The sequence below is a fragment of the Streptomyces sp. WAC04114 genome (assembly GCF_019733245.1).
Lineage (GTDB): Bacteria > Actinomycetota > Actinomycetes > Streptomycetales > Streptomycetaceae > Streptomyces > Streptomyces massasporeus_A.
The window spans coordinates 1-45,365 of the sequence record NZ_JAIGQA010000047.1 but is presented as its reverse complement, the minus strand read 5'-3'; the positions used below and the strand labels follow the sequence as shown (position 1 = coordinate 45,365).

35 protein-coding genes, 1 pseudogene and 1 riboswitch are annotated in these 45,365 nt (G+C 72.0%); of the genes and pseudogenes, 15 read left to right on the top strand and 21 right to left on the bottom strand.

What is annotated here, in order from left to right:
* Positions 1-779: pseudogene (locus K4G64_RS40175) on the bottom strand (tetratricopeptide repeat protein); the annotation flags it as partial.
* A gap of 159 nt (positions 780-938) precedes the next feature.
* Here K4G64_RS40175 and K4G64_RS15490 point away from each other — a divergent pair.
* The 3 genes from K4G64_RS15490 to K4G64_RS15480 all read left to right on the top strand — a co-directional run bounded on the left by K4G64_RS15490 (position 939) and on the right by K4G64_RS15480 (position 3,309).
* Positions 939-1,442 carry a DUF6668 family protein gene (locus tag K4G64_RS15490; RefSeq protein ID WP_221756618.1) on the top strand — a complete coding sequence of 168 codons (504 nt, stop codon included), beginning with the start codon at positions 939-941 and terminating at the stop codon, positions 1,440-1,442.
* Positions 1,443-1,492: 50 nt separating this feature from the next.
* Positions 1,493-2,617 carry an amidase gene (locus K4G64_RS15485; RefSeq protein ID WP_221756617.1) on the top strand — a complete coding sequence of 375 codons (1,125 nt, stop codon included), beginning with the start codon at positions 1,493-1,495 and terminating at the stop codon, positions 2,615-2,617.
* 110 nt (positions 2,618-2,727) lie between these two features.
* On the top strand, positions 2,728-3,309 hold the full coding sequence (locus K4G64_RS15480) for a flavodoxin family protein (RefSeq protein ID WP_221756625.1): 582 nt from the start codon (positions 2,728-2,730) through the stop codon (positions 3,307-3,309).
* A 3-nt stretch (positions 3,310-3,312) separates the two neighbouring features.
* On the opposite strand, the gene K4G64_RS15475 is transcribed toward K4G64_RS15480, so the two are convergent.
* The 4 genes from K4G64_RS15475 to K4G64_RS15460 form a co-directional block, all read right to left on the bottom strand.
* Positions 3,313-4,215 carry an ABC transporter permease gene (locus K4G64_RS15475; RefSeq protein WP_221756616.1) on the bottom strand — a complete coding sequence of 301 codons (903 nt, stop codon included), beginning with the start codon at positions 4,213-4,215 and terminating at the stop codon, positions 3,313-3,315.
* Positions 4,202-5,188: an ABC transporter ATP-binding protein gene (locus tag K4G64_RS15470; RefSeq protein ID WP_221756615.1), complete on the bottom strand. Its 987-nt coding sequence runs from the start codon at positions 5,186-5,188 to the stop codon at positions 4,202-4,204. Before K4G64_RS15470 ends, K4G64_RS15475 begins: the two co-directional genes overlap by 14 nt.
* Positions 5,189-5,228: 40 nt before the next feature.
* The gene (locus K4G64_RS15465) at positions 5,229-6,470 is read right to left on the bottom strand and encodes a DUF2092 domain-containing protein (RefSeq protein ID WP_221756614.1); all 1,242 of its coding nucleotides are present in this window, start codon (positions 6,468-6,470) and stop codon (positions 5,229-5,231) included.
* Between the two features lie 231 nt (positions 6,471-6,701).
* Positions 6,702-7,712, bottom strand: a complete 1,011-nt coding sequence (locus tag K4G64_RS15460) for a polyprenyl synthetase family protein (protein ID WP_221756613.1) — start codon at positions 7,710-7,712, stop codon at positions 6,702-6,704.
* Between the two features lie 502 nt (positions 7,713-8,214).
* Positions 8,215-8,390, top strand: a riboswitch (cyclic di-AMP (ydaO/yuaA leader).
* A gap of 5 nt (positions 8,391-8,395) precedes the next feature.
* Between K4G64_RS15460 and K4G64_RS15455 the strand changes: the two genes are divergently transcribed.
* Positions 8,396-9,175, top strand: a complete 780-nt coding sequence (locus tag K4G64_RS15455; protein WP_221756612.1) for a transglycosylase SLT domain-containing protein — start codon at positions 8,396-8,398, stop codon at positions 9,173-9,175.
* On the opposite strand, the gene K4G64_RS15450 is transcribed toward K4G64_RS15455, so the two are convergent.
* The gene (locus K4G64_RS15450) at positions 9,139-9,987 is read right to left on the bottom strand and encodes an HAD family hydrolase (RefSeq protein ID WP_221756611.1); all 849 of its coding nucleotides are present in this window, start codon (positions 9,985-9,987) and stop codon (positions 9,139-9,141) included. The two genes, K4G64_RS15455 and K4G64_RS15450, sit on opposite strands and share 37 nt — an antisense overlap.
* 186 nt (positions 9,988-10,173) lie before the next feature.
* Between K4G64_RS15450 and K4G64_RS15445 the strand changes: the two genes are divergently transcribed.
* The 3 genes from K4G64_RS15445 to K4G64_RS15435 all read left to right on the top strand — a co-directional run bounded on the left by K4G64_RS15445 (position 10,174) and on the right by K4G64_RS15435 (position 13,556).
* Positions 10,174-11,244 carry a GNAT family N-acetyltransferase gene (locus tag K4G64_RS15445; protein WP_374206411.1) on the top strand — a complete coding sequence of 357 codons (1,071 nt, stop codon included), beginning with the start codon at positions 10,174-10,176 and terminating at the stop codon, positions 11,242-11,244.
* 21 nt (positions 11,245-11,265) lie between these two features.
* Positions 11,266-12,717, top strand: coding sequence for a glycosyltransferase family 2 protein (locus K4G64_RS15440; protein ID WP_260460483.1), 1,452 nt, complete (start codon positions 11,266-11,268; stop codon positions 12,715-12,717).
* Positions 12,718-12,800: 83 nt separating this feature from the next.
* Positions 12,801-13,556 carry a polysaccharide deacetylase family protein gene (locus tag K4G64_RS15435; protein ID WP_221756624.1) on the top strand — a complete coding sequence of 252 codons (756 nt, stop codon included), beginning with the start codon at positions 12,801-12,803 and terminating at the stop codon, positions 13,554-13,556.
* A 13-nt stretch (positions 13,557-13,569) separates the two neighbouring features.
* Here K4G64_RS15435 and K4G64_RS15430 read toward each other — a convergent pair whose 3' ends face one another.
* The 5 genes from K4G64_RS15430 to K4G64_RS15410 all read right to left on the bottom strand — a co-directional run bounded on the left by K4G64_RS15430 (position 13,570) and on the right by K4G64_RS15410 (position 20,763).
* Positions 13,570-14,715 carry a glycosyl hydrolase gene (locus K4G64_RS15430; RefSeq protein WP_308122380.1) on the bottom strand — a complete coding sequence of 382 codons (1,146 nt, stop codon included), beginning with the start codon at positions 14,713-14,715 and terminating at the stop codon, positions 13,570-13,572.
* Entirely contained in the window at positions 14,712-15,140 is a 429-nt protein-coding gene (locus K4G64_RS15425; protein ID WP_031105972.1) for a hypothetical protein, read from the bottom strand. Before K4G64_RS15425 ends, K4G64_RS15430 begins: the two co-directional genes overlap by 4 nt.
* The gene (locus K4G64_RS15420; RefSeq protein WP_221756609.1) at positions 15,137-16,996 is read right to left on the bottom strand and encodes a glycosyltransferase; all 1,860 of its coding nucleotides are present in this window, start codon (positions 16,994-16,996) and stop codon (positions 15,137-15,139) included. The genes K4G64_RS15425 and K4G64_RS15420 overlap by 4 nt, the downstream gene beginning before the upstream one ends.
* Before the next feature lie 247 nt (positions 16,997-17,243).
* Positions 17,244-19,511 (bottom strand): lipopolysaccharide biosynthesis protein, encoded by a 2,268-nt coding sequence (locus K4G64_RS15415; RefSeq protein WP_308122379.1) that lies wholly within the window; start codon positions 19,509-19,511, stop codon positions 17,244-17,246.
* The gene (locus K4G64_RS15410) at positions 19,504-20,763 is read right to left on the bottom strand and encodes a DegT/DnrJ/EryC1/StrS family aminotransferase (RefSeq protein WP_221756608.1); all 1,260 of its coding nucleotides are present in this window, start codon (positions 20,761-20,763) and stop codon (positions 19,504-19,506) included. Before K4G64_RS15410 ends, K4G64_RS15415 begins: the two co-directional genes overlap by 8 nt.
* Before the next feature lie 310 nt (positions 20,764-21,073).
* On the opposite strand from K4G64_RS15410, the gene fahA reads away from it, so the two are divergent.
* From fahA to K4G64_RS15370, 8 genes are all read left to right on the top strand, one after another.
* Positions 21,074-22,285: a fumarylacetoacetase gene (gene fahA, locus K4G64_RS15405; RefSeq protein ID WP_221756607.1), complete on the top strand. Its 1,212-nt coding sequence runs from the start codon at positions 21,074-21,076 to the stop codon at positions 22,283-22,285.
* 380 nt (positions 22,286-22,665) lie between these two features.
* Complete coding sequence (locus tag K4G64_RS15400) at positions 22,666-23,604, top strand: M56 family metallopeptidase (RefSeq protein ID WP_221756622.1); 939 nt, start codon at positions 22,666-22,668, stop codon at positions 23,602-23,604.
* Between the two features lie 140 nt (positions 23,605-23,744).
* Positions 23,745-24,533 (top strand): GntR family transcriptional regulator, encoded by a 789-nt coding sequence (locus tag K4G64_RS15395; protein WP_190901948.1) that lies wholly within the window; start codon positions 23,745-23,747, stop codon positions 24,531-24,533.
* A gap of 33 nt (positions 24,534-24,566) precedes the next feature.
* Positions 24,567-24,794, top strand: a complete 228-nt coding sequence (locus tag K4G64_RS15390; RefSeq protein WP_003992261.1) for a ferredoxin family protein — start codon at positions 24,567-24,569, stop codon at positions 24,792-24,794.
* Positions 24,795-24,809: 15 nt separating this feature from the next.
* Positions 24,810-26,156, top strand: coding sequence for an ABC transporter substrate-binding protein (locus K4G64_RS15385; protein ID WP_221756606.1), 1,347 nt, complete (start codon positions 24,810-24,812; stop codon positions 26,154-26,156).
* Positions 26,153-27,031: an ABC transporter permease gene (locus K4G64_RS15380; protein ID WP_221756605.1), complete on the top strand. Its 879-nt coding sequence runs from the start codon at positions 26,153-26,155 to the stop codon at positions 27,029-27,031. Before K4G64_RS15385 ends, K4G64_RS15380 begins: the two co-directional genes overlap by 4 nt.
* Positions 27,015-27,845 carry an ABC transporter ATP-binding protein gene (locus K4G64_RS15375; RefSeq protein ID WP_260460482.1) on the top strand — a complete coding sequence of 277 codons (831 nt, stop codon included), beginning with the start codon at positions 27,015-27,017 and terminating at the stop codon, positions 27,843-27,845. Before K4G64_RS15380 ends, K4G64_RS15375 begins: the two co-directional genes overlap by 17 nt.
* A gap of 11 nt (positions 27,846-27,856) precedes the next feature.
* On the top strand, positions 27,857-30,679 hold the full coding sequence (locus K4G64_RS15370) for a fumarate reductase/succinate dehydrogenase flavoprotein subunit (protein ID WP_308122377.1): 2,823 nt from the start codon (positions 27,857-27,859) through the stop codon (positions 30,677-30,679).
* A gap of 43 nt (positions 30,680-30,722) precedes the next feature.
* On the opposite strand, the gene recQ is transcribed toward K4G64_RS15370, so the two are convergent.
* The 10 genes from recQ to nuoF form a co-directional block, all read right to left on the bottom strand.
* Positions 30,723-32,819 (bottom strand): DNA helicase RecQ, encoded by a 2,097-nt coding sequence (gene recQ / locus K4G64_RS15365; RefSeq protein WP_260460481.1) that lies wholly within the window; start codon positions 32,817-32,819, stop codon positions 30,723-30,725.
* A 236-nt stretch (positions 32,820-33,055) separates the two neighbouring features.
* Complete coding sequence (gene nuoN, locus K4G64_RS15360) at positions 33,056-34,705, bottom strand: NADH-quinone oxidoreductase subunit NuoN (protein WP_221756603.1); 1,650 nt, start codon at positions 34,703-34,705, stop codon at positions 33,056-33,058.
* Entirely contained in the window at positions 34,702-36,273 is a 1,572-nt protein-coding gene (locus K4G64_RS15355; protein WP_221756602.1) for an NADH-quinone oxidoreductase subunit M, read from the bottom strand. The genes nuoN and K4G64_RS15355 overlap by 4 nt, the downstream gene beginning before the upstream one ends.
* Before the next feature lie 5 nt (positions 36,274-36,278).
* Positions 36,279-38,243, bottom strand: a complete 1,965-nt coding sequence (gene nuoL, locus K4G64_RS15350; protein WP_221756601.1) for an NADH-quinone oxidoreductase subunit L — start codon at positions 38,241-38,243, stop codon at positions 36,279-36,281.
* A 15-nt stretch (positions 38,244-38,258) separates the two neighbouring features.
* On the bottom strand, positions 38,259-38,558 hold the full coding sequence (gene nuoK, locus K4G64_RS15345; protein ID WP_003992252.1) for an NADH-quinone oxidoreductase subunit NuoK: 300 nt from the start codon (positions 38,556-38,558) through the stop codon (positions 38,259-38,261).
* Entirely contained in the window at positions 38,555-39,397 is an 843-nt protein-coding gene (locus K4G64_RS15340; protein WP_221756600.1) for an NADH-quinone oxidoreductase subunit J, read from the bottom strand. Before K4G64_RS15340 ends, nuoK begins: the two co-directional genes overlap by 4 nt.
* Positions 39,394-40,059, bottom strand: coding sequence for an NADH-quinone oxidoreductase subunit NuoI (gene nuoI, locus K4G64_RS15335; RefSeq protein ID WP_221756599.1), 666 nt, complete (start codon positions 40,057-40,059; stop codon positions 39,394-39,396). The genes K4G64_RS15340 and nuoI overlap by 4 nt, the downstream gene beginning before the upstream one ends.
* Positions 40,052-41,425, bottom strand: a complete 1,374-nt coding sequence (gene nuoH, locus K4G64_RS15330) for an NADH-quinone oxidoreductase subunit NuoH (protein ID WP_221756619.1) — start codon at positions 41,423-41,425, stop codon at positions 40,052-40,054. Before nuoH ends, nuoI begins: the two co-directional genes overlap by 8 nt.
* A 20-nt stretch (positions 41,426-41,445) precedes the next feature.
* Complete coding sequence (locus K4G64_RS15325) at positions 41,446-43,950, bottom strand: NADH-quinone oxidoreductase subunit G (RefSeq protein ID WP_221756598.1); 2,505 nt, start codon at positions 43,948-43,950, stop codon at positions 41,446-41,448.
* Positions 43,947-45,293, bottom strand: coding sequence for an NADH-quinone oxidoreductase subunit NuoF (gene nuoF / locus K4G64_RS15320; protein WP_260460480.1), 1,347 nt, complete (start codon positions 45,291-45,293; stop codon positions 43,947-43,949). Before nuoF ends, K4G64_RS15325 begins: the two co-directional genes overlap by 4 nt.
* Positions 45,294-45,365 lie beyond the last annotated feature (72 nt).

The window sequence follows — 45,365 nt, the reverse complement described above, 5'->3', positions numbered from 1 at the left end:
GAGTCGGCGGAGCCCGCCCCGCAGGACGCGCCACCGGCCCCGGGCGGCATGGCCGTGCCCGGGGCCGGTGGCGCGTCCTGCGGGGCGGGCTCCGCCGACTCCGGTACGGCTCGCAGCTCGAACGTCGGCACGGGTTCGCCGGCCGGCTGCGGCTCGGGCACGGCCCGCAGCGGGAACGTCGGGGCCGAGCCGGACTCCTTCAGCGGGCGCAGCACGTGCGTGGCGCTGTCCTCGCGCGGGTGCCGGGGCTCGGGCGCCGGGGCGCCGCCGCTCGGGGTGTGCTCCGGCCCGGGCGGCGTCATGGCGTGCTCGGACGGCGTCATGGCGTCGGTGCCCCGGGCGTGCTGGGGCTCCGGAGACGTCATCGCGTCGGTGCCCCGGGCGTGCTGCGGCTCCGGCGGCAGGTCGTCACGGGCGTGCCGCGGTGGCTCCGCCGGAACCGTGGCGACCGGCTCCGCCGTGAAGTGGCTGGAGCCGTCCGGGTCGACCTGGAGCGGGACGACGTAGCCGATGCGCTCGTCGCGGATCGTGGCGAGGACGGGGTGGCCGGTGGCGAGGGCGATGTGGTGGAGGCGGTTCAGGACGGCCCGCTGGATCTCCTCACCGGGGGCCGCGAAGACCGGGACGCCACCGACGGAGGCACCGTCGGACACCCCGCCGGCTCCCCCTCCCACGTCCGTTCCGGCCCCGGGGACATGGACGTCGATCGGCGCCGCCGGGGTCGCCGCGTGTGCGGCCTGCTTCTGTTCCCGCTTCTTCTCGCGGCTGAGTCGCGACATCGTCCCCTCACTCGGCGTCGTACACCTACTGTCGAGTGTGTCCGCTCGCCCCCGTTTCTCACGTCACCACGGTGTCACAGGCTCGTCCCAAGGGCCGCCGGCCCCGGCTCGGTCGTGGTGACGGGCATGATGACCAGGCGCACGAGGGAGGAGAGGGGCATGCACACAGGCATGCGACAGGGACCGGAGATCTGGCTGCGCGGCCCGGTGACACCCCCGGAGCCGGTGCCGCCGGGGCCCGCGCACTCCCATGCCGCGGCACGGCGCTTCTCCTGGGTCGGCACGCACGGCGGAGCGGGTGTCTCCACGCTCGCCGCGGTCTACGGCGGCCAGGACTGCGGCCGTTCCTGGCCCGGGCCCGGCGATCCCCCCTCGGTGCTGCTGGTCGCGCGGACGCACGCGGCCGGGCTGGACACGGTCGCCGGGGCCGTGGAGATCTTCCGGCGCGGCCGCGCTCCACAGGGGCTCGACCTGGACGCCGTCGTCCTCGTGGCGGACGCCCCGGGCCGGCTGCCGCGGCCGCTCGCCCAGCGGGTCAGGGCGCTGGAGTCGGTCATCGACGTGTACCGCGTGCCGTGGGTGCCGTCCTGGCGGCTCGGCGAGCTGGGGCAGCCGCCGCGCGAGACGGAGACCCTCGCCCGGCTGACGGGAGCGGCACGCTGACGGCCGTCCCCGGGCCGGCCGTACCCCGGTCGGCCGCGCCCCGGTCAGCCGTGGAGATCGCGGCGGGTGTCCGGGCCCGGGAGCTGCGCGCGGCGGACGTGGTCGCGCAGGCCCTGGACCGGATCGAGCGGACCGATCCGCGGCTGTGCGCGTTCGTCGAGGTGTGGGGCGAGGAGGCTTTGCGGCGGGCGGCCGAGCTGGACCGGCGACTCGACCGGCGGGGCGCGGATCCCTCCCTTCCGCTGGCCGGCGTGCCGGTCGCCGTCAAGGGGCGGCACGGGCTGCGCGCGGCGGGTCCGCTGCTCGCGGCCGGGGCCGTGGCCGTGGGGGCGACGTCCGTGCCCGGGCCGGGCACGCCCTGGCAGACCTGGGGGCTCGGGACCCGGGGACGTACCGTCAATCCGTGGCGGGACGACCGTACGCCGGGCGGCTCGTCGGCCGGTGCTGCGGCGGCGGTGGCGGCCGGGCTGGTGCCGCTGGCGACGGGCAGCGACGGGGCCGGGTCGGTGCGGATCCCGGCGGCGTGGTGCGGGGTGGTCGGCCTGAAGGCCACGGCCGGGCGGCTGCCGACCGCCGACCGTACGGGGCTCGCGGTCCCCGGTGTGCTCGCCCGCTGCGCCGCGGACGCGGCGAGCTGGTGGCAGGTGGTGGCGGGCGAGCCGGAGCCCGCCCTCCCCTCCTTTCCCGTCACCGCCGCCTGGTCCCCCGACCTCGGTTTCGCCGGGCCCGATCCGGAGCCGGTCGCACTGGGCCGGGCCGCGGTGGAACGGCTCGTGGCCGCGGGTGTCGTACGGCTGGTACGGCCGCGGATGCCGGTGAGGCTCGTGGATCCAGGGCCCGCGTGGCTCGCGCTGCGCACGCCCGGTGCCGACCTGGCGGGGGCCCACCGCGTCCGGGCGGAGAACGACCGGCGGCTCGCCGCGCTGTTCGCCGACGCCGAGCTGCTGCTGACACCCACGGTCCCCACGGCCCCGCACGGCCACGAGGGGCCCGGGGACCGCTACTCCACCTCGCTCACCTGGGCGTTCAACCTCAGCGGGCACCCGGCGCTGAACCTCCCGGCCGGGTTCGGCGGGGACGGCTGCCCAGCCGGGCTCCAACTGGTGGCGCCGCACGGGCGGGAGGCGCTGCTGCTGGCCGTGGCGCGGGGGGCGGAGGTGCGGAGCGGGGGCTGACGGGCACCCCTGGCGGAACGGGGGCTGACGGGCACCCTGGCGGATTTGAATGCACACGCATATGATGCACACGCGTGAAATCGCCGTACGCCTTTCTTCTGGGGGACACCATGACCCGCCGTTTCCTTTTCGTCCTGGGCAGCGCGCGCGCCGAGGGCAACTCCGAACTGCTGGCCCGCCGGGCCGCCGAACAGCTGCCCCCCGAGGTCGAGCAGGAGTGGATCGACCTCACCGAGCTCCCCGTGCCGGACTTCGAGGACCTGCGGCACGACAGCGACCACGTCCGCCCGACCGAGGGCAACGTGGCCCGGCTGCTGGACGCCACGCTCGCCGCGACGGACATCGTGATCGTCTCGCCCCTGTACTGGTATTCGGTCTCCGCGCAGACCAAGCGCTACCTCGACTACTGGTCGGGCTGGCTGCGCACGCCGGGGCTCGACTTCAAGGCGACCCTGGCCGGCCGCACCCTGTGGGGCGTCACCGCCCTCGCGCACACCCAGGAGGTGGTCGCCGACCCGCTCGTCGGGACGCTCCACAACTCCGCGGCGTACATGGGGATGCGCTTCGGCGGGGTGCTGCTCGGCAACGGCAGCAAGCCCGGCGACGTGCTGAACGACGACGCGGCACTGACCCGCGCCAAGGCCTTCTTCGAGCAGGAGGCGCCCCCGGCCAGGTTCCTCTACGAGGACTGAGCGCTACGCGGTGATGTCCTTCGCCGTGAAGCGCGCCCACGCCGCCGAGCCGAACACCGCCGCGTACAGGGCCTGCAGGCCCAGGTTCTTCGTCAGGTCGTCCCAGTAGACCGGCTCGCGCATGAGGTCGGCGAAGGAGAGCCAGTAGTGGGAGAAGAAGTAGGGCTGGAGGGCGTGCAGTTGCGGGATCTGATCGAGGATCTGGACGGTGATCAGCAGGCCGACCGTGGTCGCCATCGCCGCGATGCCGCTACCCGTCATGGTGGAGACGAACAGACCGAGCGCGGCGACGCCGATCAGTGACGCGGCGACGGCCAGGGCGATCAGCAGTGCTCTGCCCAGGCCCTCGGCGAAGCTGATCCGCGTGCCGGAGATGGTCGTCAGGTCGCCGAGCGGGAAGAGCAGCGCACCGACCGTCAGCGCCGAGACGGCGACCACGAGCGTGGCGGCCAGGCAGAAGACGACGACCGTCGCGTACTTGGTGAGCAGCAGGCGGCCGCGGCCGGCCGGGGCGACCAGCAGATAGCGGAGTGTTCCCGCGTTGGCCTCGCCGGCGATCGCGTCGCCCGCGACGACACCGATCGCCATCGGCAGGAAGAACGGGAGCGTGGCGGCCAGGGCGGTGAAGACGAGGAACAGGCCGTTGTTGGTGATCTGCGAGATGAAGGCCGGTCCCCCGCCTCCGGGGCCGGCCGAGGAACCGTCGCCGGTCTCGATCTTCACCGCGATGCCCACGAGGATCGGCACCGCCGCGAGTACGGCCAGCAGGGCCAGGGTGCGCCAGCGGCGGAACGTGGTGCGAAGTTCGTTGCGGAAGAGAGTGGTTCGGAAGGTCGTACGGCGGCTGCGGGCCGTCTGCCGCTGGTCGCGCAGTTCCCCGCGCCCCTCGAGGTCAGCCTGCGACATCGAAGCCCTCCCCCGTCAGCGCGACGAAAGCGTCTTCCAAGGAGGTTTCTTCCAGCGCGAAGCCTCGCACCCTCACCCCCGCCGCCACCAACGCGGCGTTGATGTCGGCCAGTTCGCCGTCCGGCCGGTCGCAGACGACCCGGTCCTCGGCGATGACCACATCACCGACGCCCTGCTCCTTCAGCACCCTCGCCGCGTCCGTCGGGTCCGGAGTCGTCACCACCAACCTGCCCCTCGACCCCGCCGCCAGCTCCGCCACCGGGCCCTGGGTGATCAGCCGGCCCTGCGCCATCACGGCCGCATGGGTGCAGACCTGCTCGATCTCGTCGAGGAGGTGGGAGGAGAGGAAGACGGTCGTGCCGTCCGAGGCCAGTTCCCGGACCAGGGTGCGGATCTCGCGCATGCCCTGCGGGTCGAGGCCATTGGTCGGCTCGTCCAGGACGAGCAGCCGGCGCGGCTGGAGCAGCGCCGCCGCGAGACCCAACCGCTGTTTCATGCCCAGGGAGTACGCCTTGGCCTTCTTGCCCGCCGCGGCCGTCAGGCCCACCCGGTCCAGGGCCGAGGCGACCCGGGCGCGCCGGGTGCGCGGGTCGGCGGCCGGGTCGGCGCTGTCGTAGCGGATCAGGTTGTCGCGGCCGGAGAGGAAGCCGTAGAGGGCGGGGCCCTCGATGAGGGCGCCGACGTGGGGCAGCACGGCGCGGGTGGCCCGGGGCATGGGCTGCCCCAGCACCCGGGCCGTGCCGGAGGTGGGTTCGATGAGGCCCATCAGCATGCGGATGGTGGTGGTCTTGCCGGAGCCGTTGGGGCCGAGGAAGCCGAAGACGCTGCCCGCCGGGACGGTCAGGTCGAGACCGTCGACGGCGAGCTGTCCGCCGCGGTAGCGCTTGGTGAGCCCGCGGGTGGCGATGACCGGTTCCCCGGCCTCGGCCCGCGCCGCGCTCCGCTCCGGTTCCGTGGCGGACACCTCGCCCATCGGCTCCTCGTTCTCTCGACGTCCCGTACGCCTACGGGAGCTACTTCCCGGCGTCGGCCGCCTTCACGAGCGCGTCCTTGGTGACCAGGCCGGCGTAGACCTTGCCGTCGTCGGTGACGAGGGCGTTGACCAGACGGGTCGAGAAGACGGTGCCCGAGCCGAACTTGCCGTGGACCTTGTCGCCGAGGGAGTCCATGAAGCCGCCGAGGTCGCCGCCGGCACCGCCGGAGGGCACGCCCTCGCCGCCGGTGTCGAAGGTGGCGATGGTGCTCCAGCCCTCGCCGATGGTCTTCATGCCGTCGGGGCCGTTGCCGAAGTCCTCCCCGGCCTTCGGGGCGTGCTTGCCTGCCCCGCCCTTGCCGAAGGTCGTGCCGGGAGCCTCCTTCGAGCCCTGGTCGAGGTCCTTCTCCTCGGTGACCTTCGCGCCCTTGGGCGGGGTGAAGTCGAAGGTGGAGGCGGCCGGCTTGGCGAAGCTGACCTTCGTGAAACCGGCGTCGACCACGGCCGCGCCGCCGCTCGCCGGGGTCAGGGTGAACTTCAGCGGCATGCCGGTCTTCGCGTCCACGGCGATGCTGATCGCGCCGACCGTCGAGCCGGACTGCTTCGGCTCGACGACGAGCTTGTAGGCGTCGCGGCCGGCGACCTGGGCGGTGCCGTCGACGGTCACGGAGGTCGTGTCGTCGGCCGCCTTCAGGGCCTCCTCGGCGAAGTCCTTCGGCGTGGCGGGCGGCTGCTGGTCCTTGCCGCGCTCCGGGCTCGTCGAAGACGTGCCGTGGTAGACCTCGTTGGACTTGCTGTCGTAGCCCCAGACGTCCTTGCCGTTGTGGATGACGCTGTATTCGGCGGCGTTCTCCAGCAGCGACAGCTTCTGCCGGTCCGGGCCGTCGACGGCGACGCGCAGGGTGTGCGTGCCGGAGGCGAGTTCGGTGAGCTTGGCCGTCGGGTCGGCCGAGGAGCCGCCCTCGCCCTGGCCGGCGGCGCCGGACAGCAGGCCGGACTCCAGGCCGCCGAGGTTCGGCAGACCGAGGTCGGTGCTGATCTTCACCGTGCCGGACAGCTGCTCGACATCCGACTTGGCGATCTTCTCGATGAGCTGCTGTGCGGTGATCTTCGGGAGGTCGGGGTCACCGGAGTCGGCGAGCGCGGGGACCAGCCCGATCGTCGCGGCCGCCACCCCTATCACCGTGACCGGGACGACGTACCGCGCGGCTTTGCGCCGCCCGGAGCGCTGCTCGTCGACCTCCCCGGCGGTCGTGCTGTCGTCGGATGCGTACGGTGCCATGTGTGCCCTACCTCCGTGGTCGGCGGCGGCTGTCCGTGTCGTCCACGCACTCGTCCCTGAGCCGCCATTCTCACCCGAACAGGTGAGGAGTGGTGTTTTCCGTGCTCACCATCTGACCAAATCGGCCGGGGACATACGTCAGACCCGGGGCCCAACTCCGCCTACTGCTGGGGTATGACACGGAAGGGCCGCTTCTCCCCCGACCCGTAGGGGTCGTACGGGGGAGACGTGCTAGCCGGCCCGGTGCACCACCGCGTCGCACAGCTCCAGGAGCGCCGCCTTCGCGGTGCACTCCGGCAGCGATGCCAGCGCCGAACGGGCGTCCTGGGTGTAGCGGACGGTGTCCTGCCGGGCCTGCTCCAGCGCCGGGTGGGCCCGCAGCAGGCGCAGCGCCTCGGCGTGCCGTGCGTCGTCGGTGAGGTCGGAGTCGAGCAGCTCGCACAGGGCGATGTCCTCGGCGAGCCCGAGCCGGGCCGCCCGCTCGCGCAGCCGCAGCACCGGCAGCGTGGGGATGCCCTCGCGCAGGTCGGTGCCGGGGGTCTTGCCGGACTCGTGGGAGTCGGAGGCGATGTCGAGGACGTCGTCCGCGAGCTGGAAGGCGACGCCGAGCCGCTCGCCGTACTGCGTCAGGACATCCACGACCGTCTCGTCGGCGCCGGACATCATCGCGCCGAACCGGCACGACACGGCGATCAGCGAGCCGGTCTTGCCGCCCAGCACGTCCAGGTAGTGCTCGATGGGGTCGCGGCCGTCCTGCGGTCCGGCCGTCTCCAGGATCTGGCCGGTCACCAGGCGCTCGAACGCCTCGGCCTGCACCCGCACGGCCTCCGGGCCGAGGTCGGCCAGGATGTGCGAGGCGCGGGCGAAGAGGAAGTCGCCGGTGAGGACCGCGACGGAGTTGCCCCAGCGGGTGTTCGCGCTCGCGACGCCGCGGCGCACGGCGGCCTCGTCCATGACGTCGTCGTGGTAGAGCGTGGCGAGGTGGGTCAGCTCCACGACGACGGCCGACGGCACGATGCCGGGCGCATGGCGGTCACCGAACTGGGCGGAGAGCATCACGAGCAGCGGACGGAACCGCTTGCCGCCGGCCCGCACCAGATGCTGGGCGGCCTGCGTGATGAAGGGCACCTCACTCTTGGTGGCCTCGAGCAAGCCTTCCTCGACAGCCGCCAATCCGGCCTGGACATCGGCCTCCAGAGCCTGGTCCCGCACGCTCAGCCCGAACGGCCCGACGTCGGTCACGAGGGGTCTCCTGTCTGCTGTGTCTGCCGGTGGTTACGCGGATTGTCGATAGGTCGCTGCCCTCACTCGAGTCAGCGTATCCGGTCACGTTTCGATCACCGCCAGCACCCATGGCTACAGGCCGGGTGGTATCCGATCACGACCGTTATGTTTTCGATCAACCCATAAGAACAGATATTTATCGACTTACCCAGAGGTAGCGAGTTATGCACGATTTGCCGCGATGAGTCGGCGAATTCCCCTTGGCGGAAATTGCCCCACGGACTCGTGATCAGTGAGTTGAATCACCCCTTCCCCTTTTCTCCCTCCCCGCGACAGCGGCCCCTAAAGCCTTCCCCCGAAAGCCAGTTGAGGCTTGGCTTCCGCAAAGGATCAAGCGGCCCAAACGCCCCCGACCAAGGTCAACCGCGCGATATGTGACTGAGGTGCTTGTTCCCGACATGTGCTCTCGCATACGTTCCGGCCCTGTCCGGCGGACGCCTAATCCTGCCGCCGCCCGGACTCCCCACAGGAACCGACTCACTCACGCGTGGCAGGAGCGGGGGACCCAGGTAAGTCGCCGGTCCGCACAGCGGCCCGGCTCGGGGTGAAGCCGCGTACGGCACACAGCGCCGTACGCGGCCGGGCACCTCCCGGCCCGAACCCGACAGCTCACCTCGCAGGCGCCGGAGAGGAACATCGCCATGGCCGCACGAGGCAAGCACCGTCGTCCCAGAACCAACCCGCTGACCCGAGGCATCGTCGCCGCCGGTACCGGCGGAGCAGCACTCACCCTTCCGCTTCTCGGCGCCACGCACGCGAGCGCCGCCGAGCCCCAGAGCGCACCCGCCGCCGCACAGTCCGTGCAGCGGGCGGCCCAGCCCGCCAAGTCCCTCACGTACACCGTGGTCAAGGGCGACTCGCTCGCCCGCATCGCGGCCACGTACGACGTCTCGGGCGGCTGGAAGCAGCTCTACAAGGACAACCGCGCCGCCGTCGGCGACAACCCGAAGCTGATCCACCCGGGTCTGAAGCTGACGGTGAAGACCACCAAGACGGACGCGGCGAAGAAGACGGCGACCAAGTCGTCCGCCCCCGCCAAGCCGGCCGCCAAGCCCGCCGGCGGCGTCGCCAAGGCCACCCAGGCGTCCGCGAAGACCTACGCGAACGACCTCGACGGGTGGATCCGCGAGTCGCTGGACATCATGGCGCAGAAGGGGATCCCCGGGTCCTACGAGGGCATCCACCGCAACGTCATGCGCGAGTCGTCCGGCAACCCCCTGGCGATCAACAACTGGGACTCCAACGCCGCCAAGGGCACCCCGTCGAAGGGTCTGCTCCAGACCATCGACCCGACCTTCCAGGCCTACCACGTCGAGGGCACGTCGTGGGACCCGTACGACCCGGTCGCCAACATCACCGCGGCCTGCAACTACGCGGCCGACCGCTACGGCTCGATCGACAACGTCAACGGCCCGTACTGAGCCGTCCCGCCCAGCAGTCGCTCGAGGACGACGGCGATGCCGTCGTCCTCGTTCGACAGGGTGACCTCGTCGGCCACGGCCTTGAGTTCGGGATGGGCGTTGGCCATCGCGACGCCGTGGCCGGCCCAGTCGAACATCGGGATGTCGTTGGGCATGTCGCCGAAGGCGATGGTGTCCGCCGGCCGCAGCCCCAGATGCTCGGCGGCCAGCGCCAGACCCGTGGCCTTGGTGATCCCGCACGGCTGGAGCTCGACCGTGCCGGGCCCCGACATCGTCACCGTGGCCAGCGAGCCGACCACCGAGCGGGCCGTCGCCGCCAACTCGTCGTCCGACAGATGGGGATGGCGCAGCAGCACCTTGCTGATGGGCTCGCCCCACAGCTCCTCGCGCCGCTCGACCCGCACGGCGGGCAGGGTCGGGTGCGGCATCAGATACCCCGGCTCGATCAGCGTGAGCCCGTCGACCCCGTCCTGGTCGACCGCCGCGTACACCTGCCCCACCTCGGCCTCGATCTTGCCGAGGGCGGTCTCGGCCAGCTCCCGGTCCAGCGTGATGGACCACAGCAGCCGGTCCGCGCCGGCGTCGTACACCTGCGCGCCCTGCCCGCACACCGCGAGCCCCGTGCACCCGAGGTCGTCCAGGAGCGGCCGCACTCTCGGCGCCGGCCGGCCCGTCACCACGAGGTGCTGGGCACCGGCGTCCGCCACCCGCGCGAGCACGGCAAGGGACCGGTCGGAGAGGGTGTCGTCGCCGCGCAGCAGCGTCCCGTCCAGGTCGGTGGCGATGAGTGAATATGCGATGGGTGCGGCCATGATCAGAGAATACGGACAGTGCGGCCCTTCGTTTCATCGCACGGTGGACGCCGATTGCCCGGTTGAAGCCCTCTGCACCGATTGGCAACAACATGCTCCGCTACCTACCCGTGGGACCGCATAGAGCGGTACCTTCCAAGTGTCCAGGGGGGACTTGATCGGGGGGTCAGGTTGAGCAGTGGGCGCATTCGCGTGGCTGGGCCCGGGGAGCTCGGCGAAGGGGAGAGGGAGCGCTGGCGTGCGCTGCGCGCCGCCTCGGAGGCACCGCGCAACCCTTTCATGGAGCCGGAGTTCACCGATGCCGTCGGCCGGGTCAGGCCCGGGGCCCGGGTGGCCGTGGTGTACGAGGGGTTGGAGCCGGCCGGCTTCCTGCCCTACGAGCGGGGCCCGTTGGGCCAGGGCCGGGCGATCGGGCTCGGCGTCTCGGACGCGCAGGGCGCGATCCTGCGGCCCGGCCTCGACGTGGAGACGGGCGAACTGCTGAGGGCCTGCTCGCTGTCGAGCTTCGCCTTCGACAATCTGGAGGCCGAGCAGCGGCTGTTCGTCCGGTACGCGGCCGAGGAGTACGCCACCTACGTCATCGACGTGGAGAAGGGCTACGAGACGTACGAGTCGGTGCTGCGCGCGCAGTCGCCGAAGTTCCTGAAGACCACGCTGGCCAAGGAGCGCAGGCTGGGCCGGCAGGCCGGCGAGCTGCGCTTCGTGTTCGACGAACGCGATCCGGCCGCGCTGCGCACGCTCATGGAGTGGAAGTCCGCGCAGTACCGCAGGACCGGCCGCCGGGACCGCTTCGCCCAGGAGTGGATCACCCGGCTCGTCGGGCAGCTGGCCCGGACCCGGGCGCCGGAGTGCAGCGGCACGCTGTCCGTGCTGTACGCCGGTGAGCGGCCCGTCGCCGCGCACTTCGGTCTGCGTTCGGCCTCGGTGCTGGCCTGCTGGTTCCCGGCCTACGACCCGGAGTTCGCGAAGTTCTCGCCGGGTCTGGTGCTGCACCTGCGGATGGCCGAGGCGGCGGCCGCCGAAGGCATCGGCACGCTCGACCTGGGCAGGGGCGCGGCCGAGTACAAGGACGCGCTGAAGACGGGCGAACTGCCCGTGTACGAGGGTGCGGTGACCCGTCCGGGGGTGGGCGCGGCACTGCACTGGCTGAGCCGCGAACCGGCACGCCGCGCGCACAGCTTCGTCCGCAGCAGGCCCCGGCTCGCGTCGCTGGCCGCCCGGACGCTGAAGGGCGCGGCTCGGCTGCGCCGTACCTGACTTCACGAGGGGGGTGGGCGCATGGCCCGTTCGGCGCGTGCGCAGGAGGAGATACGGCGGTTCCTGGACATCGGGATGGTGCAGGTCGCCGAGCTGGACCTCGACGGTGACGAGGCGGTGCTCAGACCCGGCCCGGGGAGTCCGCCGGTGACGACCGGAGAGGTGTTCGTCCTGGTCAGGAGGGGCGGGCGGCCCGTGGGCACGCTGCTCGGGCGGGTACCGGAGGGGGCTTATCCGAAGGCCGTGCTGGCGGACCGGGCTCGGGCGGCGTGCGGGCCGGCCGTCCTGGGCGGACCCGGGAAGCCGCCGTTCACGACCGTCGTCGTCGCGACCCGGGAGCGGGCCGGGCAGCTGGCCCGGGCGCTGGACTCGCTGCTGGCGCAGGACCATCCGCGGTTCGAGATCGTCGTCGTCGACAACGCCCCGGTCACGGACGAGACGCGGGAGCTGATCGAGCGGAAGTACGCCGAGCGCGTGCGGTACGTCTGTGAGCCCGTTCCGGGGCTCGCAGCCGCCCACAACGCCGGGCTGGAGGCCGTGCGCGGCGAGGTGGTCGCCTTCACCGACGACGACGTGGTCGCCGATCCGCGCTGGCTGGCCGAGCTGACCGCGCCCTTCGCCGCCGACGCCGGACTGGGGTGCAGCACCGGGCTGATCCTGCCGGCGCGGCTGACGACCCCGGCCCAGGTGCTGCTGGAGAGCCACGGCGGCTTCGCCAAAGGCTTCACTCCAAGGACGTACGACCCGGCGCACCCGCCGGGCGACGAGCCGCTGTTCCCGTTCACGGCCGGGCGGTTCGGCTCGGGCGCGAACATGGCGTTCCGCACTGCGGTGCTGCGCTCCGTCGGCGGTTTCGACCCGGCCACCGGGGCCGGCACGGCGGCCCGGGGCGGCGACGACCTCTACGGCTTCGTCCGCGTCCTGGCCCAGGGCCACCGGCTGCACTACACGCCGTACGCCCTGGTGTGGCACCACCACCGGGAGACCTGGCGGGATCTGGAGACCCAGGCGTACGGCTACGGCGCCGGGCTCACGGCCTACCTCACCGCGGTGCTCGTGAACCGGCCCGCGCTGCTGCCGGCGTTCCTCGCGCGGCTGCCCCGCGGCCTCGCCCACGCCCGCACGCTGACGGCCGTGCGCGACACGGACGCAGCGGGCGGCGCCGGCACGCCGGGCGACCACGACGAGCGGACGCACCCCTGGCCGCGGCGGCTGTCGCGGTTGCAGCGCCGGGGGATGGTCTACGGGCCGGTCGGCTATCTGCGGGCGCGGTACGCGCTGCGCGCGGCGGTTCGGGAGAACACGGCTCGGCGGGAGAAGACCGCGCAGGGGGAGAAGACCGCCCGGCGAGAGAAGACCGCTCGGCGGGAGAAGACCGCTCGTCAGAGCGAGAAGACCGCTCGGCGGGAGAAGACCGCTCGTCAGAGCGAGAAGACCGCTCAGGGGGAGAAGACCGCCCGGGAGGCAAGATGACGACGACGGCACGATCACGTGGTGAAGGGCCGATATCGTCCTCGGGCACTCCGGCCATCCCCGTCTTCCTCTACCACGCCGTGATGGACGACCCGCCCGGGTGGATCGCCGAGTTCACGGTCACGCCACGGCAGTTCGCGGCGCATCTCGACGTCATCGCCGGCAGTGGGCGTACGCCTGTCACGATCAGCGCGGTCGCCGATCACCTGGCCGGGCGTGCGCCCCTGCCGCCCCGGCCCGTGCTGCTCACGTTCGACGACGGGTTCGCCGATCTGCCCGGCCCGACCGCCGAGGTCCTGGCCGCGCGCGGACTGCCCGCCACCGCCTATCTCACCACCGGCGCCATCGCCCCGGGCGGCCGCAGTCTGCTGCCGCCCGCCCCGATGATGACCCTGGCCCGGGCATCGGAGCTGGAACGTTCCGGCATGGAGATCGGCAGTCACACGGTCACGCACGCGCAGCTGGACACCCTGTCCGCCAAGGCCCTGACGTACGAACTGCGCACCTCCAAGGCCGTGCTGGAGGACGCCCTCGGGCACGAGATCCGGCACCTCGCCTATCCGCACGGCTACAACAGCCCCCGGGTGCGGGCCATGTCGGCCCGGGCGGGCTACGAGACGGCGACGGCGGTGCGGCACGCGCTCAGCTCCGACCGCGACGAGCGGTACCGCATCGCCCGGCTCATCGTCCGGCGCACCCACACCGTCGCCGACGTCGAGGGCTGGCTGGCAGGGGTGGGCGCGCGGGTCGCGCCGTACCACGACGGGCCGAAGACGATCGCCTGGCGCTGGTACCGGCGGGCCCGTGCGGTGCTGCACGGGCCCGAGTTCGCGGGGTGACCTCCGGCGGGAACTACCGCAGCGGCTGGTTGAGGTAGGGGTCGGCGACCGCCTTGCGCAGGCTGTCCCAGGCCGCGTCGTTCGCCAGCGCCAGGTTGCAGTGCGGTCCGGGGTCGCGGTAGTTCCACTGGAGGGCGGCCTTGACGCCGTCCAGGCCCTTCAGCACCCCGGGCACCTGCGCGTACCACTCGGCCTGCCGCTGCGGGCGGTTCGCGTCCGCGGCGGTGCCGAACTCGGAGAGCATCAGCGGCTTGTCGTCGGAGATGTTCTCCCGGATCCAGTCGTGCGTGGCGGCTTGCGTCTGCGCGAAGGTCAGCCAGCCGGCGTCGTGGCAGCGGTAGTAGTTGTACTGGTTGTAGCCGACCCAGTCGACGTAGTCGTCGCCCGGGTACATCTTCTTGATCTCGTCCGCGTGATCGAGGTACCCGGTGGTGATCCACGTCCACACCACGTTGTCCACGCCCAGTGCGCGGAACCGGTCGTGGATGTGCCGGTAGGCCTTCACATAGTCGGCGGGCGTGCCGTTGGCGGGGGTGCGGGTGTCCATCTCCAGGTCGAAGGAGAGGAACACCTTCTTGCCGTAGTCCTTGATGCGCCGGGCCTGGACGTCGATGACCTCGTCGTCCAGCTCGCCGGAGGCGATCTGTTTCCAGGTCGGCTGCTGCTGCTTCGTGCCGCCCCACCACTTGCTCTCCCAGGAGAGCAGCAGCAGGTGGTCCTCGCCGACGCGCCGCTCCTCCGGGGTGAGCAGCTGTCCCTCGCGCCGGGTGCCGGCGGGCAGGGACATGTCGTGGTACGTGTACACGATGTCGAGTTCGCGGCCCACGCGCTTCTCGTAGGCGCGCACCTTCTCCGGGAGGTCGTCCCGCTCGTGCGGCACGAACGCGCCGAACCAGGCACCGCAGGGCGGTTCGAGGAGGGCCGTGGGGCGGCAGTCCGCCCCGGCGCCGGCGGCGCCCGAGTCCGGCCCCGTCGCGTCGCGCAGGGCGAACGCGGCGACCAGGACGGCGCTGACGACGGTGGCGGACGTGATCAGCAGGCGGCGCCGGCCCGATGCCGACGGGCCGGCGGACCGCTCCTGGTGCGGTTCTTTTCGGTGCTGTCCTCCGGTCGTGCTCGGCGTACGGCGAAAGGGACGGTGGGGGCGGTTGAACCTCACTGAGCGGAACCCTTCGGTGTCCTCGGCCGCGGGGAGGCGCGCAGGGGCGGGCAGAACGCGGCGAGTGTGGTCAGCAGCGTCAGCGTCAGCAGCACCCGCTGCGCGCTGAAGGTGTGCGTGGCGATCAGCACGGTCGCGACGAGCATCAGCGCGCCGATGCTCAGGAACAGCGTCAGCATCAGCCGTTCCAGCAGGTCGGAGTGGCGTGCGAAGTCCGGGTCCCGGCGCTCCACGGGCCCTTCGGCGGGCCGCGCCCCCAGGGCGGGGGCGCAGACTCTGACTACGGCCGCGCCCGGGCCCGCCGCCAGGAAGAGCACGACCGCCGCGCCCCGCAGCGGTGATCCGCCGGGCAGGGCGAGCGCGGCCAGCGCCAGCCAGCCGCCGAACGGGGGCAGCATCCGGACCACGAGTTCCTGCGGTGTCATCGCTCCGCTCCCCCTGACTGCTTCAGCACGTAGAGCCACCCGGCGCCGTTCTCCGCCACCAGCCGGAACCGCGGCGAGGCGGCGACGGACGTCCGGATGCGGTCCAGCTGCGCCTCGTCGAGCTGCCCGTTCATCTCGGAGTTGGCCAGCTGCCCCTGGGTGAGCAGGAAGTAGGCCCGGCCCGGCCGCTCCACCCCGGCCATGTCCCGCGCGAGGGTGGCGGCGGGGCTGCCGACGATCCGGTCGACGTGACTGCGGGCGTCGTCGAGGAACCAGTAGTGGTCGACGCGCCAGTAGGAGGCGTACGCGTCCGGGTAGTTGCGGTTGGCGGCCACGACCAGCGAGCCCTCGGGGGCCTGCTCGAAGAGCTGCCGTACCAGGGCGACTTCCTGCGGTGGGAAGTAGTTGATCCGGTCCTTGCCCGAGTAGGCCGGGACGAACGCCAGGGTTCCGCCGAGCAGCGCGGCCAGCGGCACCCAGGTGCCGGTCCCCCACCGGCGGGCCTCGGCGGGGCCGGTGGCCTGCCGGTTGCCGGGCTGCTGTGCGGTGGAGCCGGTGGCGGTCTGCCGGTTGCCGGCCTCCTGTGCGGCGGCGTCGGCGGCCAGCGTGCGGACCTTGGGCAGCAGCGCCGCGGCGGCGAAGAAGGCGGCGCCGGGCAGCATGAACAGCAGCACCCGGAAGATCATCTCGCTGCCGTAGCTGCTCGCCGCGAACATCGGCAGCGGGGCCGCCGCGACCAGCAGCAGGGGCCGGGCGCGATGGCGCAGCACCCGCTGGCGCAGCACGCCGACGGCCGCGAGCAGCAGCACGGAACCGGACAGCAGCCGGGCCGCCCAGGACGTGGCGATCGCTCCGGTGCCGGTCGGGGTGGCGCCGTAGCCCGTCTCGACGTTGGCCCCGACGTCGCCGATGGAGCGGATCATGTCGGGCATCGCCGCGGACAGGAAGGGCAGCGCGGCCGTGAGGCACCAGGCCAGGAAGATCACCACGGTCGTGACCACCGGCACCCAGTCGCGGTAGCGGCGGCTCAGGCACAGGGCGAGCAGGCAGACGGCCAGCATGCCCGGCGTGAGCTGGTGGGAGATGACGATGGCCACGATCATGACCGTGAGCACCACCGTCCACACGGCCTGCCGCGGCCGGCCCCGCCGCACCGCCGACCGGCCGAAGCGCCGCAGGACGACGGCGAGCACGCCCACGTGCAGCGCGTACGCCACCGACTGGGGGGAGAAGTAGTCCTGCCCGACCCAGTTGGCGACGTAGAAGAGCCAGACCGCCGTCCAGATCAGCCGCCGGTCCTCGGTGAAGGTGCGGTAGATCAGCAGCAGCGGGAGCAGCAGCATCAGGCTGGAGGCCAGCGGCCACCAGGCCATGAACATCGCCGCCGAGTCCACGCCCAGCAATCGCTGCAGGGCGGCCTGGGCGGCGAAGAAGCCCGGCCATTGGTCGTACACGGCCATGTCGCCGACCTGATCGGCCGTCTGCAGACCGCCGGCCGTGAGCAGATGGTCGATGACCGCCTCGTGCTTCCACGCCCAGGCGTACAGCGGGGTCGGGTAGAGCACCGCCTGCGTGGCCCGCTCCATCACCAGCAGACCGAGCACGTACGCCGCCGACCAGGCGGCCGGCCGGCGCGCGTCGCGGACCGTGAACCAGAAGCCGGTGGTGAGTACCGCGAGCCCCGCCCAGAAGGCCGGGTGCAGCGCGCTGACCAGCCCGTAGTCGTCGAGCCGCGAGACGTCGGTGTGCCGCATGGCGTACACCCACAGGGCGAGCGCGACGAGCAGCGGAACGCCGGGCCGGGCAAGGGCGCCCCGCCAGGACCAGGCGGGGGGCAGGTCGGACAGATCCGTCACGGGCGCGTGGACGGGGCTGGAGGACTCCGAGGAGGAGGGGCTGGAGGACTGACTGGCCGTCTCGGGGCCGCTGCCGGAGGTGTTCGCGCCGCCCCGTGCGGGTGTGGGTTCCGGCGTGGATCTCTCCCTCGGTGTGGTTGGCGGACGCACGGTGGTTCCCCCCTGGCGGTTGCTCTCTTCGGCTCTGTCTCGGCTCTGCTGGGCTTGTTCGGCCCTGAGCCCGGATCGGTGTCGGCTTCGGGTGTGATCAGTCGCTGGGCCGCCCGGTCGGTGGTCCGGCGGCCGTTCGGTCGACCAGGGGGTCTGGTGAGGCCGTGGTGCGGGACCGTGCCCACGCCGACGCGGCGCGATGGAGCGGCAGGAGCAGCGCGAGGGCGACGAGCAGGGGCGGCGCGAGGGGTGCGAGCGCGTCGCGCCACACCCAGCCGCCGACCGCGACGAGATACAGAACCCCCCAGCGCCCCGGCCACGTCAGCCGCCCGCCCGCCCTCACGAGCAGCAGCCCCAGCGGCAGGAGACACAGCAGCTGGCAGACCGGCGGCGCCCAGCGCAGCAGCGGCTCGGGCCCGTCGAGCCCGACCGCGTCCGCAAGGAAGCCGGCCGTCTTCTCATACAACGCCCCGTCCACCGGCCGCGGTTCCCGTCCGAGGGCGACCGGTGCGGCGTACAGGGCGAGCAGCGCGGCGGCCAGTGCCGTGCCGGGCAGCCACGGGTCGCGCCGGGTGCTCAGCGTGATGGCGGCGACGAACACCACGAGCAGCAGGCCGCCCGCGGTGAGCGACGGCAGGGGCAGGCCCTCCAGCAGCCGGCGTCCGGTCAGGGCGGCCCGCGAGGCGCCGTCGAGCCACGGCAGGTCCCGCAGCGGGGCGAGGAAGAAGACGCAGGCCACCGCGAGCAGACTCCACAGGGCGCCGCGCAGCCGCCGCTCCTGCGGCTCCTGGTCCGGTTCCCGGGGCTCGTGGGGCGGGGGTTCCCTGGTCGGTCCCTCCGGTCGCACGATCAGCGCCAGTGTGTCCGCCTGGAGCGCCTCGCGTTCGTAGCCGGGGCGCCCGATGAACAGCGTGACCGTGTCCTGGTCGCCGTCCCTGGGCTGGTAGGCGGCCCGGCGGGCCCAGGTCGTGCCGTACCCGGCGGTGGCGTTGAGTTTCGCCCAGTGGGTGCCGTAGGCGGGGTCGTCGGGCGTACGGGCGGGGGGTGCGCTGTCGTCGTGGCGCAGGGCCGCGCGCAGTCCCACCATGGAGACGACGGCGATCAGCGTCATGCTCAGCAGCACCGCCCAGCCGGCGCCCGCGATCCCCGCCGGAGTGAACAGCACGGCGGCGCTGCCCAGCACCAGGGCACACATGGCCCCTTGGAGCGCGGCCAGCACACCCGTGCGCCCCTGGACGCGCAGCACGCCGATGTACAGCTCCACCACCACCCGTGGCAGGGCGCCGAGGGCGAGCAGCCGCAGCACGGTCGAGCCGTGCTCGGCGTAGTCCGGGCTGAACGGCGTGAGGATGTACGGGGCGAAGACGACCAGCACGGCCACGACCGGGACCAGCAGCAGCGTCATGCGCCGCAGGGCGCCCCGGACGCCGTCGGCGAGCTGGCGCGGGTCGTGCGAGGCGTGCGCGGTGAGCGAGGAGGCCATGTTGATGGCCATGAACTCCATCGTGCCGCCGACGGTGTAGGCCACGTAGAAGTAGCCGTTCTCGGCGGCGCTGAAGCGGACGGCGACCATCACCGGCAGCAGGTTGATCATCGCCAGGCTGAACAGGGCGCCCAGCGAGTCCCCGGCCAGGAAGCGGCCCATGTCTTTGATCTTCGGGGGTTCCTTGTCGCGGTCGGCCGCCGCCTGCCGCGGGATGAGCCGGCGGAAGATCAGCCAGCCCAGCGGCAGCGTGGAGAAGGCGATCGCCACCGCCCAGGAGACGAAGATGCCGAGGACGGGCAGCGTCCCGGCGAAGACGGCCAGGAGGGCCAGCTTCCCGACCGAGAAGACCGCGTTCCCGGCGGGCACCCACTCCGCCTTGCGCAGTCCGGTGAGCACCCCGTCCTGGAGGGTGAGCAACGCCCACGCCACACAGGCCGCGACGAACACCGCGCCCGCCACGGGTGTGCCCAGAGGGGCGTAGGACGCTCCCCAGGCGTCGAGCGTGAGCAGGAATACGGCGGCGGCGAGCGCCACGACCAGCGAACTGGCCACGTACGTGCCCCACACCAGACGCCCGGTCTCCCGTCCCGCGCGCGGGACGAAGCGGACGACGGCGCCGATCATCGTCGTCGCGGTGATGCTGGCGAGCAGCCGCATCGCGGCGATCGCGGCCGAGCCCTGACCGACGGCCTCCTCCGTGTAGTAGCGGGCGGCCACCAGCCAGAATCCCAGGCCCAGTACGGCGGAGACACCGGTGCTGAGCATGAGGAAGTAGGCGTTCTTGAACAGCGAGTCGTGGGTGTGGTCGGCGCCGGCAGGCTTCGGTCCGCCGCCGTCGGTGCGCGCGGCGGCGGGCTCGTGCACCTGGATCTCAGCCACGGGACTGTCCCAGCCCTCCCGCTGTCGGCCTGTTCCCGGGCAGTTCTCCCGGCGCCGCGACGGGCTGCGCACCGGAGCGCTCCAGCACCTCGACGACCGTGCGCGCCCGCAGCGGGTCCACGGGCAGCGCGTGCCGCGCGAACCAGCGGGCCGCCTCGGGGGCCGGTGAGGGGTCGGTGAACTCCGCACCGGCGTAGTCGTCCAGGGGCGGGTCGTAGAGGTAGCCGACGACGATGCCCTGGCGCGCCAGCGCCGCGATCGCCGCGTCCCGGTCGGCCACGAACAGCGGGACGCGGAACAGCGGCTGCGTCCCGTGGCCCTGTCGCGGCTTCGCCCAAGGCGTGGACAGCAGCAGTTCCGTGCCCGCCCGGCAGGCGTCCAGCACGTCGTCCAGCCGGTCGAGCTTGTGGCCGATGCGCCGCAGCCGCAGCCGGCCGGGCTCCAGGCGGTAGTCGTGCATGTCGACGCGCACCCACGGGTGGTGGGCGTCGAGCCCGGGCGTCTCACGGGCGGCGAGGGCGAGTTCGTCCGGGCGCAGCGGCATCCGGATCTCCTCGCGGTCCGCCAGCCCCAGCAGCCGGATCGCGGCCCAGGCGGCGCGCCGCAGCCGCAGCCCGCGCACCGCCGCCTCCGCGTACGGCCGCACCAGGTAGGCGAGTTCGGCGCTCGCCCGGCGCGGCGCGAGCAGTCCCGCGCAGGTCTTCCCCACCGCCTCCCGTAACCCGGGGTCGGCGAGCGAGAGCATGCCTCCGGCCTTCGCCCCGACGTGCTTGGACAGGCTGAACACCGACGCCTCGCCCCACGCGCCGACCGGCCGGTCACCCACCCGGCTGCCGATCGCGTGCGCCCCGTCCTCGAACAGCGGGATCCCCAGCGCGTCGCACTTCCGCCTCAGGCGCGGCGCCGGGTCCGGGTTGCCGTACAGGTTCGTCGTGAGCACGGCCGACACCGAGCCCCACACCTCGTCCGGCACGGCATCGAGGTCGATGGACGCGTCGAGCGGGTTCAACGGCGCCTGCACCGGGCGCAGTCCGGCCGCCAGCACGACGAAGAAGATCACGTCGTCGTTGACCGGCGACATCAGCACGCGTCCGCCGGGCGGGCACCAGTGGCGCAGCGCCACGTACAGCCCGAAACGGCACGACGGTACATACACACATTCCCGGCCGAGCCGGACGCGCATGGTCTCTTCCAGCCGCTTCGGCTGTGCACCACGCCGCACCGAACCCGGACCGGCCTCCCCTATGGCCATCCGCCCCCCAGATGTGCCGTGGGAAAGCCCCCTCCCCGAGGCCTTCCGGCACCCGCCCAGAGTCGCCCCGTTCGCACCGCTCCGTCAAGATTGCGTCGCGTCCTGTGGATAACTTCCGGCACGTACGAATGTGGCGTCCCGTCCGACCCGCCGGAGTCGCCCCGTCCGGTCCCACCCGGACCCACCTGCCCCGTTCGTCCCCGTCCACCTCCTCGGACTCTGCCCAGGACCGGTGTGTCACCCGTAACGTGTGGCACGACCACGAATACGTGGTGACGACTTGGCACACCCGAAAGCGAGGCAGCACCCGATGCCCCCCTTCGATGTCCCCGAGGGCGACCCCTTCGGCCCGCACAATCTGCCGTATGGCGTGTTCTCCCTGCCCGGCTCGTCCCACCGGACCGTGGGCGTCCGGCTCGGCGACCATGTGCTGGACGCGGGCGCCGCGGCCCACGCGCTCGGCTCGCCGTACGCCTCCCTGCTCGCCCGGCCCACCCTCAACGCGCTGCTGGCCGCCGGGCGCACGACCTGGTCGGACGTGCGCCGGGCGCTGACCGCCTGGGTGACCGTGCCGTCCCACCGCGAGACCGTCGCACCCCTGTTCCACCCCCTGTCGTCGGTGAACCTGCACCTGCCGTTCGAGGTGGCGGACTACGTCGACTTCTACGCCTCCGAGAACCACGCCCGCAACGTCGGGCAGATCTTCCGCCCCGACGCGGAGGACTCCCTCACCCCCAACTGGAAGCACCTGCCCATCGGCTACCACGGCCGCTCCGGCACGGTCGTCGTCTCCGGCACGGAGATCGCACGGCCGTCCGGCCAGCGCAAGGCCCCCACGGACGCCGCTCCCGTCTTCGGCCCGTCCGTCCGCCTGGACATCGAGGCCGAGGTCGGTTTCGTGGTCGGCGTGCCGTCCCGGATGGGCGCGCCGGTGGCCCTCGGCGACTTCCGTGAGCACGTGTTCGGGCTGTGCCTCCTCAACGACTGGTCCGCCCGCGACATCCAGGCCTGGGAGTACGTGCCCCTCGGCCCGTTCCTCGGCAAGTCCTTCGCCACGTCGGTGTCGGCGTGGATCACCCCGCTGGACGCCCTGGAGGAGGCCCTCGTGCCGCCCCCGGCCCGGACGCACGAGCTGCTGCCGTACCTGGACGACAGCGACGAGGAACCCGGCGGTTACGACCTGAGGATCAGCGTCGCCGTCAACGGCCACGTCATCTCCGAGCCGCCCTTCTCCACCATGTACTGGACGGCCGCCCAGCAGCTGGCCCACATGACCGTCAACGGCGCCTCCCTGCGCACCGGCGACCTCTACGGCTCCGGCACGGTCAGCGGCCCGGCGGAGGGCGAGCGCGGGTCCCTGCTGGAGCTGACCTGGAACGGCCGCGAGCCCCTCGAACTCCCCGACGGCAAGCGGACGTTCCTGGAGGACGGCGACGAGGTGACCCTCTCGGCCTGGGCCCCGGGGCCGGACGGCGTCCGGGTGGGGCTGGGCGAGGTGACCGGGCGCGTGGTCCAGGGCTGACGACGGACGGCCGGGGGTCGTCCGGCGGTGACGGACAGCCGGGGAGGTCCAGGGCTGAGGCCGGACGGCCGGGGGTCGTCCGGCGGTGACGGACAGCCGGGGAGGTCCAGGGCTGAGGCCGGACGGCCAGGGGTGGTCGGCAGCCTGGGAGGTCCAGGGCTGACCGCGGACGGCCAACGCGCGGAGGGACGGTCGCCCCTGCGGTCCCTTCCGTTGTCGCTCGAACCCTGACGCACACCGCCCGGCCCGTCATACTGGGCGTGGGGCGGTGCGCCCGCACATGCGTCACGCTCGTCGTGGCCATCGGTGCGCACGGCGGCCGCCCTCCCCGCACCACCCGTGTCCGCCCCTCTTCCGACGAGGAACCGGAGCCCGTGGCCATGACCGTCTGCCTGCTCCTGCTGAGCATCGTCGCCGTGACGGCCGCCGTGCCCGTTCCCCGGGCGCTGACCCGGGCCGCGTGGCCCGAGCGGGAACCGGTGGTAGCGCTGTGGGTGTGGCAGTGCCTGGTCGCCACGGTCCTGCTGGCCTGCGTGACGGCACTCTCGCTGGGCGCCGCAGCCGTCTTCGGCACGGTCCGCGCCCAGTTGTTCGCCCCGGCGCCGCCCGCGGTCACCGCGGCGTACGACCTGTCCACCGCCCCGCCGTGGGCCGCCGCCCTCACCCTGCTGCTGGCCTGCGGCGCCGCCTGGACGACGGCGATGCTCGCGCGGGAGCTCGTCGAGGCGCGCAGGCGCCGCGCCCAGGCACGCGCCCATCTGCGCGAGCGCGCCCCCGACCTGCCGGCGGGCCTGTCGGCGGCCCGCGGTCCGCTGCTGGTCCTCGAGGACGAGTACCCGGACGCCTGGTGGATGCCGGGGAGCCCGCCCCAGCTGATCGTCACCACGGGCGCCCTGCACCGCCTCACCGGCCACCAGCTCGACGCCGTCCTCACCCACGAGCGCGGCCACGCCCGGGCCCGCCACGACTGGCTGCTGCACCTCTCCACCGCGCTCGCCACCGGCTTCCCCCGCATCCCGCTGTTCGCCCACTTCTGCGACCAGACGCACCGTCTGGTCGAACTGGCCGCCGACGACACGGCCTCCCGCCGCTGCGGCCACCTGACGACCGCCCTGGCCCTGATCGAGCTCAACCAGCACCGCGGCGTCCTGTCCTGCGCCTCCAGCAACCGCCTGCTGGGCGAGCGGGTCGACCGGCTCCTGGAACCGCCGCCCCGGCTGGACCGCCTGCACCGCGCCCTGACCACCACCACGGCCGCGCTCGTACCGCTGCTGCCCCTGCTGATCGCGTTCGCCCCGGGGCTGACGGCGCTGTCGTAGCCGGGCGGGCCCGTGCCGAGGTGGCAGATCTCCCCACGGGCCGGCCGAAACCGCAGCTCAGCAGTCGAACAGGTCACACTCCCGGTGGCGCAACATTCCCGCAACACCACTTTTCCTATCGGATAGATATGGTCCGACCCATGCCCAGTGACCGCATCCGAGACCACGCCGGACAGGGAGCCGCGACCACCGTCGCCGCCCACCGCGCGCGGCGACGGCTGCGCGCCGACCGGGCCCGGCAACTGGCCGACCTGCTCCGCCAGCAGGCGCTCACCGGCGCCTTCCCCGGCGGCACGCTCCCCCACGAGTCGACCCTCGCCACCGAGTACGGCACCAGCCGCAACACGGTCCGCGAGGCGCTCGACCTGCTGCGGGCCGAGGGTCTCGTGGAGCGTCAGCCCGGCGTCGGAACCGTGGTCGTGGCCCACAAGTACCCCCACGGCCTCGACCGCCTGATGGGCCTCGCGGAAACCCTGCGCGAACACGGGCGGGTCACCAACGAGGTCCGCACCGTGGGCCCCGCCCCGGCACCGGCCCCGGTCGCCGACCGCCTCCGGCTCGCGCCCGGCACCGACGTCCTCTACATCGAACGCCTGCGCAGGCTCGGCGGGCTGCCCCTGTCCCTCGACCTGACCTACATCCCCCTCGACATCGGCACCGAACTGCTCGGCGCCGACCTGGAGAACACCGACGTCTTCCGCCTCCTGGAAGCCGTCACCGGCCAGCACCTCGGCCACGCCGAGATCACCCTGGAAGCGGTCAGCGCGGACACCCACTCGGCCGCCGTGCTCGAGGCCCCGCGCGGCGCCGCCGTCCTCATGCTGGAACGCCTCACCCACCTCGCGGACGGCCGCCCGGTCGACCTGGAGTTCATCCGTTTCCGCGGCGACCGCATCACCATGAGCGGCCTGCTGCACCGGACCCGGTAACCACCCCGCTCGCGCACACTCCTGGAGACAGCCATGCCCTTGGCGCCCCAGCGGGCCGACGTGCCCGTGACCATCGACGAGTCGAAGTGCATCGACGGCTGCACGCTCTGCGTGGACATGTGCCCGCTGGACTCCCTCGCCATCGACGAGCGCAACGGCAAGGCCTACATGCACGTCGACGAGTGCTGGTACTGCGGCCCGTGCGCGGCCCGCTGCCCCACCGGAGCCGTCACGGTCAACATGCCCTATCTGCTCCGGTGAGAGGACCGAACCATCATGAAACGCACAGTCGTCGCCACGTCCGCCGCCGTACTCCTGCTCCCGCTCAGCGCCTGTGGCGGTGACGCCGAGGCGGGCAGCGGCTCCACGGTCACCGTCACCGTCGGCTACCAGTCCAGGACGATCAACACCGTCACCGCGGGCACCCTGCTGCGCTCGCTCGGCGCCTTCGAGAAGCAGCTGAACTCCCTGCACGACGGCGTCCGCTACAAGGTGGACTGGCAGGACTACGCCACCGGCGCCCCCATCACCGCCCAGATGACCGCGGGGAAGATCGACATCGGCTCGATGGGCGACTTCCCGCTGCTCATCAACGCGGCCCGCGGCAAGCAGCTGAACAGCCCCACCCGCCTGGTCTCGGTCACCGGCTACAACCTCCGCGGCGGCCTCAACACCATCGTCACCGCGCCCGGCTCCAAGCTGACCTCGCTGAAGGACCTGAAGGGCAAGAAGGTCTCCACGAGCGTCGGCTCGGCCGCCGACGGCACTCTCGTACGGGCCCTGCAGCGCGCCGGCATCGACCCGAACGGCGGCATCGAGAAGCTCAACCAGCAGCCCTCCGTCGGCGCCTCCGCCCTGGCGGCGGGCAGCACGGACGCGCTCTCCCAGTTCGTCGCCTGGCCCGGCCTGCTCGCCTTCCAGGGCAAGGCGAAGGCGATCTACGACGGTGCCCGGCTGAATCTGCCCACCTTCCACGGCGTCACCGCCCGCGAGGAATTCGCGAAGGAGCGCCCGGCCGTGCTGGAGGCGTTCCTGAAGGCCCAGGCGGAGGCGACCGACTACCTGAACGACCACCCGGTGGACGCCGCCGAGAAGGTCGCGAAGGCGACGGGCCTGCCCGCCGAGGTCGTCTACCTCTACAACGGCGATCACGGCATCGCCACCTTCGACCCGGCCATCAAGCCCCAGCTCGTCTCCGCGCTGAAGCAGGACGTGTCGATCCTCAAGTCGGCGAAGCTCACCGGCGACGTGGACGTCGACTCCTTCGTCGACGACGGGTACGTGAAGAAGGCGCTCGGACCGGCGGCGTACGCGAAGCATCTCGCCACGAAGCCCGCGCCCGCCGCGAGCGAGGCCTGGCCCAAGGGCGCCTCGAAGACCGTCACGTTCGACTCCCCCTCCGAGCTGTTGCGTTACGTCGCCGGACACCGCGACGCCCTGCGCGCCGCCTACGTTCCCGACACCACCACCGGCACCCTCTGGTTCGCCGACAAGGCCGTGTGGGTGGCCGACGGCGACAAGCTGCTGCCCTTCGTCGCCCCCGACACCGCGCAGACGTACGTCGCCGGGCACGGCGGGGCGCGGGTCGTCCCGTACGCCGACGCCCTGGAGCGGGCGTCGTGAAGCGGTACGCGCTCCGCGTGGTGTCGCTGGCCGCCGCGCTGGGGCTGTGGCAGGCGCTGACCAGTCTGAACATCGACCTGTGGCTGCGCTTCTCGCAGTTCCCGACGGTCACCGACGTGGCCCGGACCTTCGCCGCCCGGGTGTCCGGGCCGGACTACTGGACGGACCTCACCGACAGCCTCACCCGGATCCTCACCGGCTTCCTGCTGGCCGCCGTCCTCGGGGTGGCCACGGGCGTGCTCGTGGCGCGCTCGCGTCTCGCCGAGGACCTGCTCGGTCCGGTGCTGGAGGTGATCCGGCCGGTCCCGGCCATCGCCCTGGTCCCCGTCGCGATCCTGCTGTTCCCCTCCAACGAGCAGGGCATCGTCTTCATCACCTGCACCGCCGCCTTCTTCCCTGTCCTGGTCTCCACCCGGCACGCGGTGCGCGCCCTGACTCCCGTGTGGGAGGAGGCCGTGCGCACCATGGGCGGCGGCCGGTGGCGGATCCTCGGCCAGGTCGTGCTGCCGGGCGCGCTGCCCGGTGTGTTCGGCGGTCTGTCCGTCGGCATCGGCGTCTCGTGGATCTGTGTGATCTCCGCCGAGATGATCTCCGGCCAGTACGGCGTGGGATACCGCACCTGGCAGGACTACACCGTCGTCGACTACCCCGGCGTGTTCGTCGGCATGGTCACCATCGGCGTCCTCGGCTGGCTCACCTCCACGGCCGTGGAGCTGCTGGGCCGCCGCCTCACCCGCTGGCTGCCCCGCACCGCGAACGTGCCCGGGGCCCGGCCGCCCCGGCCCGACCGGTCCGTGACGCCGGCACCGGCCGCCCCCGCCACCGCCCCCGGCGGGACCCGAACCGAGGAGGCACGCGATGAGCACCTCGTCTGAGACCGTCTCGAACACCCCGGCCGGGGAGGTGAAGGACACCTTGCCCAAGCCGGCCCCCGAGGCCGTCCCCGGCACCCCGGTGCGCGGCACCCGGCTCACCCTCACCGGCGCCTCCCTCGGCCGCCCCGGCGCGCCCGCCCTGGACAAGGTCGACCTGGACGTCGCCCCCGGCGAGATCCTCACCGTCGTCGGCCCGTCCGGCTGCGGCAAGTCGACCCTGCTGCGCACCCTGGCCGGCCTGCTGTCGCCGCTCGCGGGCGAGATCGCCCAGGACGGGCGGCCGCTGACCGGCCCCTCGGCCGACCGGGCCCTGGTCTTCCAGGAGGACGCCCTGCTCCCTTGGCGCACCCTGCGCGCCAACGTCGAACTGCCCCTCGCCATCCGCGGCGTGCTCCGCGCCGGGCGTCGCGAGGCGGCCCAGGCCTGGCTGGAGCGGGTCGGACTCGGCTCGCAGGCACGGCAGTTGCCGCACCGGGTCTCCGGCGGGCAGCGCCAGCGCGCCCAGCTGGCCCGCGCCCTGGCCGGACGCCCGCGCGCCGTCCTGATGGACGAGCCGTTCGGCGCGCTCGACGCGCAGAACCGGGCGGGCATGCAGGACCTGCTGGTGGAGGTGCTCCAGGGCACGGGCGCCACCGTCGTCTTCGTCACCCACGACGTGGACGAGGCCCTGTTCCTCGGCGACCGCGTGGCCCTGCTCGGCGCGGGCGGCCTCGTCGCCGTCCGGGACATCCCCCGCCCGCGCGACCGCGGCGCGCACGACGACCCGGCGCGCATGGCTCTGCGGCGCGACGTCCTCACCTCGCTCGGTACGTGAAAGGCACCCCGGTGACCACCTCCGTGAACCCCCCTGCGGACACCCCCCTGGCCGTCCCGTCCCTCACCGACGCCGAGGAACTGACCTGCGACGTCCTCGTCATCGGCGGTGGCACCGCCGGCACCATGGCCGCGCTGACCGCCGCCGAGCACGGGGCGAACGTGCTGTTGCTGGAGAAGGCGCACGTCCGCCACTCCGGCGCGCTCGCCATGGGCATGGACGGCGTCAACAACGCGGTCATCCCCGGCCGCGCCGAACCCGACGACTACGTCGCCGAGATCACCCGCGCCAACGACGGCATCGTCGACCAGTCCACCGTCCGCCAGACCGCCACCCGGGGCTTCGGCATGGTGCAGCGGCTGGAGTCCTACGGCGTGAAGTTCGAGAAGGACGAGCACGGCGACTACGCGGTCCGCCAGGTCCACCGCTCCGGCTCCTACGTGCTGCCGATGCCGGAGGGCAAGGACGTCAAGAAGGTCCTCTACCGGCAGCTGCGGCGACGCGAGATGCGGGAGAGGATCCGCATCGAGAACCGCGTGATGCCGGTGCGGGTCCTCACGGCGGACGGGCGGGCCGTCGGAGCGGCGGGCTTCAACACCCGCACGGGGCAGTTCGTCCAGGTCCGCGCGGGCGCGGTGATCCTCGCGACCGGCGCCTGCGGCCGCCTCGGCCTGCCGGCCTCCGGCTACCTCTACGGCACCTACGAGAACCCCACCAACGCGGGCGACGGCTACGCCATGGCCTACCACGCGGGCGCCGAACTCACCGGCATCGAGTGCTTCCAGATCAACCCGCTGATCAAGGACTACAACGGCCCGGCCTGCGCCTACGTCGCCAACCCCTTCGGCGGCTACCAGGTCAACCGGCACGGCGAGCGCTTCGTCGACTCCGACTACTGGTCGGGCCAGATGATGGCCGAGTTCGCGGCCGAGGTGGCGTCCGACCGGGGGCCCGTCTACCTGAAGCTGAGCCACCTCCCCGAGGAGTCCGTCTCGGCCCTGGAGACGATCCTGCACTCCACCGAGCGCCCCACCCGCGGCACCTTCCACTCCGGCCGCGGCCACGACTACCGCACCCACGACATCGAGATGCACATCTCCGAGATCGGCCTGTGCGGCGGCCACTCCGCCTCCGGCGTCCGCGTGGACGAACACGCCCGCACGACCGTCCCCCGGCTGTACGCGGCCGGCGACCTGGCCTGCGTGCCGCACAACTACATGATCGGCGCGTTCGTCTTCGGAGACCTGGCGGGCGCGGACGCTTCCCGGTACCAGGCCTACGCGGGCGAGTTGCCGTCCGATCAGCTGCGGGAGGCACACGAGCTGATCTACCGCCCGCTGCGCAACCCCGACGGCCCGCCGCAGCACCAGGTCGAGTACAAGCTGCGCCGCTTCGTGAACGACTACGTCGCTCCGCCCAAGTCCGGCGCCCGGCTGTCGTTGGCCCTGGAGGCCTTCGAGCGGATGCACACCGACATCGCCGACATGGGTGCGCGCACCGCGCACGAGCTGATGCGCTGTGCCGAGGTCACCTTCATCCGCGACTGCGCGGAGATGGCCGCCCGGTCCTCCCTGGCCCGCACGGAGTCCCGCTGGGGCCTCTACCACGACCGTCTCGATCATCCGCAGCGCGACGACGCGTCCTGGTTCCACCACCTCGATCTGCACAAGTCCCCCTCTGGTGCGATGGAGTTCACGGCCCGTCCCGTGGCTCCCTATCTCGTTCCGGTCGACGGTTTCGACCCCGTCGGCGGCCCGTCCCGTGCCCTCGGCGAGGTCCACGCCGAGCAGGTGGCCACGGCGGGCTCGCGTGACCTGGCACCGGTGGCGGCCGCCGTCGGGGCGGCTGCCGAGACCACGGAGCCGGTCTCGCCACCGCAGCCTTCGGCCGCCGCGCCCTCCGACGAGCAGTCCGCCGCCCGTCTCCTCGAACTCGTCGCCCTCGCCGAGGAGGAGCCCGAACTCGCCTCCCTCCGGTCCTACTTGACCGACCCTGTCGCCGCCGTCCGCCGCGAGGCCGTCAGCGTGCTCACCGAGACGCTCCCGCCGGGGACGGGCACCGCCCTCGCCGCCGCCCTGCGGGACAGCGCCGCCGAGGTGCGTGCCGCCGCCGCCGCGTCACTGCGGGAGCTGGTCGAGACGCTCCCGGCCGAGCCCGACCTGCGCGACGGTCTCGCCGCCGCCCTGGCCGAGCCGGACCCGGTGGTGCGCGCCGCGGCCCTGGACGTCCTGCGCGCCCTGCGTCTCGGAGACGCCGCCCTCTTCGCGGACTCCCTCGCGGACTCCGACATCGCCGTCCGCATCGAGGCCGTACGCGCCCTGGTGTCCGTCGACGCCGCCGGCGAACTGGCAGGCATGGCGCTCTCCGACCCCTCCCGCGAGGTCCGGGTCGCGATCGCCAAGGGCCTCGCCACGGTGGGTGCCGAGCGGCTCGCGGGTGACGCCGCTGCCGTCGCCGATCCCGCCGCGGGCGCCATCGAAGCGGCCCTCACCGGTCTCCTCGACGACACCGACGCCCTGGTGCGGGCAGCGGCCTACGGAGCACTCGGCACCACCGGCTGCCCGGCGCCCCTCACCGCACGCGCCGTGGCCGCCCTGTCCGAGACGGCGTGGCAGGTCCGGTCCGGAGCCGCCACCGCCCTGTCGGTCGCCGACCCCGACGTGGCCGTACCGGCGCTCGCCAAGGCCCTGGCGGATTCCAACGCCGACGTCCGCAAGGCCGCCGTCCTGGCACTGACCCGGCACCGCGGCACCGAGGAGGCCCGGGCGGCGCTCGCCACGGCGACGACGGATTCCGACGCGGATGTCAGGGCGTACGCGGGACGGGCGCTGTGACCGGCCCGGCTTCCGTATCCGTCTGACCCCGTCAGAGCCCGCCCTATATCCAGTCGTCGGGCTCCGGCTCCTCGTCCATCTCCGGCCAGTGGTCCGGCTCGCCCGCGTCCTGAGCGGTGGCGTGAGCCGGGCCCCGGCCGGACGCTGCCGGGGCCGGGGACGAGTCGCCCGCGGGGGCGGAGCCGGCCGGCCCGCCCAGCGACGCGAGCACCTCCAGCACACCCTCCCCGTACGTGGTGAGTTTCTTCTCGCCGACTCCGTTGATCCCGCCGAGCTCCCCCACCGACGTCGGCCACACCGTGGCGATCTCCCGCAGGGTGGCGTCGTGGAAGATCACGTACGCCGGGACGCCCTGCTCGCGGGCCTGCTCGGCGCGCCAGGCGCGCAGCGCCTCGAAGGCCGGCATCAGTTCCTCGGGCAGCTCGGCGGCGGCAGCCTTGCCCTTGCGCTCGCCCCGCCCGGAGCCCGACGAGGACCCCGACCGGGAGGTCACCGGCTTCTTGGGCTCCTTGCGCAGCGGCACGTCCCGCTCCCGCCGCAGCACCGCCCCGCTGGCCTCGGTCAGCACCAGCGTGCCGTACTCGCCCTCCACCGCGAGCAGCCCCTGGGCGAGCAACTGCCGGATCACTCCCCGCCATTCGCCCTCGGTGAGCTCCTCGCCGATGCCGAAGACGGACAGCTGGTCGTGGTCGAACTGGATGACCTTGCCGGTCCGCTTCCCCAGCAGGATGTCGACGATCTGCACCGCGCCGAACTTCTGCCCGCGCTCCCGCTGCAGCCGGACCACGGTGGACAGTGCCTTCTGCGCCGCGACGGTGCCGTCCCAGGTCTCCGGCGGGGTCAGACAGGTGTCGCAGTTGCCGCAGCCGGACGGATCCGGGTCCTGGCCGAAGTAGGCGAGGAGCTGGCCCCGGCGGCACTGGGCCGTCTCGCACAACGCCAGCATCGAGTCCAGGTGGGCCTGGGCCCGGCGCCGGAAGGCCTCGTCCCCCTCGCCGGACTGGATCAGCTTGCGCTGCTGTATGACGTCATTCAGCCCGTAGGCCATCCAGGCCGTCGACGGCAGCCCGTCTCGGCCGGCCCGGCCCGTCTCCTGGTAGTAGCCCTCGACCGACTTGGGCAGGTCGAGGTGGGCGACGAAGCGGACGTCCGGCTTGTCGATGCCCATGCCGAAGGCGATGGTCGCCACCACGACCAGGCCGTCCTCCCGCAGGAAGCGGGACTGGTGGGCGGCGCGGGTGCCCGCGTCCAGGCCCGCGTGGTACGGCACCGCCTCGATGCCGTTGCGGCTGAGGAACTCGGCGGTCTTCTCCACCGAGTTGCGCGACAGGCAGTAGACGATGCCCGCGTCGCCCGCGTGCTCCTCGCGCAGGAAGCTCAGCAGCTGCTTCTTCGGGTCGGCCTTGGGCACGATCCGGTACTGGATGTTGGGCCGGTCGAAGCTCGCCACGAAGTGCCGGGCCGTCGGCATGTGCAGCCGCTCGGTGATCTCCTGGTGCGTCGCGTGCGTGGCCGTCGCCGTCAGCGCGATGCGCGGCACGTCCGGCCAGCGCTCGCCGAGCAGGGAGAGCGCCAGATAGTCGGGCCGGAAGTCGTGGCCCCACTGGGAGACGCAATGCGCCTCATCGATGGCGAAGAGGGAGATCTTGCCGCGGGAGAGCAGGTCGAGCGTGCTCCCCAGCCGCAGCCGCTCCGGCGCGAGGTAGAGCAGGTCCAGCTCGCCGGCGAGGAACTCGGCCTCCACCATCCGGCGCTCGTCGAAGTCCTGCGTGGAGTTCATGAACCCGGCCCGCACGCCCAGCGCCCGCAGCGCGTCCACCTGGTCCTGCATCAGGGCGATGAGCGGGGAGACGACCACACCCGTGCCCGGCCTGACCAGGGACGGAATCTGGTAGCACAGCGACTTTCCGCCGCCGGTGGGCATGAGCACGACGGCATCGCCGCCCGCCACCACATGCTCGATGACCGCTTCCTGCTCGCCGCGGAAAGCCTCGTACCCGAAGACCCGGTGCAGCGCGGCCAGCGCCTCGCTCGCGTCGGCGCCGAGAGGCCCGGCGGGACCACTGCCCGCGCCGGTCCCGGCCCCGGTCGCCCCGGCTCCGGCCGACCCGGCTCCGGTCACCGCGTCCAGTTCCGTCATGACACCCGTCCCGCCCGTCGCGCCCATCGTTGCGTCCCCCGTGCGTCGCGCCTCGACCACTGCGTCCACCATAGGCGCCCGCACCGACAGCCCCGGAGTTATCCACAGGTCCCGCCCGGAGAAGACGGGGCGCATACATACGTTCGACTTGGCTCGGCGCGTCGACCGCCCGCCCGGAAACGCCGCGGGGCCCGGCTCCCGAAGGAGACCGGACCCCGTACAGCCCCGCACGGACGTCAGCGGACGAACACGCCCGCCTGCCCCGCCAGATCCAGGAAGTACTGCGGCGCCACACCGAGGACCAGCGTGACCGCCACGCCGACCCCGATCGCCGTCATCGTCAGCGGCGACGGCACGGCCACCGTCGGGCCCTCCGGCCGCGGCTCGCTGAAGAACATCAGCACGATGACGCGGATGTAGAAGAACGCCGCGATCGCCGACGAGATCACACCGATGACGACGAGCGGGGCGGCCCCGCCCTCCGCCGCCGCCTTGAACACGGCGAACTTCCCGGCGAAGCCGGACGTCAGCGGAATGCCCGCGAAGGCCAGCAGGAACACCGCGAACACGGCCGCCACCAGCGGGGACCTGCGCCCGAGCCCCGCCCACTTGGACAGGTGCGTCGCCTCGCCCCCGGCGTCACGGACGAGCGTGACCACCGCGAAGGCGCCGATCGTCACGAACGAGTACGCCGCCAGGTAGAACAGCACCGACGAGACGCCGTCGGGCGTGGTCGCGATGACACCCGCGAGGATGAACCCGGCGTGCGCGATCGACGAGTACGCCAGCAGCCGCTTGATGTCGGTCTGCGTGATCGCGACGATCGCACCGCCCAGCATGGTGACGATGGCCACGGCCCACATGACCGGCCGCCAGTCCCAGCGCAGGCCCGGCAGGACGACGTACAGCAGCCGCAGCAGCGCGCCGAACGCCGCCACCTTCGTCGCCGCCGCCATGAAGCCGGTCACCGGCGTCGGCGCGCCCTGGTACACGTCCGGCGTCCACATGTGGAACGGCACCGCGCCCACCTTGAACAGCAGGCCCATGACCAGCAGCGCGGCGCCGATCAGCAGCAGCGCGTCGTTGCCCATGGTGCCGGCGAGCGCCGGGTTGACATCCTGCACGGTGCCGTCGACGACCTGGGCGATCGTCGCGTACGACATCGAGCCCGCGTAACCGTAGAGCAGCGCGATGCCGAACAGGGTGAACGCGGAGGCGAAGGCGCCGAGCAGGAAGTACTTGACCGCGGCCTCCTGCGACATGAGCCGCTTGCGGCGGGCCAGCGCGCACAGCAGGTACAGCGGCAGGGAGAGGACCTCCAGCGCCACGAACAGCGTCAGCAGGTCGTTGGCCGCCGGGAAGATCAGCATGCCGGCGACGGCGAACAGCAGCAGCGGGAACACCTCGGTGGTGGTGAACCCGGCCTTGACCGCGGCCTTCTCGCTCTCGCTGCCCGGCACGGACGCGGCCTGCGCGGCGAAGGAGTCGACGCGGTTGCCGTGCGCCTCCGGGTCCAGGCGCCTCTCGGCGAAGGTGAACAGTCCCACCAGGGCCGCCAGCAGGATCGTGCCCTGGAGGAACAGGGCCGGCCCGTCGACGGCGATCGCACCCATGGCCGCGATGCGCGCCTTGGTCGTGCCGTACCCGTCGGCCGCGAGCGCCACGACCGCGGCGAAGGCGGCGGCGAGCGCGACGACGGACACGAACATCTGGGCGTAGTAGCGCGACTTCCGCGGGACGAACGCCTCGATCAGGATCCCGATGATCGCCGCGCCGACGACGATCAGGGTCGGCGACAGCTGGCCGTACTCGAACTTCGGCGCGTCGATCTTGGAGATCGGATCGGCCGCGGTTGTCCACAGGCTGTGGACGGCTGTTGCGCTCACTTGGCCGCCTCCACCTCGGGCTGGGGGTCCTTCTTCTGGACGTCGGACATGGTCTGCTCGACCGCCGGGTCGATGATCTGCGTGACGGGCTTCGGGTAGACGCCCAGGAAGATCAGCAGAACGACCAGCGGGGCGACGACCGCGAGCTCACGGATCCTGAGGTCCGGCATCGCGGAGACCTCCGGCTTCACCGGGCCCGTCATCGTCCGCTGGTAGAGGACGAGGGTGTAGAGCGCGGCGAGGACGATGCCGAAGGTGGCGATGATGCCGATCACCGGGTAGCGCGTGAACGTGCCCACCAGGACCAGGAACTCACTGACGAACGGCGCCAGCCCCGGCAGGGACAGGGTCGCGAGGCTGCCGATCAGGAACGTGCCGGCGAGCACCGGGGCGACCTTCTGCACTCCGCCGTAGTCGGCGATGAGCCGCGAGCCGCGCCGGGAGATCAGGAAGCCCGCCACCAGCATCAGCGCGGCCGTCGAGATGCCGTGGTTGATCATGTAGAGCGTCGCCCCGGACTGGCCCTGGCTGGTCATCGCGAAGATGCCCATGATGATGAAGCCGAAGTGGGAGATCGACGCGTAGGCGATCAGGCGCTTGATGTCGCGCTGGCCGACCGCGAGCAGGGCCCCGTAGATGATGCTGATCAGGGCGAGGACGAGGATCGCGGGCGTGGCCCACTTGCTGGCCTCCGGGAACAGCTGGAGACAGAAGCGGAGCATCGCGAAGGTGCCGACCTTGTCGACGACCGCCGTGATGAGCACGGCGACCGGGGCGGTGGACTCCTGCATGGCGTTGGGCAGCCAGGTGTGCAGCGGCCACAGCGGCGCCTTCACCGCGAACGCGAAGAAGAATCCGAGGAACAGCCAGCGTTCGGTGTTGGTCGCCATGTCGAGCGTGCCGTTGGCACGAGCCTCGGCGATCTCCTGCAGCGAGAAGTTCCCGGCGACCACGTACAGGCCGATCACCGCGGCCAGCATGATCAGACCGCCGGCCAGGTTGTAGAGGAGGAACTTGACGGCCGCGTACGACCGTTGGGTCGCCGCCGCCTTCTCGCCGTGCTCGTGGGCACGGTCCCCGAAGCCGCCGATGAGGAAGTACATCGGGATCAGCATGGCTTCGAAGAAGATGTAGAAGAGGAAGACGTCGGTGGCCTCGAAGGAGAGGATCACCATCGCCTCGACGGCGAGGATCAGGGCGAAGAAGCCCTGCGTCGGCCGCCACCGGCTGCTGCCGGTCTCCAGGGGGTCGGCGTCGTGCCAGCCCGCGAGGATGATGAAGGGGATCAGCAGCGCCGTGAGCGCGACGAGCGCCACGCCGATGCCGTCCACACCCAGTTCGTAGCGGACGCCGAAGTCGGCGATCCAGGCGTGGGACTCGGTGAGCTGGTAGCGGTCGCCGCCCGGGTCGAAGCGGACCAGGACGGTGATCGCCAGGACGAGCGTGGCGAGCGAGAAGAGCAGCGCCAGCCACTTGGCGGCGGTGCGCTTCGCGGCCGGTACGGCGGCCGTGGCGATCGCCCCGACGGCCGGGAGCGCCGCTGTCGCTGTCAGCAGAGGAAAGGACATCGGTATCAGACCGCCCTCATCAGCAGGGTCGCGGCGACGATGACCGCCGCGCCCCCGAACATCGAGACCGCGTAGGAGCGGGCGAAGCCGTTCTGCAGCTTGCGCATCCGCCCGGAGAGGCCGCCGACCGAGGCCGCCGTGCCGTTGACGACGCCGTCGACCAGGGTGTGGTCGACGTAGACCAGGGACCGCGTGAGGTGCTCTCCGCCGCGGACCAGGACGACGTGGTTGAAGTCGTCCTGGAGCAGGTCGCGCCGGGCGGCCCGGGTGAGCAGCGAGCCGCGCGGGGCGACGGCCGGGACCGGGCGACGGCCGTACTGGGCCCAGGCGATGGCGACGCCGATGACCATGCAGGCGACGGTCGCGACGGTGACCACACCCGCGCTGATCGGCGGGTTGCCGTGACTGTGCCCGGTGACGGGCTCCAGCCAGTGCATGAAGCGGTCGCCGATGCTGAAGAACGCGCCTCCGGCCACCGACCCGACGGCCAGCAGGATCATCGGGATCGTCATGATCTTGGGCGACTCGTGCGGGTGCGGCGGCGTGTATCCGCCGCGCGTCTCGGCGGCGGGCTCCACGTCCGGCCGGGCCGGGGATGGCGTCGGGGCGTTGCGCCAGCGCTCCTCGCCGAAGAACGTCATCAGCATCACGCGCGTCATGTAGAACGCCGTGATGGCCGCGCCGAGCAGGGCGCAGGCGCCGAGGATCCAGCCCTCGGTGCCGCCCTTGGCGAACGCCGCCTCGATGATCTTGTCCTTGGAGAAGAAGCCGGACAGGCCCGGGAAGCCGATGATGGCCAGGTAGCCGAGGCCGAAGGTGACGAAGGTGACCGGCATGTACTTCCGCAGTCCGCCGTAGCGGCGCATGTCGACCTCGTCGTTCATGCCGTGCATGACCGAACCGGCGCCGAGGAACAGCCCGGCCTTGAAGAAGCCGTGCGTCACCAGGTGCATGATCGCGAAGACGTAGCCGATGGGGCCGAGGCCCGCGGCGAGGATCATGTAGCCGATCTGCGACATGGTCGAGCCGGCCAGGGCCTTCTTGATGTCGTCCTTCGCGCAACCGACGATCGCACCGAACAGCAGCGTGACCGCACCGACGATGGTGACGACCAGTTGCGCGTCCGGGGCGCCGTTGAAGACGGCCGCGGAGCGGACGATCAGGTAGACGCCCGCCGTCACCATGGTCGCGGCGTGGATGAGGGCCGAGACCGGGGTCGGGCCCTCCATCGCGTCCCCGAGCCAGGACTGCAGCGGCACCTGGGCGGACTTGCCGCAGGCGGCGAGGAGCAGCATCAGCGCGATCGCGGTCAGCTTGTCCTCACCGGCGGCACCGGCGAGCCCGGCCTCCGTGTGGGTGCCGAGCACCGGCCCGAAGGCGAAGGTGCCGAACCACAGGAACATCAGCATGATCGCGATGGACAGGCCCATGTCGCCGACGCGGTTGACCAGGAAGGCCTTCTTCGCGGCCGTGGCGGCGCTGGGCTTGTGCTGCCAGAAGCCGATCAGCAGGTAGGAGGCGAGACCGACGCCCTCCCAGCCGACGTACAGCAGCAGGTAGTTGTCGGCGAGGACGAGGATCAGCATCGCCGCGAGGAACAGGTTGAGATAGCCGAAGAAGCGGCGGCGCCGTTCGTCGTGCTCCATGTATCCGACGGAGTACAGGTGGATCAGCGATCCGACGCCCGTGATCAGCAGCACGAACGTCATGGACAGCTGGTCGAGCTGGAAGGCGACGTCCGCCTGGAAGCCCTCGACCGGGATCCAGCTGAACAAGTGCTGGGACATCTCGCGGTGTTCGGCGCTCTGCCCCAGCATGTCGGTGAACAGCACCAGGCCGAGCACGAAGGAGACGGCCGCGAACAGGGTGCCGAGCCAGTGGCCGACGGCGTCCAGCCGCCGGCCGCCGCACAGCAGGACCGCCGCTCCGAGCAGGGGCGCCGCCACCAGCAGCGCAATGAGGTTCTCCACGATTCTTCCGACCCCTTACAGCTTCATCAGGCTGGCGTCGTCGACCGAGGCCGAGTGGCGGGCACGGAACAGGGACACGATGATCGCGAGCCCGACCACGACCTCGGCGGCGGCGACGACCATCGTGAAGAAGGCGATGATCTGTCCGTCGAGGTTGCCGTGCATCCGGGAGAAGGCGACGAACGCGAGGTTGCAGGCGTTGAGCATGAGCTCGATGCACATGAACACGACGATCGCGTTGCGCCTGATGAGCACGCCGGTGGCGCCGATCGTGAACAACAGGGCCGCGAGGTAGAGGTAGTTGACGGGGTTCACTTCGACGCCTCCTCGGACCTCTGGAACTTCGCCGGCCCGACCGCCCTGCGCTCCAGACGCTCCTCGGACCGCTGCTCCAGGGCCTTGAGGTCGTTGAGCGCCTCCTGCGACACGTCACGGATCTGGCCGCGCTCGCGCAGGGTCTTGCTGACGGTGAGGTCGGACGGGGTGCCGTCGGGCAGCAGGCCCGCGATGTCGACCGCGTTGTGCCGGGCGTACACACCGGGCGCCGGCAGGGGCGGCAGCTGCTTGCCCGACCGGACGCGCTCCACGGCGAGCTCCCGCTGCGTCTTGGCACGCTCGGTGCGCTCGCGGTGGGTGAGCACCATGGCGCCGACGGCGGCCGTGATGAGCAGGGCGCCGGTGATCTCGAACGCGAAGACGTACTTGGTGAAGAGGAGGGCGGCGATGCCCTCCACGTTGCCCCCGGCGTTCGCCTGGCCGATGCCGTTGAACTCCGTCAGGGACGCGTTGCCGATCCCGCCGATCAGCAGGACGCCGAAGCCGAGACCGCACAGCAGGGCCAGCCAGCGCTGGCCCTTGATGGTCTCCTTCAGGGAGTCCGCCGCGGTGACGCCGACGAGCATCACCACGAACAGGAACAGCATCATGATCGCGCCGGTGTAGACGATGATCTGCACGACGCCCAGGAAGTAGGCGCCGTTGGCGAGATAGAACACGGCCAGGATGATCATGGTCCCGGCGAGGCAGAGCGCGCTGTGCACGGCCCTCTTCATGAGGATGGTGCCCAGGGCGCCGAGCACCGCGACGGTGCCGAGGATCCAGAACTGGAAGGCCTCTCCGGTGGAGGTGGAGTAGACGGCGAGCTGGGCGGTCATCGGCCGATCACCTTCTCCGAGGCGGGTTCGCTCTCGCCGAAGGTGGAGTCGGCCTCCTGCACGACCTCGCCCTTGGAGTGGGCGACCTGCTGCTCCGTGCCGGGCGCGGCCTCCGTGACCAGGCCCCGGTAGTAGTCCTGCTCGTCGGTGCCGGGGTAGATGGCGTGGGGCGAGTCGACCATGCCCTCCTCCAGACCGGCGAGCAGCTGCTCCTTGGTGTAGATGAGGTTGGCCCGGCTGGAGTCGGCCAGCTCGAACTCGTTGGTCATCGTGAGCGCGCGGGTGGGACACGCCTCGATGCACAAGCCGCACAGGATGCAGCGGGCGTAGTTGATCTGGTAGACGCGGCCGTACCGCTCGCCCGGCGAGTAGCGCTCCTCGTCGGTGTTGTCCGCGCCCTCCACGTAGATGGCGTCGGCTGGGCAGGCCCAGGCGCACAGTTCGCAGCCGACGCACTTCTCCAGGCCGTCCGGATGGCGGTTGAGCTGGTGCCGTCCGTGGAAGCGCGGAGCCGTGGTCTTCTGCTGCTCCGGGTACTGCTCGGTCAGCCGCTTCTTGAACATGGCCTTGAAGGTCACGCCGAAGCCGGCCACGGGGTTCTGGAAACCGGGCTTGGTGTCCTTCGCTTCCTCAGCCTTCGAACGCTCGAGTTCCTCAGCCATCGGACGCCTCCTTTCCATCCGTAGATCCGCCCAGGGATTCGTCACTCTGAGTATCGGGTCCACCACTGACAATCAGTTCCCGCTCGCGGCGCGAGCGGCGCGGGACCGGCGGAAGTTCCTGTCCGGGCAGGGGCGGTACGGGGAATCCGCCCGCCATCGGGTCGAAGGCGGCCGGGGTCTCGGCCGGCTCTTCGGCCTTCTTGGCCTTCTCGCGGAACATGTCGGCGACGAAGGAGAGCAGCAACAGGGCGAGGACGCCGCCGCCCACGTACAGGGCGATGTCGGCGAAGTCGTAGCCCTCGTTGCGGAAGGCCCGCACACTCGCGACGAGCATCAGCCACACCAGCGAGACCGGGATGAGGACCTTCCAGCCGAGCTTCATCAGCTGGTCGTAGCGCACCCGCGGGAGGGTGCCGCGGATCCAGATGAACATGAACAGCAGCAGCTGAACCTTGACCGTGAACCACAGCAGCGGCCACCAGCCGTGGTTGGCGCCCTCCCAGAAGGTGCTGATGGGCCAGGGGGCCCGCCAGCCGCCGAGGAACAGCGTGGTGGCGACGGCCGAGACGGTCACCATGTTGACGTACTCGGCGAGCATGAACATCGCGAACTTGATCGACGAGTACTCGGTGTTGAAGCCGCCGACCAGGTCGCCCTCGGACTCCGGCATGTCGAAGGGGGCGCGGTTGGTCTCGCCGACCATCGTGACGATGTAGATGATGAAGGAGACCGGCAGCAGCACGATGTACCAGCGGTCGGCCTGCTGCTCGACGATCGTCGAGGTCGACATGGACCCCGAGTAGAGGAAGACGGAGGCGAAGGCGGCGCCCATCGCGATCTCGTAGGAGATCATCTGCGCGCAGGAGCGCAAGCCCCCCAGCAGCGGGTACGTCGAGCCGGAGCTCCAGCCCGCCAGGACGATGCCGTAGATGCCGACCGAGGCGACCGCGAGGATGTAGAGCATCGCGATCGGCAGGTCGGTGAGCTGCATCGTGGTGCGCTGGCCGAAGATCGAGATCTCGTTGCCGGCCGGGCCGAAGGGGATCACCGCGATCGCCATGAAGGCCGGGATGGCCGCGATGATGGGCGCGAGGACGTAGACCGCCTTGTCCGCGCGCTTGACGATCACGTCCTCCTTCAGCATCAGCTTGATGCCGTCGGCGAGCGACTGGAGCATGCCCCAGGGGCCGTGCCGGTTGGGGCCGATGCGCAGCTGCATCCAGGCGACGACCTTGCGCTCCATGACGATGGAGATCAGCACGGTCACCATCAGGAAGGCGAAGCAGAACACCGCCTTGATGCCGACCAGCCACCAGGGGTCGGTGCCGAACATCGAGAGGTCTTCTGCGGCGAGGTACGGGCTCATGCCGCCGCCTCCTCGAAGGCTCATGCCTCCACCTCCTTGGGGGCCTCGCCGGCGAGCGTCGCCGGGCCGATGCGGACGAGGGAGCCGGGCCGCGCCCCGGTGTCGGAGGCGACGCCGCCGCCGGTGGAGTTCAGCGGGAGCCACACCACCCGGTCGGGCATGTCACTGATCTGGAGCGGGAGTTCCACGACCCCCTGGGGGCCGGTCACGGCGAGCAGGTCGCCGTCCTTGACCCCGGCCTCGGCGGCCGTCGCGGACGACAGCCGCGCGCGTGCGGCGTGCCGGGTGCCGGCGAGGGCCTCGTCGCCCTGCTGGAGGAGGCCCTGGTCGAGCAGCAGCCGGTGCCCCGCGAGCACGGCTTCCCCGGCGGCGGGCCGCGGCAGCGCGGCCGCGGTCTCCAGGGGCTCACCGGCCCGCGGGCCGTCCCAGGCGCCGAGCCGGTCGATCTCGCCGCGCACGGTGCGCAGATCCGGCAGTCCGAGGTGGACGTCCATGGCGTCGGCCAGCATCTGCAGCACCCGCGCGTCGGTGGGCGCGGAGCGGCGGGTCATCTGGTCGGGCTTGAGCGCCGCCTCGAAGAAGCGGATCCGGCCTTCCCAGTTGAGGAAGGTGCCGGCCTTCTCGGCCACCGCCGCAACCGGCAGGACGACATCGGCCTTGCGGCTGACCTCGCTCGGCCGCAGCTCCAGCGAGACCAGGAAGCCCACCTCGTCCAGCGCCGCACGCGCGCGTGCCGGGTCGGGCAGATCGGCGATCTCCACGCCCGCCACCAGCAGGGCCTGGAGTTCGCCGGTCGCGGCGGCCTCCACGATCTGGCCGGTGTCCCGCCCGTAGCGGTGCGGGAGGCCCGCGACGCCCCAGACGCCGGCGACCTCGTCACGCGCGCGCGGGTCGGTGGCCGGGCGCCCGCCCGGCAGCAGCGACGGCAGCGCGCCCGCCTCGACCGCACCGCGTTCCCCGGCCCGGCGCGGGATCCACACCAGTTGGGCGCCGGTGGCGGCCGCGGTGCGGGCGGCGGCGGTGAGCCCGCCGGCCACGGCGGCCAGCCGCTCGCCGACGACGATCACCGCGCCCTCGGCGCGCAGCGCCTCGGCGGCGAGCGCACCGTCGTCCTCCAGGCCGGCGCCGCTCGCGAGCGCGTCCAGCCACTCGGTCTCGGTGCCTGGGGCCGCCGGCAGCAGCGTGCCACCGGCCTTCTCCAGACCGCGCGTGGCGTGCGTGGCCAGGGAGTAGACCTTCTGCCCGTGCCCCCGCCAGGCCTTGCGCAGCCGCAGGAAGACGCCGGGGGCCTCCTCCTCCGCCTCGAACCCGACGAGCAGGACGGCGGGGGCCTTCTCCAGCGCGGTGTACGTGACGCCCGTGCCGTCGAGGTCCCGGCCGCGCCCGGCGATCTGGGCGGCGAGGAAGTCGGCCTCCTCGCTGCTGTGCACGCGCGCGCGGAAGTCGATGTCGTTGGTGTCGAGCGCCACGCGCGCGAACTTGCTGTACGCGTAGGCGTCCTCGACGGTGAGGCGGCCGCCGGTCAGGACTCCGGTGCGGCCCCGGGAGGCCAGCAGCCCCTGGGCGGCGATCTGGAGCGCCTCGGGCCAGGAGGCCGGTTCCAGCTCGCCCTCGGCGTTGCGCACCAGCGGCGTCTCGAGCCGGTCGCGCTGCTGCGCGTACCGGAACCCGAACCGCCCCTTGTCGCAGATCCACTCCTCGTTGACCTCGGGGTCGTTGGCGGCGAGGCGCCTCATGACCTTGCCGCGCCGGTGGTCGGTGCGCGTGGCGCAGCCGCCGGAGCAGTGCTCGCACACCGACGGGGAGGAGACCAGGTCGAAGGGGCGGGAGCGGAATCGGTACGCCGCCGAGGTCAGCGCGCCGACCGGGCAGATCTGGATGGTGTTGCCGGAGAAGTACGACTCGAAGGGGTCGCCCTCGCCGGTGCCGACCTGCTGGAGCGCGCCGCGCTCGATCAGCTCGATCATCGGGTCGCCCGCGATTTGGTTGGAGAACCGGGTGCAGCGGGCGCACAGCACGCACCGCTCGCGGTCGAGCAGCACCTGCGTGGAGATCGGGACGGGCTTCTCGTAGGTCCGCTTGCGGCCCTCGAAGCGGGAGTCGGCGTCGCCGTGCGACATGGCCTGGTTCTGCAGCGGGCACTCGCCGCCCTTGTCGCAGACCGGGCAGTCCAGCGGGTGGTTGATGAGCAGGAGCTCCATCACACCCTTCTGGGCCTTCTCCGCGACCGGCGAGGTGAGGTGGGTCTTCACCACCATCCCGTCGGTGCAGGTGATGGTGCAGGACGCCATCGGCTTGCGCTGGCCCTCGACCTCGACGATGCACTGCCGGCAGGCACCGGCCGGGTCGAGCAGGGGGTGGTCGCAGAACCGGGGGATCTCGATGCCGAGCTGCTCGGCGGCCCGGATGACCAGGGTGCCCTTGGGCACGCTGATCTCCGCGCCGTCGATCGTCAGCGACACGAGGTCCTCCGGCGGGACCGCTGCTTCTCCCCCGCCGGAGGGAGAGCTGGTGGTCACGGTCATGCGTTCACCTCCGTGCGGTCGGCCCAGGCCGTCGACTTGGCCGGGTCGAAGGGGCAGCCCCGGCCCGTGATGTGCTGCTCGTACTCCTCGCGGAAGTACTTGAGCGAGGAGAAGATCGGCGAGGCGGCGCCGTCGCCGAGGGCGCAGAACGACTTGCCGTTGATGTTGTCGGCGATGTCGTTCAGCTTGTCGAGGTCGGACATCTGTCCCTTGCCGGCCTCGATGTCGCGCAGCAACTGCACGAGCCAGTAGGTCCCTTCGCGGCAGGGCGTGCACTTGCCGCAGGACTCGTGGGCGTAGAACTCCGTCCAGCGGGTGACGGCGCGGACCACGCAGGTCGTCTCGTCGAAGCACTGGAGGGCTTTGGTGCCGAGCATGGAACCGGCGGCGCCCACCCCTTCGTAGTCAAGGGGGACGTCGAGGTGCTCGTCGGTGAACATCGGGGTCGAGGAGCCGCCCGGCGTCCAGAACTTGAGGCGGTGCCCGGGGCGCATCCCGCCGCTCATGTCGAGGAGCTGGCGGAGCGTGATCCCGAGCGGCGCCTCGTACTGGCCGGGGCCGGCGACGTGGCCGGAGAGGGAGTAGAGCGTGAAGCCGGGCGACTTCTCACTCCCCATCGACCGGAACCATTCCTTGCCCCGCTGCATGATCGCGGGAACCGACGCGATCGATTCGACGTTGTTCACCACAGTCGGGCACGCATAGAGGCCCGCGACGGCAGGGAAGGGAGGACGAAGCCGCGGCTGGCCCCGGCGGCCTTCGAGCGAGTCGAGCAGTGCGGTCTCCTCACCGCAGATGTACGCGCCCGCGCCCGCGTGCACGGTGATGTCGAGGTCGAGTCCGCTGTCCAGGATGTTCTCGCCGAGGAAGCCGGCCTCGTAGGCCTCGCGCACGGCGGAGTGCAACCGCCGCAGTACGGGGACGACTTCACCCCGCAGATAGATGAAGGCATGCGACGACCTGATGGCGTAGCACGCGATGATCATGCCCTCGATGAGGCTGTGCGGGTTCGCGAAGAGGAGCGGGATGTCCTTGCACGTCCCCGGCTCCGACTCGTCGGCGTTGACAACAAGATAGTGAGGCTTGCCGTCCCCCTGCGGGATGAACTGCCACTTCATCCCGGTCGGGAAGCCCGCGCCGCCGCGTCCGCGCAGACCGGAGTCCTTGACGTACGCGATCACGTCGTCCGGCGTCATGGCGAGCGCCTTGCGCAGCCCCTCGTAGCCGTCGTGCCTGCGGTACACGTCCAGCGTCCAGGACTTGTCCTCGTCCCAGAAGGCCGACAGCACCGGTGCGAGCAGCTTCTCGGGGCTGGTGTCTTTCAGCTCGGGTGCCAAGGTCATCACTCCCCCTCCTCAGCGGTGGGCCCGGCCGTATCAGCGGGGCGGGGCGAAGCCCCTCCATCAGGGGCGGTG

What these genes read in the sequence shown, in the direction of transcription:
- K4G64_RS15450 (WP_221756611.1), bottom strand. Translation starts at nt 9,987, where the DNA reads ATGGCCGCACCCATCGCATATTCACTCATCGCCACCGACCTGGACGGG.
- K4G64_RS15480 (WP_221756625.1), top strand. Translation starts at nt 2,728, where the DNA reads ATGACCCGCCGTTTCCTTTTCGTCCTGGGCAGCGCGCGCGCCGAGGGC.
- K4G64_RS15470 (WP_221756615.1), bottom strand. Translation starts at nt 5,188, where the DNA reads ATGGGCGAGGTGTCCGCCACGGAACCGGAGCGGAGCGCGGCGCGGGCC.
- nuoH (WP_221756619.1), bottom strand. Translation starts at nt 41,425, where the DNA reads ATGAGCCCGTACCTCGCCGCAGAAGACCTCTCGATGTTCGGCACCGAC.
- K4G64_RS15440 (WP_260460483.1), top strand. Translation starts at nt 11,266, where the DNA reads ATGGCCCGTTCGGCGCGTGCGCAGGAGGAGATACGGCGGTTCCTGGAC.
- K4G64_RS15400 (WP_221756622.1), top strand. Translation starts at nt 22,666, where the DNA reads ATGACCGTCTGCCTGCTCCTGCTGAGCATCGTCGCCGTGACGGCCGCC.
- K4G64_RS15390 (WP_003992261.1), top strand. Translation starts at nt 24,567, where the DNA reads ATGCCCTTGGCGCCCCAGCGGGCCGACGTGCCCGTGACCATCGACGAG.
- K4G64_RS15395 (WP_190901948.1), top strand. Translation starts at nt 23,745, where the DNA reads ATGCCCAGTGACCGCATCCGAGACCACGCCGGACAGGGAGCCGCGACC.
- K4G64_RS15435 (WP_221756624.1), top strand. Translation starts at nt 12,801, where the DNA reads ATGGACGACCCGCCCGGGTGGATCGCCGAGTTCACGGTCACGCCACGG.
- K4G64_RS15355 (WP_221756602.1), bottom strand. Translation starts at nt 36,273, where the DNA reads ATGTCCTTTCCTCTGCTGACAGCGACAGCGGCGCTCCCGGCCGTCGGG.
- K4G64_RS15425 (WP_031105972.1), bottom strand. Translation starts at nt 15,140, where the DNA reads ATGACACCGCAGGAACTCGTGGTCCGGATGCTGCCCCCGTTCGGCGGC.
- K4G64_RS15340 (WP_221756600.1), bottom strand. Translation starts at nt 39,397, where the DNA reads ATGACCGCCCAGCTCGCCGTCTACTCCACCTCCACCGGAGAGGCCTTC.
- K4G64_RS15475 (WP_221756616.1), bottom strand. Translation starts at nt 4,215, where the DNA reads ATGTCGCAGGCTGACCTCGAGGGGCGCGGGGAACTGCGCGACCAGCGG.
- K4G64_RS15410 (WP_221756608.1), bottom strand. Translation starts at nt 20,763, where the DNA reads ATGGCCATAGGGGAGGCCGGTCCGGGTTCGGTGCGGCGTGGTGCACAG.
- K4G64_RS15490 (WP_221756618.1), top strand. Translation starts at nt 939, where the DNA reads ATGCACACAGGCATGCGACAGGGACCGGAGATCTGGCTGCGCGGCCCG.
- recQ (WP_260460481.1), bottom strand. Translation starts at nt 32,819, where the DNA reads ATGACGGAACTGGACGCGGTGACCGGAGCCGGGTCGGCCGGAGCCGGG.
- nuoF (WP_260460480.1), bottom strand. Translation starts at nt 45,293, where the DNA reads ATGACCTTGGCACCCGAGCTGAAAGACACCAGCCCCGAGAAGCTGCTC.
- K4G64_RS15465 (WP_221756614.1), bottom strand. Translation starts at nt 6,470, where the DNA reads ATGGCACCGTACGCATCCGACGACAGCACGACCGCCGGGGAGGTCGAC.
- K4G64_RS15325 (WP_221756598.1), bottom strand. Translation starts at nt 43,950, where the DNA reads ATGACCGTGACCACCAGCTCTCCCTCCGGCGGGGGAGAAGCAGCGGTC.
- K4G64_RS15385 (WP_221756606.1), top strand. Translation starts at nt 24,810, where the DNA reads ATGAAACGCACAGTCGTCGCCACGTCCGCCGCCGTACTCCTGCTCCCG.
- fahA (WP_221756607.1), top strand. Translation starts at nt 21,074, where the DNA reads ATGCCCCCCTTCGATGTCCCCGAGGGCGACCCCTTCGGCCCGCACAAT.
- K4G64_RS15375 (WP_260460482.1), top strand. Translation starts at nt 27,015, where the DNA reads ATGAGCACCTCGTCTGAGACCGTCTCGAACACCCCGGCCGGGGAGGTG.
- nuoI (WP_221756599.1), bottom strand. Translation starts at nt 40,059, where the DNA reads ATGGCTGAGGAACTCGAGCGTTCGAAGGCTGAGGAAGCGAAGGACACC.
- K4G64_RS15455 (WP_221756612.1), top strand. Translation starts at nt 8,396, where the DNA reads ATGGCCGCACGAGGCAAGCACCGTCGTCCCAGAACCAACCCGCTGACC.